37 protein-coding genes and 1 pseudogene (1 of these 38 running past the window's edge) are annotated in these 57,671 nt (G+C 64.8%); 15 read left to right on the top strand and 23 right to left on the bottom strand.

Annotation, left to right across the window (positions count from 1 at the left end; all coding sequences use genetic code 11):
• Together ppnN and ACI2KG_RS03445 are read right to left on the bottom strand one after the other, a co-directional pair.
• Positions 1 to 1,120, bottom strand: partial view of a nucleotide 5'-monophosphate nucleosidase PpnN gene (gene ppnN / locus ACI2KG_RS03450; protein ID WP_404660805.1) — the 5' portion only. The gene continues 254 nt to the left of window position 1, outside the view; only the first 1,120 of its 1,374 coding nucleotides appear in the window; its start codon is at positions 1,118 to 1,120; the stop codon falls past the left edge of the window.
• 140 nt (positions 1,121 to 1,260) lie between these two features.
• The gene (locus tag ACI2KG_RS03445; protein WP_404660804.1) at positions 1,261 to 2,322 is read right to left on the bottom strand and encodes a YeiH family protein; all 1,062 of its coding nucleotides are present in this window, start codon (positions 2,320 to 2,322) and stop codon (positions 1,261 to 1,263) included.
• A gap of 111 nt (positions 2,323 to 2,433) precedes the next feature.
• Between ACI2KG_RS03445 and ACI2KG_RS03440 the strand changes: the two genes are divergently transcribed.
• On the top strand, positions 2,434 to 3,321 hold the full coding sequence (locus ACI2KG_RS03440) for a LysR family transcriptional regulator (protein ID WP_404660803.1): 888 nt from the start codon (positions 2,434 to 2,436) through the stop codon (positions 3,319 to 3,321).
• Positions 3,322 to 3,435: 114 nt separating this feature from the next.
• Here ACI2KG_RS03440 and pncB read toward each other — a convergent pair whose 3' ends face one another.
• Complete coding sequence (gene pncB / locus ACI2KG_RS03435) at positions 3,436 to 4,635, bottom strand: nicotinate phosphoribosyltransferase (protein ID WP_404660802.1); 1,200 nt, start codon at positions 4,633 to 4,635, stop codon at positions 3,436 to 3,438.
• Positions 4,632 to 5,282, bottom strand: a complete 651-nt coding sequence (locus ACI2KG_RS03430; protein ID WP_404660801.1) for an isochorismatase family protein — start codon at positions 5,280 to 5,282, stop codon at positions 4,632 to 4,634. The genes pncB and ACI2KG_RS03430 overlap by 4 nt, the downstream gene beginning before the upstream one ends.
• A gap of 138 nt (positions 5,283 to 5,420) precedes the next feature.
• Here ACI2KG_RS03430 and ACI2KG_RS03425 point away from each other — a divergent pair, with 138 nt between their 5' ends.
• Positions 5,421 to 6,125 (top strand): NrtR DNA-binding winged helix domain-containing protein, encoded by a 705-nt coding sequence (locus tag ACI2KG_RS03425; RefSeq protein WP_404660800.1) that lies wholly within the window; start codon positions 5,421 to 5,423, stop codon positions 6,123 to 6,125.
• Positions 6,126 to 6,976: 851 nt separating this feature from the next.
• Here ACI2KG_RS03425 and ACI2KG_RS03420 read toward each other — a convergent pair.
• The 3 genes from ACI2KG_RS03420 to ACI2KG_RS03410 are packed head-to-tail and all read right to left on the bottom strand — an operon-like array spanning position 6,977 to position 11,390.
• Positions 6,977 to 8,305 carry a TolC family outer membrane protein gene (locus ACI2KG_RS03420; protein WP_404660799.1) on the bottom strand — a complete coding sequence of 443 codons (1,329 nt, stop codon included), beginning with the start codon at positions 8,303 to 8,305 and terminating at the stop codon, positions 6,977 to 6,979.
• 1 nt (position 8,306) lies between these two features.
• Complete coding sequence (locus ACI2KG_RS03415) at positions 8,307 to 9,647, bottom strand: HlyD family type I secretion periplasmic adaptor subunit (protein ID WP_404660798.1); 1,341 nt, start codon at positions 9,645 to 9,647, stop codon at positions 8,307 to 8,309.
• A 6-nt stretch (positions 9,648 to 9,653) separates the two neighbouring features.
• The gene (locus ACI2KG_RS03410) at positions 9,654 to 11,390 is read right to left on the bottom strand and encodes a type I secretion system permease/ATPase (protein WP_404660797.1); all 1,737 of its coding nucleotides are present in this window, start codon (positions 11,388 to 11,390) and stop codon (positions 9,654 to 9,656) included.
• 520 nt (positions 11,391 to 11,910) lie between these two features.
• On the opposite strand from ACI2KG_RS03410, the gene ACI2KG_RS03405 reads away from it, so the two are divergent.
• Positions 11,911 to 22,677, top strand: a complete 10,767-nt coding sequence (locus tag ACI2KG_RS03405) for a peroxidase family protein (protein WP_404660796.1) — start codon at positions 11,911 to 11,913, stop codon at positions 22,675 to 22,677.
• A 222-nt stretch (positions 22,678 to 22,899) separates the two neighbouring features.
• Positions 22,900 to 23,142: pseudogene (locus ACI2KG_RS03400) on the top strand (LysE family translocator); the annotation flags it as partial.
• 179 nt (positions 23,143 to 23,321) lie between these two features.
• Here ACI2KG_RS03400 and ACI2KG_RS03395 read toward each other — a convergent pair.
• The 15 genes from ACI2KG_RS03395 to ACI2KG_RS03325 form a co-directional block, all read right to left on the bottom strand.
• Positions 23,322 to 23,618 carry a chorismate mutase gene (locus ACI2KG_RS03395; RefSeq protein WP_404660795.1) on the bottom strand — a complete coding sequence of 99 codons (297 nt, stop codon included), beginning with the start codon at positions 23,616 to 23,618 and terminating at the stop codon, positions 23,322 to 23,324.
• 53 nt (positions 23,619 to 23,671) lie between these two features.
• Positions 23,672 to 26,089 carry a TonB-dependent siderophore receptor gene (locus ACI2KG_RS03390; RefSeq protein ID WP_404660794.1) on the bottom strand — a complete coding sequence of 806 codons (2,418 nt, stop codon included), beginning with the start codon at positions 26,087 to 26,089 and terminating at the stop codon, positions 23,672 to 23,674.
• Between the two features lie 95 nt (positions 26,090 to 26,184).
• On the bottom strand, positions 26,185 to 26,406 hold the full coding sequence (locus tag ACI2KG_RS03385) for a hypothetical protein (RefSeq protein ID WP_404660793.1): 222 nt from the start codon (positions 26,404 to 26,406) through the stop codon (positions 26,185 to 26,187).
• A complete protein-coding gene (locus ACI2KG_RS03380; RefSeq protein WP_404660792.1) occupies positions 26,396 to 26,902 on the bottom strand; it encodes a sigma-70 family RNA polymerase sigma factor in 507 nt (168 codons plus the stop codon). The genes ACI2KG_RS03385 and ACI2KG_RS03380 overlap by 11 nt, the downstream gene beginning before the upstream one ends.
• 462 nt (positions 26,903 to 27,364) lie before the next feature.
• Positions 27,365 to 28,150 carry an ABC transporter ATP-binding protein gene (locus ACI2KG_RS03375; protein ID WP_404660791.1) on the bottom strand — a complete coding sequence of 262 codons (786 nt, stop codon included), beginning with the start codon at positions 28,148 to 28,150 and terminating at the stop codon, positions 27,365 to 27,367.
• 11 nt (positions 28,151 to 28,161) lie between these two features.
• Positions 28,162 to 28,917: an ABC transporter permease gene (locus ACI2KG_RS03370; RefSeq protein WP_404660790.1), complete on the bottom strand. Its 756-nt coding sequence runs from the start codon at positions 28,915 to 28,917 to the stop codon at positions 28,162 to 28,164.
• An 11-nt stretch (positions 28,918 to 28,928) separates the two neighbouring features.
• Complete coding sequence (locus tag ACI2KG_RS03365) at positions 28,929 to 29,681, bottom strand: ABC transporter permease (protein WP_404660789.1); 753 nt, start codon at positions 29,679 to 29,681, stop codon at positions 28,929 to 28,931.
• 335 nt (positions 29,682 to 30,016) lie between these two features.
• Positions 30,017 to 32,464 carry a TonB-dependent receptor plug domain-containing protein gene (locus ACI2KG_RS03360; RefSeq protein WP_404660788.1) on the bottom strand — a complete coding sequence of 816 codons (2,448 nt, stop codon included), beginning with the start codon at positions 32,462 to 32,464 and terminating at the stop codon, positions 30,017 to 30,019.
• Positions 32,465 to 32,604: 140 nt separating this feature from the next.
• Positions 32,605 to 34,848, bottom strand: a complete 2,244-nt coding sequence (locus ACI2KG_RS03355; RefSeq protein ID WP_404660787.1) for a TonB-dependent receptor — start codon at positions 34,846 to 34,848, stop codon at positions 32,605 to 32,607.
• 300 nt (positions 34,849 to 35,148) lie between these two features.
• Complete coding sequence (locus ACI2KG_RS03350; protein ID WP_167274616.1) at positions 35,149 to 36,207, bottom strand: ABC transporter substrate-binding protein; 1,059 nt, start codon at positions 36,205 to 36,207, stop codon at positions 35,149 to 35,151.
• A complete protein-coding gene (locus ACI2KG_RS03345; RefSeq protein ID WP_404660786.1) occupies positions 36,204 to 37,268 on the bottom strand; it encodes an ABC transporter substrate-binding protein in 1,065 nt (354 codons plus the stop codon). Before ACI2KG_RS03345 ends, ACI2KG_RS03350 begins: the two co-directional genes overlap by 4 nt.
• 19 nt (positions 37,269 to 37,287) lie before the next feature.
• The gene (locus tag ACI2KG_RS03340) at positions 37,288 to 38,436 is read right to left on the bottom strand and encodes an LLM class flavin-dependent oxidoreductase (protein ID WP_404660785.1); all 1,149 of its coding nucleotides are present in this window, start codon (positions 38,434 to 38,436) and stop codon (positions 37,288 to 37,290) included.
• Between the two features lie 273 nt (positions 38,437 to 38,709).
• Complete coding sequence (locus ACI2KG_RS03335) at positions 38,710 to 40,551, bottom strand: ABC transporter ATP-binding protein (RefSeq protein WP_404660784.1); 1,842 nt, start codon at positions 40,549 to 40,551, stop codon at positions 38,710 to 38,712.
• Positions 40,544 to 42,319, bottom strand: a complete 1,776-nt coding sequence (locus tag ACI2KG_RS03330; RefSeq protein ID WP_404660782.1) for an ABC transporter ATP-binding protein — start codon at positions 42,317 to 42,319, stop codon at positions 40,544 to 40,546. The genes ACI2KG_RS03335 and ACI2KG_RS03330 overlap by 8 nt, the downstream gene beginning before the upstream one ends.
• A gap of 91 nt (positions 42,320 to 42,410) precedes the next feature.
• Positions 42,411 to 43,643: an acyl-CoA dehydrogenase family protein gene (locus ACI2KG_RS03325; RefSeq protein ID WP_404660781.1), complete on the bottom strand. Its 1,233-nt coding sequence runs from the start codon at positions 43,641 to 43,643 to the stop codon at positions 42,411 to 42,413.
• Between the two features lie 352 nt (positions 43,644 to 43,995).
• Between ACI2KG_RS03325 and ACI2KG_RS03320 the strand changes: the two genes are divergently transcribed.
• The 8 genes from ACI2KG_RS03320 (at position 43,996) to ACI2KG_RS03285 (ending at position 53,539) form a co-directional block, all read left to right on the top strand.
• The gene (locus ACI2KG_RS03320) at positions 43,996 to 45,057 is read left to right on the top strand and encodes an ABC transporter substrate-binding protein (protein WP_404660780.1); all 1,062 of its coding nucleotides are present in this window, start codon (positions 43,996 to 43,998) and stop codon (positions 45,055 to 45,057) included.
• An 18-nt stretch (positions 45,058 to 45,075) separates the two neighbouring features.
• Positions 45,076 to 45,807 carry a class II aldolase/adducin family protein gene (locus tag ACI2KG_RS03315; RefSeq protein ID WP_404660779.1) on the top strand — a complete coding sequence of 244 codons (732 nt, stop codon included), beginning with the start codon at positions 45,076 to 45,078 and terminating at the stop codon, positions 45,805 to 45,807.
• A gap of 118 nt (positions 45,808 to 45,925) precedes the next feature.
• Positions 45,926 to 47,113 carry an LLM class flavin-dependent oxidoreductase gene (locus tag ACI2KG_RS03310; RefSeq protein WP_404660778.1) on the top strand — a complete coding sequence of 396 codons (1,188 nt, stop codon included), beginning with the start codon at positions 45,926 to 45,928 and terminating at the stop codon, positions 47,111 to 47,113.
• 10 nt (positions 47,114 to 47,123) lie between these two features.
• A complete protein-coding gene (locus tag ACI2KG_RS03305) occupies positions 47,124 to 48,698 on the top strand; it encodes an ABC transporter substrate-binding protein (RefSeq protein ID WP_404660777.1) in 1,575 nt (524 codons plus the stop codon).
• Between the two features lie 46 nt (positions 48,699 to 48,744).
• Entirely contained in the window at positions 48,745 to 49,821 is a 1,077-nt protein-coding gene (locus ACI2KG_RS03300) for an ABC transporter permease (protein ID WP_404660957.1), read from the top strand.
• A complete protein-coding gene (locus ACI2KG_RS03295) occupies positions 49,814 to 50,641 on the top strand; it encodes an ABC transporter permease (protein ID WP_404660776.1) in 828 nt (275 codons plus the stop codon). Before ACI2KG_RS03300 ends, ACI2KG_RS03295 begins: the two co-directional genes overlap by 8 nt.
• A complete protein-coding gene (locus ACI2KG_RS03290) occupies positions 50,638 to 52,419 on the top strand; it encodes a dipeptide ABC transporter ATP-binding protein (RefSeq protein WP_404660775.1) in 1,782 nt (593 codons plus the stop codon). Before ACI2KG_RS03295 ends, ACI2KG_RS03290 begins: the two co-directional genes overlap by 4 nt.
• Positions 52,420 to 52,618: 199 nt before the next feature.
• Positions 52,619 to 53,539 (top strand): LysR family transcriptional regulator, encoded by a 921-nt coding sequence (locus ACI2KG_RS03285; RefSeq protein WP_404660774.1) that lies wholly within the window; start codon positions 52,619 to 52,621, stop codon positions 53,537 to 53,539.
• 65 nt (positions 53,540 to 53,604) lie between these two features.
• On the opposite strand, the gene ACI2KG_RS03280 is transcribed toward ACI2KG_RS03285, so the two are convergent.
• A complete protein-coding gene (locus tag ACI2KG_RS03280) occupies positions 53,605 to 54,909 on the bottom strand; it encodes an MFS transporter (protein ID WP_404660773.1) in 1,305 nt (434 codons plus the stop codon).
• Between the two features lie 265 nt (positions 54,910 to 55,174).
• Between ACI2KG_RS03280 and ACI2KG_RS03275 the strand changes: the two genes are divergently transcribed.
• The 3 genes from ACI2KG_RS03275 to ACI2KG_RS03265 are packed head-to-tail and all read left to right on the top strand — an operon-like array spanning position 55,175 to position 57,484.
• The gene (locus ACI2KG_RS03275; RefSeq protein WP_404660772.1) at positions 55,175 to 56,338 is read left to right on the top strand and encodes an iron-containing alcohol dehydrogenase; all 1,164 of its coding nucleotides are present in this window, start codon (positions 55,175 to 55,177) and stop codon (positions 56,336 to 56,338) included.
• 21 nt (positions 56,339 to 56,359) lie between these two features.
• Entirely contained in the window at positions 56,360 to 56,674 is a 315-nt protein-coding gene (locus tag ACI2KG_RS03270; protein ID WP_400621525.1) for an NIPSNAP family protein, read from the top strand.
• A 33-nt stretch (positions 56,675 to 56,707) separates the two neighbouring features.
• The gene (locus tag ACI2KG_RS03265; protein WP_404660771.1) at positions 56,708 to 57,484 is read left to right on the top strand and encodes an SDR family oxidoreductase; all 777 of its coding nucleotides are present in this window, start codon (positions 56,708 to 56,710) and stop codon (positions 57,482 to 57,484) included.
• Positions 57,485 to 57,671: the final 187 nt, after the last annotated feature.

The following is a 57,671-nucleotide window of genomic DNA, read 5'->3' as shown; positions in this document are numbered from 1 at the left end:
CGGCCATGGCCTGGTGGGTCGGGTCGAACGGGCGCTGGAAGCTTTCTTCGATCTTCAGCAGCCAGTTGAAGTGGAAGGCATCGTTGCGCTCGCGGCGGAACTGCTTCACCTCCTTGAGCCCTTCGACCATGTGCCGGGCAACTTCGGCCGGGTCGTCGATGATGATTTCGTACAGGCGGTGCGCCGCCTCGCCCAAGGTGGCGCCGACGAAGGCGTGCAGCTGTTGCAGGTACGGCTCGGCACTGCGCGGGCCGGTGAGTACCACCGGGAACGGCAGGTCGTGGTTGTCCGGGTGCATGAGGATGCCCAGCAGGTAGAGGAATTCCTCTGCCGTACCGGCCCCGCCGGGGAAGATGATGATGCCGTGGCCGACCCGCACGAAGGCTTCCAGGCGCTTCTCGATGTCCGGCAGGATCACCAGTTCGTTGACGATCGGGTTAGGCGCCTCGGCAGCGATGATGCCCGGCTCGGTCAGGCCCAGGTAGCGGCTGCCATGCATGCGCTGCTTGGCGTGGGCGATGGTGGCGCCTTTCATCGGGCCCTTCATGACGCCCGGGCCGCAGCCGGTACACACGTCCAGCTTGCGCAGGCCCAGCTCGTGGCCGACCTTCTTGGTGTATTGGTATTCCTCGCTGCTGATCGAGTGGCCACCCCAGCACACCACCATCTTCGGCTCCACGCCCGGGCGCAGGGTGCGGGCGTTGCGCAGCAGGTGGAAGACGTAATCGGTGATGCCCTGGGAGCTTTCCAGGTCGATGCGCTGGCTGGCCAGCTCGCTTTCGGTGTAGACGATGTCGCGCAGGGCGCTGAACAGCATTTCACGGGTGCTGGCGATCATTTCGCCATCGACGAAGGCATCGGCCGGGGCATTCAGCAGCTCCAGGCGTACACCGCGGTCCTGTTGGTGGATGCGTACCTCGAAGTCCTGATAGGCCTCGAGGATGGTCTTGGCATTGTCGACATGGGCGCCGGTATTGAGGATGGCCAGGGCGCACTGGCGGAACAGGGTGTAGAGGCTACCGGTACCGACTTCACTCAGTTGCTGCACTTCACGTTGTGACAGCGTCTCCAGGCTGCCTTTGGGGCTGACGGATGCATTGATGACATGGCGTTGAGGCATCTAAGTCTTTCCTGTGCGGGTAAAACATCCTTCTTTGACAACACCATACCTAGAAATGTGGACGGCAACGAGGGGGGCTGTGAAAAAGCTTAAGACCGAGTCGCCTGGTTCACCCGCGAACCAGGCGACTCGGTCCAAGGTCAGCCCAACAGCTTCTGCACCCCCAGGGTAATCGCCAAACCCCCACCAACCAGCCAAAGGTTGAGAATCGCCCCGGTAGCCAGCGCCCGTGGCCCGGCCTGGCGGATCTGGCTGAAGCGGGTTTCCATGCCCAGCGCGGTCATGGCCATGGTCAGGGCAAAGGTGTCCAGGCTGTTGACCGCCTGGGTCACGCTGCCGGGCAGCACCTGCAGCGAGTTCACCAGTACCAATGCGAGGAAGCCGAAGGCGAACCAGGGCATGGCAATGCGCCCGTTGCCCTGCGCCTGGCCAGCCTGGCGCGAGCGGCTGATCCACAGGCCCACCACCAGCAGCACCGGCACCAGCAGCATTACCCGGGTCATCTTGACGATGGTGGCGATATGCGTAGCCTCGGGGCTGACGTTGCTGGCCGCGCCGACCACCTGCGCCACTTCGTGGAGGGTGCCGCCCAGCAACAGCCCGGCGCCCATGGTGTCCAGGTGCAGCCAGCCGGCGTTGATCGCCAGCGGGTAGAGCAACATCGACAAGGTGCCGAACAGCACCACGCTACCTACCGCCATGGCGCTCTTGTGCGGGGCGCTGCGCAGTGCCGACTCGAAAGCCAGCACGGCCGCCGCGCCGCAGATGGCGCTACCGGCGGCAGTCAGCAAGGCAGTATCGCGGTCCAGCTTGAACACTTTCATCCCGCACCACAGGCCGATCAGCAGGGTACTGCTCACCACCAGCAGCGAAACGATGAGGCCCGACCAGCCGACTTCGGCAATTTCCTGCAGGCTAACCCGCAGCCCAAAGAACGCCACGGCAATGCGCAACAGGCCGCGTGCGGAAAAGTTGATGCCTGCCGCCCAGCTTGCCGGTACGCCGTCGCGCAGTGCATTGCCATACAGCGCACCGGCGACGATACCGACAATCAGCGGGCTGATGCCGAGGTTGGCGATGGCGGGCATGGCTGCCAGTTGCGTGACCGCCAGCGCGAACAGCGCGACGAAAAGAATGCCATTGAGCCGCCCTTTGGTAGAAAGGGTAGGGGCAAAAGCAGGGTTGGACGGAACCGTGGCCATGTGAGTCCTCCGGAAAGGTGTTTCGACAAGGCCTACGTTAATCTGGTTATAAGCTTATAAAAAATCGTAATTTAGAATGGCAAATATCCGGATAGCTGATATTTTTTAAATATGACCCCAGAACAGCTGATAACGTTTGCCACGGTTGCCGAGTACGGCAACATCAGCCATGCGGCCCAGGCCCTGCACTTGTCACAGCCGGCGGTATCTGGCCAGCTCAAGCTGTTGCAGGAGGCGTTTGGCGAGCCCCTTTACCAACGTGCCGGGCGCGGTGTGCGGCTGACGGCGGCTGGCGAACAATTGCTGGCGCATGCCGAGCGCCTGCGTGAAACCTTCCGCCAGGCCCAGGCGCTGCGCGAGGCCATGCATGGGCTGGAGCGAGGCACCTTGCGCATCGGCGCCAGCACCACGCCGGCCAGCTACCTGTTGCCCTACCTGATCGCCGATTTTCAGGGGCGTTATCCAGACGTGGTGGTGACTACCTCGCATGGCAACACCACCGAGATCGTCGCCGCCCTGGACAGTGTCGATATCGCCCTCATTGAAGGCCCGCCTGGGCAGGAGCTGCCGTTGGGGACCGAGGTGACGGCGTGGCGCGAGGACGAGATCGTGGCGATTGTGCCGCGTGGGCACCCCTTGGCAGGGAGTGAACAGCAGGCGCTGGCGTCGCTTGGTGCCTACCCGTTGGTGCTGCGTGAGAGCGGCTCGGGCGTGCGGCAGATCGTCGAGCGGGCGTTTGCCCGGGATGGCGTGGCCATGCGTGTGGCACTGGAAATTGCCGGGGTGGAAGGGGTGAAAGAGGCGGTGCGGGCCGGGATGGGGATCGGTTTTGTGTCAGCGATGTCGATCCGCCATGAAGATGGGGCGTTGCACCGGTTGCAGGTGGTGCCGCAGGCGTTGATCAGGCGGTTTTCCATATTGATGCCGCATGCGGCCGCGCCGTCGCGGGCGGCGGCGCGCTTTTTTGAGTTGTGTGTTGGTATGAAAGAGGTGGGTTGATTGTGCTGGCCTCTTCGCGGGTGAACCCGCTCCCACAGTGACAGCACAGGTTTCAAGGGTAGTGATATCCCTGTGGGAGCGGGTTTACCCGCGAAGAGGCCCGCACAGGCACCATCAACTCACCTTGAAGACATGCTTCATATAGGCAACAAAATTCTCATCCCGGCACTGGGTCTTGCCCGGGCTGTCGGAAATCTTCGCCACCGGTGCCCCATTGCAGTCGGTCATCTTGATCACGATGTTCATCGGCTCCACCCCCGGGATATCGCAGGTCAGCCGGGTGCCAATGCCAAAGCTCACGTTGATCCGCTCATGCAGCGCCCGATACAGCTCCAGCGCCTTGGCAAAATCTAGCCCATCAGAAAAAATCAGGGTCTTGCTCCTAGGGTCGATCCCCAGCCGCTCATAGTGGGCAATGGCCTTTTCCGCCCAGGCCAGCGGGTCGCCCGAGTCATGCCGCAAACCGTCGAACAGCTTGGCGAAGTACAGGTCGAAATCGCCGAGGAACGCATCCATGGTGATGCAGTCGGTCAGGGCGATGCCCAGCAGCCCGCGGTACTCCCGCACCCAGCACTCCAACGCGGCGGCCTGGCTATCGACCAGGCGCGGGCCAAGCTGCTGGTGGGCCATGAACCATTCGTGGGCCATGGTGCCGAGCGGTTTGAGCTCGAATTCGCGGGCCAGGTGCACATTGCTGGTGCCGACGAAGCGGCCCGGGAAGTCGTGCTTGAGAATGTGCACCACCTCTTCCTGCACCCGGTAGGAGAAGCGCCGCCGCGTGCCGAAGTCGGCCAGCTGAAAGCCGGCCAGTTCATCGGCACTGGCCTGGGCCTTCAGCCAGTCGAGCTTCTGGTACAGGCGCTCGCCGACCTGCTCGATCACCACTTCACGATAGCGGTAGCGGTTACGCACCTCGCTGATGATCGCCAGCAACGGGATTTCGTAGAGGATCACGTGCAACCACGGCCCGCGTACGCGGATTGCCAGCTGACCGGTGCTGTCCAGGCCCACCTGCACGTAGCGCAGGTTGAAACGGAACAGGCTTAGAAAGCGGATGAAGTCCGGTTTCAGGAACGGGATTTTCTCCAGATAGGCCAACTGGTCATGGGTGACCGTGACCTCGGCCAGTTGCTCTATCTGGTAGCGGATTTCTGCCAGGTACGGGGACAGGTCTTCACCATTGCGGCAACGAAACTCCCACTCCACTTCGGCGTTGGGGTAGTTGTGCAGCACCGCCTGCATCATGGTGATTTTGTAGAAGTCGGTGTCCAGCAGGTTCTGGATGATGCGTGGGCCGAAAACACTTTCGCTCATGGGCGGTCTTCCTTGATCAGGGCAAGCTGGTGGTCGAGCGCGGCTTCGTCGCCGCAGAGGATCACGCCCTCGGCGGCCAGGGCGCCACACGCCTCGATGGCACCGGCCTGGGTCAGCGCGCGGCAGGCCGGCAGATACAGCAGCACCTGAAAGCCGGCCTGGCGCAACTGGCGGGCAGTGGTCTTGACGCAGTAATCCAGGGCCAGGCCACCGACGATCACCGTACTTACCTGCTGCACCTTGAGGTATTCGATTACCCCGGTGGAGCGCCGTTCAGCCAGATCGTGGTAACAGGCGCCGTAGGGGTGCAGATCGGGCTCGACGCCTTTCCACACGAAATAGTCGTAGTCGATGGGGGCGGGCAGCCCGGGCAGCAGCTCGAAGCCCGGGGTGCCGGGCACGCAGTGGCTGACCCAGGTCAGGTCGGCGTTGGCCAATTGCAAGGGCTGCAGCATGTGCGCGGGGTCGGCGACCACCCAGGCGGCGTTGGCCGGGTGGGCGTCCTTGCTGCCCAGGCGCAGGTCGGCACGCAGGGCCATGGCATTCAGATCAAGCGCGATTTCGTCGCCTTCGGGCACGGGCAGCTCTTGCGGCGCGTTGCGGGTGAAGCCGTTCTGGGCGTCGACATCGAAACTGGCGATCTTCATGGCGGTTCTCCTTGCTGGAATGCCTATATAATTCACCTGGTGCATTATGTGTGTCAAGCGACTTTGTTACCGCGTTTTCTGGTTGCCTTATTTAGATGCTCTGGTGGAATATTGCGGCACTGAACAAGGAGTTGCCCGGTGAGTACAGTCGAAGTTCTGGCCAGTGTCGATATCGTTGCCCTGCGCCTGGCGCCTGGTGCGCAGCATCTGCAAGTGTTGTTGCACCGCCGAGAGCGCGAGCCGCATGCCAGCCAGTGGGCGCTGCCCGGCGTAATCGTCAATGGCCGCACCGCTGATACCAGCCTGGAAGCTGCCGCCGAACGTGCGCTACGTGAGAAAACCCAAGTTGTGCCTCGCTACATGGAGCAGGTGGGCACCGAGGGCAATGCTTTCCGTGATCCACGGGGCTGGTCGCTCAGCACCTATTACCTGGCTTTGCTCGACCCGGGGCAGGTGGCCGAAGGTGAGCAATTGGCGTTTTTCGACGTGGAAAGCGTGCTGGCGCGCAAGGTGCTGTTGCCGTTCGATCACAACCTGCTGGTAGAGCGCGCCCGCGAGCGGCTGGCCGCGAAGACCGTTTACAGCAGCCTGCCGCTGTACCTGCTGGCGGAGAAATTCACCGTGCTCGATGCATTGGGGGCAGTGCAGGCGTGCCTGGGGCAGGCAGTGAACGGCACCTCGCTGCGCAAACGCCTGGAGCGCTTGCGCGAGCTGGGCTGGGTGAGGGACACCGGGAAAAAGAACCAGCCGAAGCTGGGCCGGCCGCAGCAGTTGTACCAGTACACGCCGCAGGGCGATCGGGCATTCATGTTTGACCGCAGCCTGCTGCCTGAAGGCGCTTAGCTCACATTTCTTGCGCTTGCGCTTGCCCTTGCTCTTGCTCTTGCTCTTGCTCTTGCTCTTGCTCTTGCTCTTGCTTCGGCTTTTGCTTCTAAGCGCGCGATAGTTCAGGCGACACAAATTGCGACTTCAGGAGGCCGAGCGGAGGGCTTGCGGAGGGAGGTGACGGGCATGGATGCCCGTCAAGCGCTGAGGCCCCAGGGACGGGGCCTGCAGCGCGTACTCCCGGGAGCAAGCCCGTAGCGAGGGGACCCCGGAGCGGAGCGTAGGGGCCGGATGATGGGAGCCGACGGTTTTTGGTTCCTTTATGCCACGACAAAAAGGGACCCGCCGGAAGGGCGGAAAGGTGACTTAGCGCCACCTGCGCATTACGAATGTCTGCGCGATGCGAATGCCCACATCCCATAAAGTTAAAAGCTTAAGCGTTGGTTTCGATACAGTGAAAAAGCTTTCTGCGATGGCGACGCTCACTCACCTTTTCGCCCTTACGGCGAGTTCCTTTTTGTCGTGGCAAAAAGGAACCAAAAACCGTGCGCTCCCATCATCCGGCCCCTACGCTGCGCTCCGGGGTTCCCTCGCTACGGGCTTGCTCCCGGGAGTACGCGCTGCAGGCCCCATCCATGGGGCCTCAGCGCTTGACGGGCATCCATGCCCGTCACCTCCCTCCGCAAGCCCTCCGCTCGGCCTCCTGAAGTCGCAATTTGTGTCGCCTGAACTATCGCGCGCTTAGAAGCAAGATCAAAAGCAAGATCAAAAGCACGGCCGTTCCGAGTTGGGGTGGATATCTCGGCACAGCCGATCATTCACCCGTTATTGGTGGGCATTCGATTGGCCGGCCTCCATCTTCCCAGCCATCAATTGCTCACCATCAACTCCGGCCCCAGGTAACCGTTGATCTGCTCGATATCATCATCCCCCAGGCTGCCGACCGACGAGGCCAGGCGTAGCCTGGCCATCAGGTAGTTCAGCTTGGCCTCGAACAGGTCATGGCGGGCGTCATACAGCAGTTCTTCGGCATTGAGCACGTCCGAGTTGGTGCTGGTGCCGCCTTCCTTGAAGCCCTTGCGGGTCGAGGTCAGCGAGCGTTCGTTGGAGGCCACGGCCTTTTCCAGCGCATGCACGCGCAGGGCGCCGCTCTGCACGCCGCGGTACTCGCGGGTGGTGTCGGAAATGACCTCCTGGCGCGTGGCATCCAGTTCGTCCAGGGCCTTGGAGCTGTTGGCGCTGGCCTGGCGGGTGAGGGCGCTGGTGCTGCCGCCGCTGTACAGCGGAATGTTCAGCTCCAGGCCGATCGAACTGTAGTGGTTGCGCTGGTTCAGTTCCGAGATCGACTGGCTACTGCCGGCGGTATAGCCCGCCACAAAGTCCAGGGTCGGATAGTGCCCGGCACGGGCGCGGTTGACCTCTTCCTCGGCCAGCTCGTAGTTGTGCCGGCGCGCATGAATCAGCGGGCTGTCGGCCTGGGCCTTGACCAGCCAGTCCTGCAGGTTGCCCGGCATCAGCGGTGGCGTGGCGAAGCCCGGCTGCAAGGTGGTCAGCGCCTGCGGGGTTTCGCCAATGTATTCCTCCAGTTTGCGTCGGGCGTTGACCAGGTTGTCCTGCGCGTCGATCAGGTCGGCTTCGGCCAAGTCGCGGCGGGCAACCGATTCGTCGACGTCGGTGATGGTGCCGGCGCCCAGTTCCTTGCGCCGCTTCGCCGAAGCCAGCTGTTCTTCGAACGCCGTCAGCTTGGCCTTGGCCAGGGTGATGGTTTCGCTGGCCAGCAGCACGTCGAAATAGGCGTCGGCCAGGCGCACTGCCGCATCCTGGCTCTTGGCGTCGAACACCGCCACGCTGTAGTCGGCGCGTTGCTGGCCCTGGCGGTACTCGGCCATTTTCTGCTTGTTGAACAACGGTTGGCGCAGGCGCACGTTGGCACCCTTGGCGTCATAATCCAGGTCGTTGTCCTGGCCATTCTGGCGCTGGCTGCCATTGACCCGGTTGAAGTAGGCCGCCGCGTTGATCTGCGGCAGCAGGCCGGCTTCGCCGATGGCGCGGTTTTCGCCGCCGGCCTGTTTTTCATGGACCGCGGCGCGGTAGATCGGGCCTTGGTACTGCAACAGGTCCCAGGCTTCTTTAAGGTCCATGGCACTGGCCGGCACGGCCACGCCCATCAGGCACAACAGCAGGCACGGGCATTTCATGTCATTGCTCCTTGAACGCAGCGTCGACGCGTTCGAGCATCGGTTTGAGCAGGTAGCTGAGCAGGTTGCGCTCGCCGGTCTTGATGGTGACGGTGGCGGGCATGCCGGGGCGAATGTGGTTGCTGCCCAGCAGGCCCATGCCGGCTGCAGTCACTTCCACCTGGGCCAGGTAGAACGGCTGCTTGCTTTCTTCGTCGAGCAGGCGGTCGGCGGATATGGTTTTTACCCGCCCAGGAATATTCGGCGTCTGGGCGTGGTTGAAGGCCGGAAAGGCGATGTCCACGGCCAGGCCCGGGACCATCTTGTCGATGGCTTGCACCGGGATCATCGCATCGACCTGCAGCGGCTGGTCTAGCGGCACCACTTCCATGATCTTCGCGCCCGGCTGGATGATGCCGCCGACCGTGGCAATGCTCAGGGCCTGGACCATGCCGTCGATCGGCGAGCGGATCACCGTATGCGTCACTTCGTAATCCAGGGCGCGCAGGCGGTCGGCCAGGGTGGTGTTTTCCTTGGCGGTGTCGGTCAGCTGCGACTCCACTTCTTTCAGGTAATCGTGCTGGCGCTGCAGGATGCGCAGCTTGATCTCGGTGGCCTGGCTGCGGGCGCGGGCGATGTTGTTGAGGTTCTCGGCCTGGCCGGCCGACAGGTCGGCATTGCTGCGCTCCAGCTCCAGCAGGCGGTTGCGTGGTACGTAGCCTTCGGCGGCCAGCACCCGGGTGCCTTGCAGTTCCTGGTTGAGAAAGCCGATCTGCGAGGCGCGGGCACCGTACACCTGCTGCAGGCCCTTGAGCTGCACGGCCGAGGCGGTGAGGTTTTCTTCAAGAATGCTCACCTCGCCGGCCAGGCCCGCGCGGCGGGTGTCGAGCAGGCGCTGTTGCAGGTCCATGGCCGCTAGCAGGCGCGGGTCGCTGCCATAGTGCTTGAGCAGGGCCGGGTCGAAGGTGACCGTGTCGCGGCCGTCGCGCTCGGCTTCCAGGCGGTTTTCCACGGTCTTGCTGACGATGTACTGGGCGCTTAGCGCGCCTTGTTCGGCCACGGCGCGCAGCGAGTCGAGGCGTACCAGTTCCTGGCCTTTGTTCACCACATCGCCTTCGCGCACCAGGATCGCCTCAACCGTGCCACCGGTCAGGTGCTGCACCGCCTTGCGGTTGCTGGTGATTTTCACCGTGCCGGTGGCGACCACGCCAGCGTCCAGTGGCGCCAGGCACGACCACAGCAGGAAACCGCCAAAGCCGGCGATGACCAGCCACACGCCCCAGCGTGCCGGGCGGCCTGCATCCAGGTCGATCAGCTCCCTGGCTTCGGCGGGGATCAATTCGGAATGTTGAGCCATGTGCATGATCGATCACTCCCGGGCTTTTACCGAAGCCAGCGGCGCCGCAGCGGCCGCCGGAATCACTGCGGCCTTGCGCAGTGCGTTGAACACTTCGTCGCGGCTGCCAAGCATGTGTACGCCACCGTCGCGTAGCATCAGGATCTGGTCGACCGCGCACAGCACATTGGGCCGGTGCGAAATCAGGATCACCGTGGCCCCGCGTGCCTTCAGCTCGGCCAGGGCATCGACCAGGGCTTTTTCGCCAACGTCATCGAGGTTGGCGTTGGGTTCGTCCAGCACCACCAGGTTGGGCTCGCCATACAGTGCGCGCGCCAGGGCGATGCGTTGCTTCTGGCCGCCGGACAGTGGGCTGCCATCGGCCGCCAGGCGGGTGTCGTAGCCCTGCGGGAAGCGCAGGATCATCTCGTGCACGCCGCTGCTGCGGGCCGCGCGAATCACCGCGTCACTGTCCACCTCGGCAAAGCGCGCGATGTTTTCGGCGATGCTTCCTTCGAACAGTTCCACGTCCTGCGGCAGGTAGCCGAGCCATGGGCCCAGCTCGGCCTTGTTCCAGGTGAAGATGTCGGCGCCATCCAGGCGCACCTTGCCGGCCTGGGCCGGCCACACACCCACCAGCAGGCGGGCGAGGGTCGACTTGCCCGAGGCAGACGGGCCGATGATGCCCAGGCTGTCGCCGGCAGCCAGGCTGAAGCTCACCCCGCGTACGATGCTGGTGTTGCTGCCGGGGGCGCCGGCGATCACGTTTTCCACCGCCAGCATGCCCATCGGCCGCTGCAGTGACATGCTCGGTGGCCGCTGTGGGTAGTCTTGCAGCAGGTCGTTGAGCCGGCCCCAGGCCAGGCGGCAGCCCAGCAGCTGCTTCCACGACGCAATCACCTGTTCCACCGGGCCCAGTGCGCGGCCAGTGAGGATCGAACAGGCGATCATCATGCCGGGGGTGATCTTGCCCTCGATCGCCAGCAATGCACCGGTGCCGAGGATCAGCGACTGCAAGGTGATGCGCACAAAGCGCCCGGTGCTGCTGATCAGCGCCGCGCGGTCGGAGGCCAGGGTCTGCATCTGCAAGATGCGCAGGTGGCCCTGGTACCAGCGCTTGCCAACAGCCGGCAGCATGCCCATGGCTTCGATCACTTCGGCATTGCGCAGGTTGTTGTTGGCGTAGCTGGCTGACGACAGGGCTGCCTGGTTGGCTTCGGCCAGTGGCGTTTGCGTGGCCTTTTCGGTGAGGTAGGCGAGGAACACCAGTATCAGCGAACCGATCATCGTCACCAGCCCCAGCCAAGGGTGGATCAGGTAGCAGACCAGCAGGTAGATCGGCGTCCAGGGCGCATCGAAGAAGGCGAACAAGCCGTTGCCGGTCAGAAACTGCCGCACTTGCGCCAGGTCCTGCAGGGCCTGTGCCGGGTTGCCGCCAGCGCGGCTCAGGTTGCGTTCGAACGCGGCGCTGAAGATGCGCCGGTTAAGGTCCATGTCCAGGCAGTTGCCAACCCGGACCAACACGCGGGTGCGGATCATCTCCAAGGCCGACATCAGCAGGAACAACCCCACCACCAGCACGGTGAGCATGGCCAGGGTGGTGACATTGCGGCTGACCAAGGCGCGGTCGTACACCTGCAGCATGTACACCGCTGGCGTCAACATCATGACGTTTATTACGCCGCTGAACGCGGCCAGGGCATAGAAACTGCGGCGCAGGCGAAAGAGTGTGTCAGCGAGTTCGGAGCGGGATCGCGGCGGCTTTTGCATCGAAGGCCTCCCTTTTCACAAAACGGGAAGCCCTTGCGGCGCCCCGTACAGCGGTAGTCGTGGCTTCTGAGCGGCTCGCAGGCGGGTAGGCCACCGCGGCCTTGTTATAAACAGCAGCGTAGGTTGCAGCGAAACATCCTGTAATATCTTTTTGCTCTATAAAATCTTTGAACTTTTTATAAGTCCCCTGAAAACAGCGAGTTGCAACGCATTATCATTGCAGGACGATATTTTTGACGGGATATTGACAAGCTTTTCGCCTGCGACTTTAGTCTGATGTATTCGGCCCCTGCGTGAGCTGGGAGCGATGCACGTGCGTTACACCGCTGTATCGCACTGTTTACACGGTTCCCTCTGCTTCAAGGGGAACCGGCTTGCCGGCGATGAGGCCAGCGGCGTCAGCACGACACCGCCCAGCAGCCCCAGAACCCATGACCAGAAGCTGCGCACGTCAAACCTGACTGGGCGCGGGAAGGACCCTGTTGCCCTGTGATTTCTCCCGACATCGAGGGCAATTGAAATGGCCAATTTCAGCAAGTCGGACCTGGAATTCATCCTCAAGCAAATCTTCATCGCCGAAGCCCATGCCGCGGGCACCAGCCTGATCGACCTGCTGCCCAACAGCCAGGTACCGTTCGGCCTGCGCACCGTGGATGGCAGCTACAACAACCTGGTGGCAGGGCAGAGCGAGTTCGGCGCCGCTGATAATTCGTTCCTGCGCCTGCTCGATGCCTCGTACCGCGCCAACTATGTCGGCACCGGCACGGTCACCGATTCGCAACCGCGTACCATCAGCAACCTGATCGTCGACCAGACGGCGAACAACCCGGCCGCCGTCGAGGCCAATGGTGGCGCGGCCCCGGTGATGAGCCCAGGCATCGACGGGGTTTTTGGTACCGCCGACGACAAGCCGGTGTTCTTCATCCCTAACGTCTCGCCGGACGTCGGCCTGACCGCCGGCTTCAACGCCTGGATGACCTTCTTCGGCCAGTTCTTCGACCACGGCCTGGACTTGGTCACCAAAAGCAACAGCGACATCGTGTTCATCCCGCTGCTGCCGGACGACCCCCTGTACAAAGCCAATAGCCCGACCAACTTCATGGTGCTACCGCGCGCCGTGCGTACGGCCGGTGCCGATGGCGTGCTAGGCACCGCCGACGATGGCCAGCCCAACACCACTTCGCCGTTTGTCGACCAGAGCCAGACCTACAGCTCGCACCCGTCGCACCAGGTGTTCCTGCGCGAGTACACGCTCAACGCCGCTGGCGACCCGGTGGCTACCGGGCGGCTCATCACCAACCGCGACCTGGGTGCCGATGGCAAGTTCGGCACTGGCGACGATGGCAACAGCGAAAACGGCGGCATGGCCACCTGGGCGGTAGTCAAGGCCCAGGCCCGTGACCTGCTGGGGATCAACCTGACCGACGCCGACGTGCACAGCGTGCCGCTGCTGGCCACCGACCCCTATGGCAACTTCCTGCGTGGGCCCAACGGCATGCCGCAGGTGGTGATGCGCGTGAACAATGGCGCCGATGGTATCGCGGGCACCGCCGACGACGTCACCACGCTGGTCGAAGGCAACCGCGCCGCGCCCATCAGCCTGGCCAATGCCGTGAGCACCGGTCATGGTTTTCTCGATGACATTGCCCACAATGCCGCGCCCGTGGTGGTCGGTGAGGTGCTGCAGGCCGACGCCGACGCTGCCATCGGCAACGCACAGCCTGTGGGGCAGGGCGGCAACAACCTGACCTACGACAACGAACTGCTCGACGCCCACTACATCGCTGGCGATGGCCGGGTGAACGAGAACATCGGCCTGACTGCCGTGCACCATGTGTTCCATTCCGAGCACAACCGCCTGGTGCAGCAAACCAAGGACACCCTGCTGGCTGCCGGTGACTTGGCGTTTCTCAACGAATGGCTGATCGATGACGTCAGCGCCATCCCCACCACGCCCGCCGGCATCGCCGCGCTGGTGTGGGACGGCGAGCGGCTGTTCCAGGCTGCCAAGTTCGGCACTGAAATGCAGTACCAGCACCTGGTGTTCGAAGAGTTCGCCCGCACCATCCAGCCGCAGATCGACGAGTTCCTCGCGCCCAACGGCTACGACACCTCGATCAACCCGGCGATACTCGCCGAGTTCGCCCATGTGGTGTACCGCTTCGGCCACTCGATGCTGACCGAAACCGTCGACCGTTTCGATGCTGACTTCGACACGGTAAACGGCGACCCGCAACTGGGCCTGATCGCTGCCTTCCTCAACCCGCTGGCGTTTGCCGAAAGTGGCGCCACTGCCGACGAAGCGGCCGGCGCGATCATCCGCGGTGTCACCCGCCAACTGGGCAACGAAATCGACGAATTCGTCACCGAAGCCCTGCGCAACAACCTGCTCGGCCTGCCGCTGGACCTGCCGGCGTTGAACATCGCCCGTGGCCGTGACACCGGTATCCCCAGCCTCAATGAGGCGCGTCGCGAGTTCTACGCCGCCACCGGTGACAGCCAGCTCAAGCCCTACATCAGCTGGGTCGACTTTGCCGACCACCTCAAGCACCCGGCATCGCTGATCAACTTCATCGCCGCCTACGGCAGCCACAGCAGCATCACCGGGGCCACCACCGAAGCGGCCAAGCGCGCGGCCGCGGTGGCGCTGGTGCTGGGCGGCAACGGCGCACCGGCTGACCGCCTGGACTTCCTCAACGGCACTGGCGCCTGGGCCAATAACGCGGGGGTGACCATTACCGGTGTCGATGCCATCGACTTCTGGGTCGGCGGCCTGGCCGAAAAGAAAATGCCCTTTGGCGGCATGCTCGGTTCCAGCTTCAACTTCGTCTTCGAAACCCAGCTGGAAGCCCTGCAGAACGGTGACCGGTTCTACTACCTGTCGCGCACGGCGGGCATGCACTTCGGCACGGAGCTTGAGAACAATTCGTTCGCCAAGCTGATCATGCTCAACTCCGACGTCACCCACCTGTCCAACACCGTGTTCCTCACGCCCACCTTCACCCTCGAAGTGAACCAGGCCAACCAGTTCACCGGCCTGGGCGCCGACGGCCGCGCCGACCCGACTGGCGGCATCATGATCAATGGCGTCGAACTGGTGCCGCTGGTGATCCGCGACAACCCCGACACGGTCGGCCCAGACAGCAACTACCTGCATTACACCGGCGAAGACCACGTGGTACTGGGCGGCACCTCCGGCAACGACATCATCATCTCCGGTGACGGCGACGACACCCTCTACGGCGATGCCGGCGACGATGTGCTGGAAGGCGGCGCGGGCAATGACGCGGTGCTCGGCGGCGCAGGCGACGACATCATCACCGATTCGTTCGGTGACAACCGCCTGGAAGGCAACGCCGGCAACGACGTGATCGTCGCCGGCAGCATGCTGGCGGCCGGCAACCTGATCCTCGGTGGCGATGGCCAGGACTTCATCATCACCACCGAAGACATCAGCACCACCTTCGGCGGCCAGGGCGATGACTTCATCCTCGGTGCCAAGACCAACCTGCCACCCACCGGCAACGAGGGCGACGACTGGATCGAGAAGGGCACCCAGGACGGTGCGCCCGGCGACAACTTTGCGCCGCTGCTGGGTGACGAAGTGGTCGGCAATGACATTTTCGTCGGGGGCGGCGGCTTTGACGAAATGATCGGCGAGGGCGGCGACGACATCTTCGTCGGCAGTGATGCCCAGGACAAGATGGACGGCATGTCCGGCTTCGACTGGGTGACCTACAAGAATGACCAGGTGGGCGTCACCGTCGACCTGAGCCTTGCCGCCCTGGCCCAGCCCCATGGCAATGCGCCGAACCAGAACGCCGGGGTATTCAACCCGGTCGGTGCATCGTCGGCCTCCATCCTCGACCGCTTTGCCGAGGTGGAAGGGGTGTCCGGTTCGAAGTTCGCCGACGTGCTCAAAGGCGATGACGTCGATGCCGTGACCATCCTCAACCATGGTGGCGCCACGGGCAGCGCCCTGACCAACGTCGACCTGATCCACGGCTTGCGGCAGTTCCTGACCGATGCCGGCCTGCCAACCAGCGGCTTTGCCACCGGCAACATCATGCTGGGCGGCAACGGCAGTGACCTGATCGAAGGCCGTGGCGGCGATGACCTGATTGACGGCGACAAGTGGCTGAACGTGCGCATCGCGGTGTACGCCCCAGGCGACGTCAACCACACCGGCCCGGAAATCGCCAGCTTCGACAGCATGGTCGACATGATCCCGTTCATGCTCGACCGCACCTACAACCCCGGCCAGCTCAAGGCTGTGCGGGAAATCCTGCCCGGCACCTCGACGGGCGGCGCGGCCTTCGACACCGCGGTGTTCACGGGGGTGCAGAGCGAGTACGTAGTCACCCAGAACGACAAGGGTACGGCCGATACCGCCGACGATGTGTGGACCGTGACCGACACCGTGGCCGGCCGTGACGGCGTCGATACCCTGCTGCACATCGAGCGCCTGCAGTTCGCCGACAGCCAGCGCGTGCTGGTGCAAGGGGTGAACGCACAGCCCACCGGCAGCCCCACCGTAACCGGTGGCAACGCGGGTACCATCACGGTGGGCGACATGCTCACCGTCAGCGTGGCCGGCGTGCGCGATGCCGACAACATTGGCACCGGCAACCCGCTGGGTACGCTGGCCAACAGCTCTGTGTCCTATTACTGGCAGTTCGAGGCCGACCCGGGCAGCGGTGTGTTCCAGGACATCATATTGCTGCCCGCCGGCGACCTGGCGTTCCAGAGTGCCGACGGCACCTCGTTCAAGGTCTCGCCAGACCTGGCCGGCCTGAACTTGCGGGTCAAGGCCATTTACCAGGATGCCCACGGCACCACCGAAGTGCTGTTCTCCCAGCCCACCGGTGCCGTGCTGCCGGGCGCGCCGGTGGTACCGACACCGGCCGTGCCGGTGGTGGATGCCAGTGACGGTGGCGCAGGCCTGCACATGGTCCGTTCCGATCTCAACTTCATCCTCGCGCAAATCAAGATCGCCGAGGCCGATGCCCACGGCCAGGACATCCTCTCGCTGATCCCCAACATCCGCGCGCCGCTGGGCCTGCGCGCGGTGGATGGTTCGAACAACAACCTGATGAACCTCAACGGCAACAACCACACCCAGTACGGTGCTGCCGACAACGTGTTCCCGCGCCTCGCCGACCCGGTATTCAACCCGGCAGAAGGCGCGCCGGCCGGCTTCTTCGGCCCTGGCTCGCCAGCCATTCCGGGCTCTTCGTACCAGCAAACCAACGGCCCGGTGTTCGATTCGCAGCCGCGTACCATCAGCAACCTGATCGTCGACCAGACCTCGAACAACCCGGCGGCCTATGCCACCGCCTATGACCCGGGCCTGAACGGCAAGCTGGACTTCGGCGCGCAAGGCAATGACGACGTGCTCAAGGACGGCGTACGCGTTGTCGCCAGCCCGGGCATGGATGGCCAGTTCGGTACCGCTGACGACCATGACGTGTACCTGTTCGAGAACACCGCCGCCGATGCTGGGCTGTCGGCGCCGTTCAACGCCTGGATGACCTTCTTCGGGCAGTTCTTCGACCATGGCCTGGACCTGGTCACCAAGGGCGGTTCGGGCACCATCTACATTCCGCTCAAGCCTGACGACCCGCTGTATGTGCAGAACGGTTTCACCAACTTCATGGTAGTGACCCGTGCCACCAACCTGCCGGGCGCCGATGGTGTACTCGGCACGGCCGATGACATCCACGAGCACACCAACACCACCACGCCGTTCGTGGACCAGAACCAGACCTACAGCTCGCACCCCTCGCACCAGGTGTTCCTGCGCGCGTACATGATGACGGCCAATGGCCCGGTCGCTACCGGCCAGCTGATCACCAACCGCGACCTGGGCGCCGATGGCAAGTTCGGTACTGCCGATGACCACGAAATCGGCGGCATGGCCACCTGGAAGGTGGTCAAGGCACAAGCCCGTGACCTGCTTGGTATCAACCTGACCGACGCCGATGTCGACAACGTGCCGCTGCTGGCCACCGACGCCTACGGCAACTTCATCAAAGGGCCGCACGGCTACCCGATGGTAGTGATGAAGGGGGCCGACGGCATCGCCGGTACTGCCGATGACCAACAAATAGAAGGCAACCCGCTGGCGCCGATCAGCCTGGTCAACGCCGTGCGCACCGGCCACCAGTTCCTGGCCGACATTGCCCACAATGCCGTGCCGGTGTTCAGTGCCGGGGCATTGGCGCCGGATGCCGACAACGTTGCCGGTAACGCGGTACCGGTCAACCCGAATACCGGGGCCAACCTGGCCTACGACAACGAACTGCTGGACGCGCACTACATCGCCGGTGATGGCCGGGTCAACGAGAACATCGGCCTGACCGCCGTGCACGCGATCTTCCACGCCGAGCACAACCGGCTGGTGGCGCAGACCAAGGACACCGTGCTTGATTCGAAGGACCTGGCCTTCCTCAACGAATGGCTGCTCAACCCGGTCACCGCGCTGCCCACCACCCAGGCCCAGGTCGACGCCCTGGTGTGGAACGGCGAGCGGCTGTTCCAGGCGGCCAAGTTCGGCACCGAAATGCAGTACCAGCACCTGGTGTTCGAAGAGTTCGCCCGTACCGTGCAACCACGGGTCGACCTGTTCTTCGCCCCGACCCAGGTGTACGACGTCGACCTCGACGCCTCGATCGTCGCCGAGTTCGCCCACACCGTGTACCGCTTTGGCCACTCGATGCTGACCGAGACCGTCGACCGTTTCGACATCGACTTCAACGTCATCAAGGACCCGTCCAGTGCCAACCCCGACCAGCAACTGGGGCTGATCGCGGCGTTCCTCAACCCGCTGGCCTATGCCGCCAGTGGCGTTACCCCCGAGGACGCCACCAGCGCCATCGTGCGGGGGGTCACCCGCCAGGCCGGCAACGAAATCGACGAGTTCGTCACCGAGGCGCTGCGCAACAACCTGCTGGGCCTGCCGCTGGACCTGCCGGCCATCAACATCGCCCGTGGCCGCGACGTCGGCATCCCCTCGCTGAACGCCTTGCGCCGTGATATCTACGGGCAAACCGGCGATACCCAGCTCAAGCCGTACACCAGCTGGGTTGACCTGGTGCAGCACCTGAAGCATCCGGAGTCACTGATCAACTTCATCGCCGCCTATGGCACCCACAGCAGCATCACCGGGGCTACTACGCTGCTGGAAAAACGTGCTGCGGCCATGGCCCTGGTGTTCGGCGGAAATGGCGCGCCGGCCGACCGCCTGGACTTCCTCAACAGCAGCGGCGCCTGGGCCAACAAGACCTTGGCCGGCAAGGATGGCGTACTGGGCACCGTCGATGATTTGAAAGGGGTGACCATCACCGGGGTCGATGCCATCGACCTGTGGATCGGTGGCCTGGCCGAAGAGAAAACCCCGTTCGGCGGCATGCTCGGCACCACCTTCAACTTCGTGTTCGAGAACCAGATGGAGAAACTGCAGGACGGCGACCGCTTCTATTACCTGGAACGCACCGCCGGCCTGTCGATGAACGCCGAGCTGGAAAGCAATTCGTTCGCCAAGCTGATCATGGCCAACACCTCGGCCACGCACCTGCCAGGCCTGGTGTTCTCCGACCCTGGCTTCTACCTGGAGCTGGACCAGAGCAAGCAGTACAACGACGGCCTGGGCAATGCCGACCCGCTGGGCGAAAACGGCCAGCAGGTGGTGTTCCGTGACAGCCCGCTGACGGTTGGCCCGGACAGCAACTACATCCGCTATGCCGGTACCGAGCACATTGTGCTGGGCGGTACCAATGGTGACGATATCCTGGTCTCCAGCGAGGGTGACGACACGGTGTGGGGCGATGCCGGCAACGACCGCATCGAAGGTGGCGACGGCAACGACCAGCTGCGCGGCGGTGCCGGTGACGACATCATCAGCGACATGGGCGGTGACGACAACATCCAGGGCGGCGACGGCAACGACGTGCTGCACGGCGGTAACGGCATCAACCTGATCATCGGCGGTTTCGGCAACGACTTCATCGTTACGGGTGAGGATGCCTCCGAAGCCATTGGCGGCCAGGGCAATGACTTTATCCTCGGCAGCAAGGCCAACGAGCAGGACATGGGCAACGAAGGCGACGACTGGATCGAGAAGGGCACCTCGGACGGCGCGCCCGGCGACAACTTCGACCCGCTCGGCAACGACCCGATCATCGGCAATGACGTGTTCATCGGCGGCAACGAGAACGACAAGTTCAACGGTGAAGGCGGCGACGACATCATGGTCGGCAGCCTGGGCTTCGGCGACCGCTACATCGGCGGCTCGGGTTATGACTGGGCAACCTTCAAGGACCTCGCCCAGGGCGTGACCATCGACTACAGCGATCGCTTCTTCGATGTACCGCCGGTACCGGGCTCTGGCGCTTCGGCGCTGGTGCGCTTCGACATCATGGAAGGCTTGTCGGGTTCGGCGCATGGCGACTTCCTGCGCGGTGACAACGAAGACGCCACCTCGCTGCCTACCGCTGGCGCGACGGGCAGTGTGCTGACCAACATCAGCCTGATCGACGGCCTGGCCGGCTTGCTGGCTGCTGGCGCGACGTTCTACGACGGCGGCAACATCATCCTCGGCGGCAGCGGCAGCGACCTGCTCGAAGGCCGTGGCGGGGACGACATCCTCGACGGTGACAAGTGGCTGAACGTACGCATCAGCATACGCGCCAACCACGACGGCAGCGGCCCGGAAATCGCCAGCTTCAACAGCATGGAGCCGATGGTGCCGTTCATGCTCAATGGCACCTACAACCCGGGCCAGCTGGTGATCGTGCGGGAAATTCTCAGCGGTACCGACAACTACGACACCGCGCTGTTCTCGGGGGTGTCCACCGACTACAACGTGGTGGTCGATGGCAACTCGGTGACCGTCACCGACCTGGTGGCCGGGCGTGATGGTGTCGATCACCTGACTGGCATCGAGCGGCTGCAGTTCTCGGACACCGCGCGGGCCTCTGGCGTGGGCACTGCGGTGAACGCAGGCCCTTCGGGGCACCTGGTGATTCTCGATGCAGCCAGCGGCGTACGGGACGACACACCGGTCAGCGGCCAGTTGCTGAAAGTCACCAACCTGGCGGTGCACGATGCCGACAACGCCAGCGCGGCCAATGCCAGCGGTGCCGTCAACGGCCCGATCGCCTACTACTGGCAGGTCGAGCGCCTGCCAGGTTCGGGGGTGTACGAAGACATCACCTTCGTCGCGGCCGGCGAGGTTTCGCGGGCCATCGGCAGCACCTACCGGGTGACCGACGATGTGGCCGGCCTGAGCATCCGCGTACGTGGGGTGTACCAGGACGCCAAAGGCACGCTGGAAATCGTCGACTCATCGCCAAACAGCGCGCCCAGTGCCGGGCCGACCGTGACCGGGCTGTTGCGCCAGAACCAGACGCTCACCGCCAACCCGGCAACCATCGTCGATGCCGATGGCCTGAGCAACCCGCAGTTCAGCTTCCAGTGGCAGTCCAACCGCGGTGTCGGCTGGGTCAACATTGCTGGTGCCATCGGCAGTACCTTTGTCCTGACCCAGGCGCAAGTGGGGCAGAACATGCGGGTGGTGGTCAGCTACGTGGATGACTTTGGCGTACAGGAAAGTGTCGCCTCCGATATCCTCGACCCGGTGGCCAACGTCAACGACGCCCCGACCGGTGCGGTGCTGATCAGCGACACCACCCCTGACCAGGGGCAGACGCTGACCGCGCTCACGGGGGCCATTGCCGACCTGGACGGCCTGGGTGCCTTCACCTTCCAGTGGCAACAGGGCACTGGCGGCACCTTCGCCAACATCGCCGGTGCTACCGCTGCCACCTTCACCCCGGGCTTTGCCCAAGGCAACCAGCAGCTGCGGGTGATCGTGCGCTACACCGATGGCTTCGGCACCCTGGAGTCGTTGACCTCGGCAGCCACCGCAGCGGTGACAGTGCCACCTGGCGTGGTGCTGGTCGGTACCAACGGTGCCAACACGCTGACCGGTGGCGCGGGCAACGACATCATCTCGGGCCTGGGTGGCAATGACATCCTCAATGGCCTGGGTGGCGCCGACCAACTGTTTGGTGGTGTCGGCAACGACACCCTCAACGGCGGTGACGACCCCGACCTGCTCAACGGCGAGGACGGCAACGACATCCTCAATGGCGGGCTGGGTGCGGACGTAATGATCGGCGGGGCCGGCGACGATACTTTCGTGGTCGACAACACCGGCGACACGGTCACCGAGGCGCTGAACGGCGGTACCGACCTGGTGCAGACCAGCTTGGCAAGCTACACCCTGGGTGCCAACGTCGAGAACCTGACCTACACCGGCAGCAGCGCCTTTACGGGTACCGGTAATGCTTTGGCCAACACCATCACCGGTGGCGCTGCCAACGACCTGCTCAACGGCGGTGCAGGGGCTGACCGCCTGGTGGGTGGGGTCGGTAACGATACCTACGTGGTGGATAACGTCGGTGATGTGGTGGTCGAGGCCACGGGGGCAGGTACGGACCTGGTACGTACCACGCTGGCCAGCTATACCCTGGCCAACAACGTCGAAAACCTGACCTATACCGGGGCGGGCAACTTCACCGGTGTCGGTAATGGCCTGGCCAACATCATCAATGGCGCGGCAGGTAATGACACGCTCAGTGGTGACGGTGGCAACGATGTGCTCAACGGCAATGCCGGCAACGACACGCTCAACGGCGATGCGGGCAACGACCAGCTGTTCGGCGGCCTGGGCGCCGACCGCCTGAACGGTGGCGGCGGGGATGACCGCCTGGATGGTGGTGACGGCAACGACACGCTGCTGGGCGATGCCGGTAACGACACGCTGAACGGTGGTGCTGGCGATGACAGCCTTGACGGTGGCAACGGCAACGACACCCTGCAGGGCGGCGATGGCAACGACACGCTGTTTGGTGATGTTGGCAATGACACCTTGCTCGGCGGCGCCGGCAACGACTTCCTCAACGGTGCAGCAGGCAACGACACGGTCACGGGTGGTGCCGGCAACGACACCATGATGGCCACTGACGGCAACGATGTGTTCCAGTTTGCGGCTGGTTTCGGCAACGACCTGATCATCAACTTCGATGCCATCGCGGCGGGTGGCCAGGACCGGCTGGATATCACCGCCCTCAACATCACCGCGGCCACCTTTGCTGCCAGCGTGATCATCGCCGATGTTGGCGCGGATACACTGGTTAGCATCGGCGCGGCCGACTCCATCCGCCTGGTGGGGGTGGCGGATGCGACCACGGTGACCGCAGCGGACTTCATCCTGGCGGGTTGAGGGCCTGAGGGATAAGCTGTTGCTTCAAATGCAGGGGCTGCTGCGCAGCCCATCGCGACACAAGGCCGCTCCTACAGGGAATCGCGTAATTCCTGTAGGAGCGGCCTTGTGTCGCGATGGGCCGCAAAGCGGCCCCATTCACTCGCGAAAGGCGTCGCCGCATGTTTCCCCTCGATACCTGGCTGATGTACACCCTGGCCTGCGTCCTGCTGGTCCTGGCTCGTGCTGGCCTTCATCCCGCAGTTCGTCGACCCGCAGCGCGGCTCGGTGACCGTGCAGATGCTGGTGTATGGGGTGTGGTTTGCCTTGCTCACGGCCGTCGGCTTTGCCCTGATGGGCGTGTTTGCCACGGTGCTGACCGGCTTCCTGCGCGCGCGGCCCAGGCTGGTGAATGGCCTGAACCTTGGGGCAGGGGCCACGTTTGTGGCTTCGGGTGTGTCGGTTGCGGCGCTTGGGCAAAAGTAACACTGGGGCTGCTTTGCAGCCCATCGCCGGCAAGCCAGCCCCCACAGGGACTGCATATGGCTTGAACTCGATGCGCCGGTGTGGGAGTTGGCTCTCACAGGGACTGCACATGACTTGAACTTGATGCACTCGATGTGGGAGCTGGCTTGCCGGCGATGGGCCGCAAAGCGGCCCCCGGCTTACTTGCCAGTCAACCCTGCATGCACCTGCAGCTCTTCATCGATAAACGCCGCGATCATCACCCGGTACACCCGCTCCACCACCTCCGGCGAAGCCCCGGTTTCCTCGGCAATCCCGCGCACCTTGGCAATTACCTGCTCGACCCGCGCCGGTGCGCGCACGTCATCGGTGGTTTTCTTGAAGGCCGCTGCCTGGGCCACCCACTGACAGCGCCGGGCGAGCAGGGTGACCAGGTCGCGGTCGATGTGATCGATGCGCGTGCGAACTTCTTCAATCGATGTGCAACGTACGTCCATGTGTGCAACTCCTTGAGGGTGGTGCAGGACAGTAGCACAGCACATCAGTTGGCTCAGAAGTCATAACGCAGGTTCAACGTGGCGTTCCTCGGCGCCCCGTAGTGGCCATAGTTGCCCGCCAGGCCGGCGTAGTATTTCTTGTCGAAGAGGTTTTCGACATTGACAGTAGCGGCCAGGTTTTCGCTGAGCTTGTAACGCGCCATCAAGCTTGCCACGGCATAGTCTTCCTGGGTGATACGGGTGCTGCGTGTGGTGACCAGTGACTGTTTGGAGTTCCAGTTCATACCACCGCCAACGGTCAGGCGCTGCCATTCACCCGGCAAGCGATAGGTTGACCACAGCCGGAATGTATCCAGCGGCAGTTGCGGTGTCAGGCGGTCGCCTTGGGCGTTCTCCGTGCGTGAATGGCTGTACCCGGTATGCACGTTCCAGCCGTTGGCCACCTCTCCGGAAAGCTCCAGATCAATACCCTTGGTCTGGGCGCCGCTTACCGCGCGTGATGCCGTTGAGTTCGGTTCACCAGGAATGGCAAAGCCAGTGTCGTCTTCGGCAAAGTTGTCCCGTTTGATCAGGTAGATCGCCGCGCTGGCGTTGAGCCGGCCTTCGTAAAATTCACTTTTCCAACCCATTTCGTAGTTGTTGCCAGTGACGGGGTCCAGCACCTTGCCGGTCCGGTCCCGGGCGGTCTGCGGCTTGAAGATGTCGGTGTAACTGGCGTACAGCGATTGATCGGCAGTCAGGTCATAGATCAGCCCCATGTAGGGTACGACTTCACCCGTCTCCTGCAGGTTGGACGGCCTGTCGAAACCGCTGGGCAGCGAAACCTGGTGGGCGTCGTAGCGGTAGTCGGTGGTCCGCGCGCCCAGAATCAGGTGCAGGTCATCGGTAAAGTTGAGCCGGGTGGCAGCAAAGTAGCCGGTTTGACGGATATTGACGTCGTAATCCAGCACAGGGGTGTAGCTGCCTGGCTGCGGTATGCGGTTGCCCCAGGTGAAGAAGTTGAACGTTGGCGAACCCGCCGACCCGGTCAGGTGGTTGTTGCGGTAATCCAGGTAATCGAAGCCTACGATCAGGTCATGGGATTGCCCAAGCAGCTCGAACGGGCCCTGCAAGGTAACGTTCATGCCGCGCTGCACCTGATGCGCCTCGACTTCCAGCAGGTCGAGGGTGGCTTGGCCCGTAGCCTGGTCGAGGGTAGCCACGCCGGCACCGGTGCGATAGAACGCAGAAAGCGAGTCGCGATCAACGTCCATGTAGTTGGCCGCGAGTTTCAGTTGCCAGCCGTTGGCAAGCTCTTGGTCCAGGCCAAAGGCGTAGTTCTTGGTCGTGTAGTCTTCATACATCCAGCGCGGGCCACTGCTGGTCGAGCGGGAGAAGTCAGTCGGCTGGCCGTTGCTGTAGAACAACGGTACACCGGGGGCACCGTTGGCGTTGTAGGTCTGGTAGTCCACCCCCAGGCGCGCGGTGGTGGTGTCGGTAAGGTCCGCTTCAAGTACGCCGTACAACAGGTCACGGTCCTGGCTGTACCAGTCCATGAAGCTGTGATTGTTCTGCTTGGCGGCCACCAGCCGACCGCGCAGTTTGCCACCTTCGACCAGCGGGCCGGAAACGTCAGCCTCGGTGCGGTAGTAGTCCCAGGAACCGACGCCAGCCTGTATGTAGGACTGGAACTCGTGTGTGGGGCGCTTGCGTACCATGTTCACCACGCCATTCGGTTCTCCCGCACCGGTCATCAGGCCCGTAGCCCCGCGCACGATCTCCACACGGTCGAAGATGGCCATGTCCATCAGCGTGCTGGGCATGTTGCGGGTCAGGTATTCCTGGACGGTATTGACCCCGTCGAGCTGGTAGGTGCTGATTTCGGAACCACGCGAATAGATGTGAAAGCGCTCGCCGCCGTCCTGGGACATGGTGATGCCCGGGTTCTGTTTGAGCACATCGGTAATACTGGCCAGATGCTGGTCGTCCATCTGCTGGCGGGTGACCACACTGATGCTCTGCGGCGTCTCCCGGATCGACAGGTTCATCTTGGTCGCCGTACTGGTCACTCCGGTGGTGTACGACCCGGTGCCTTCGGTGGTAGCGCCCAGCCCGACACTGTTCACATGCGTCGCCGACAGCTCCATGGCGCCGCTTTCTTCACTTGGCGGAAGGATGAACCAGCGCTCGTCGCTTTCGCGCATCACCCGCAGGCCACTGCCCGACAACAGCGCCCGCAGACCTTCGTCCACCCCGTACACGCCCTCCAGGCCCGGCGACTTGCGGCCTTGGGTGGCGGCCGGGTCGAACGACAGCACAATGCCGGCCTGGGTGGCGAAGCGGGTCAGCGCCTGGCCCAGGTCGCCCTGGCCGATGTGGTACTCACGGGGTGTGGTTTCAGCCAGGGCAGGGGTTGCAGCGAGCAGCGCCGACACCAGCAGGGCATTGCGGATACCGGCCGCCAGCGGGCGGAGCGGATGATGCGTTTTCATGGAGGGCTTCTCTTATGTTGGCAAGCGGGTCATGCACCCGTTACCCCTGAGTCGGATGAGAAAGAGAAGAAATCTCATCGCTGCGCAAAAAAATTTCACGCGCCGGGCAACGCGCTGACCGTCACCCAGTAGCGGGTGCGCCGTACGATGCTTACCGGCAAAACGCTGGTGATCGCGCGCAGGGCCTTGTCGCTGTCGTCTACCGGGAAGGTGCCGCTTACCCGCAACCCGGCTACTGCTGGGTCGCAGCGTAACCAGCCGCTGCGGTAACGGCCCAGTTCGGCGAGCAGCGTGTCCAGCCGTTGCTCATTGGCCACCAGCAGGCCCTGGGTCCAGGCATCCTGTGGCCATGTGCCGGTTGACCGTGGACAGCGAGATGCCCAGTTGCTCGGCGATGGCCTTGTACGGCATGCCCTCCAGTTGCGACAGCAAGAACGCCCGGCGCACTTCCAGCCCCAGCCCGGCCAGCATGGTGTCCAGTTCGCACAGGGTTTCCAGCAGTACGGCGCGGTCTTCTTCAGAGATACCCAGCGCCTCGGGCTGTTCAGCCAGGGTCTGCAGCCAGGCCCGCTCCAGGCGCGCGCGGCGGAAGTGGTCGATCATCAGCCGACGAGCGATGGTGGCGAGGTAGCCCTTGGGTTCACGAACGGCTTGCAAGCGTTCGGCAGCATTGTCTGCCGTGAGGATACGCACGAATACATCCTGAACCATGTCGGTGGCCAGGTGCTGGCAGCTGAGCCGCGGTTGCAGCCAGTTGCGCAGCCAGCGGTGGTGGTCACGGTAAAGGCCATCGACCTGGGCGTGTGCATCCATGCAGGGCTTTTTCATTCGGTCCGCAGCGGTACTTAAATAGGAATATTTATCATTATGGTGTTGGTCGCGGGAGTGAGACAAGGGGCATGCAAGGGTTTTTAGCGGTGTTCGTCTTGAGAGGTTTGGCGCCTGTGAGATCGAGCGCCGCCCGCGCGGCGCTTCGCGGCGCAAGGCCGCTCCCACATCTGTTTCGGGCCAGTCTCTTCTGTGGATTTACCTTTGTCCGCCTTGTTTGTTCCCTTCAATATCGAAGGTTGCACAACTGCTCTTCTTCAATTTCCAGCCATGCTCCAAGGGTGCGCGCGCCTCCGCCACAGGAATAATTGGCCCGAAACAAATGTGGGAGCGGCCTTGTGCCGCGAAGCGCCGCGCGGGCGGCGCTCGATTTGCGCACCACCTCAAAACCCAAGACAGACACCCGCTGCCCCAAGTACCCCTGGCATTCGCTCAGGGCAGCGCCGCTCAGTGCCCCACCAGTTCCCCCAGCAATCGCTGCTTGTACCCCTGCAACACCTGGCTATCGCGCTGACGCGGATGCGGCAGCTCGATCCGCAGGTCTTCGCGAATCCGCCCTGGGTGCGCATCCATCACGATCACCCGGTCACCCAGGTACAGCGCTTCTTCAATGTCATGGGTCACCATGATCACCGTGCAGCGCTCCTGCACCCAGATACGCTGCAACTCCTGCTGCAGGCGCACCCGGGTCAGGGCATCCAGCGCGCCCAGCGGTTCGTCCAGCAACAGTACCTTGGGCTTGTTCACCAACGCCCGGGCAATTGCCGCGCGCTGGGCCATGCCGCCGGAAAGCTGGTGCGGGTAGGCCTGCTCGTAGCCGCTCAGGCCCACCAGCGCGATGTGTTCGGCCACCAGCCGGTTTTTTTCGGCGGCCGGCAGCGCATGGTTCTTCAAGGCCAGGGCAATGTTCTGCTGCAAGGTCATCCACGGGAACAGGCGGTGGTCCTGGAACACGATACCGCGCTCCAGGCCCGGCCCTCGCACGGCGTGCTGGTCCAGCAGGATCTGCCCCTGGTAGTCCTGGTCGAGGCCGACAATCAGCCGCAGCAAGGTCGACTTGCCGCAGCCGCTGGCGCCGAGAATGCTGATGAACTCGCCGGGGCGGATGTCCAGGTCGATGCTTTCGAGCACCGGCACCGGCTTGCCTTTGAGCGGGTAGGCCTTGCTCAGGCCGCGAATGGTCAGGGCGCCGGTGCTGGCGCTGGTGAGTAGAGCATGGGCGATGGCGTTCATGGTCGGGCCTTTCAACGGGTAGGGCGCCAGCGCAGCAGGCGGCGGGTAAGCAGGGAGCACAGCCAGGACATCAGGTAGCCACACAGGCCGATGCACAGCACGCAGACCACGATGATTTCCATGCGGGCGGCGGCTTCGGCGTTCATCATCAGGCTGCCAAGGCCGGCCCCGGCGGACAGGAACAGCTCACTGCCCACTGACGTCACCCAGGCGAAGGCCAGGGCTTGCAGCACCCCGGCGGCAATACCTGGCAGGGCGGCAGGCAGCAGGATCAACCACAGTTGTTGCCAGCGGCTGAGCATCAGCACCTGTGCGGCTTCACGGTGCTGGCCAGCAACCTGGCGCAGGCTTTCGAAGGTATTCAGCACCATCGGGTACAACGCCGCCAGGCTGACGATTAGCAATTTGGCGCCTTCGCCGTTACCCAGCCACAAGGCAATCAGCGGGATCCAGCCCAGCATCGGTACCTGGCGCAGGGCGTGGAACAGCGGCGCAATCAAGCGGTTGGCCGGTGCGCACAGGGCCATCAGCGCCCCCAGGCCAATGCCGCCGGCTATGCCGATGGCCAGGCCGCTGCAGGTGCGCAACAGGCTCGCCCACAGGTTGACCAGCAGTTCACCGCTGGCCAGCAGTTCGGCCAGTGCCGTGCCCACCTGCGCCAGCGGCACGAAGGCATAGGCGCCGGCCGTGCTCTGGCGCGAGGCATATTCCCAGGCGCCGAGCAGCAACAGCGGCAACACCAGGCCACGCAAATCGTGCAGTTTCATCACAGCCTCCTTTAACGGCTTTGCCAGGCCGACAGGCGCCGCTCCACGCGGCGCAGGGTGAAGTCCAGGGTGAAGCCGATCAGCCCGGTCAGCACCACGCCGACCATCACCACATCGATACGCAGCATCTGCCGGCCCATCTCGATCATCTGCCCCAGGCCACTGTCGGCCGCCAGTAGCTCGCAGGCCACCAGCACTACCCAGGCACGGGTTAGCGCCACGCGTATGCCGGTGACAATCGCCGGCACTGCAGCGGGCAGGGCGATGCGGCCCACCAGTGTCGGCCAGCGCAGGCGGTACACCGCCGCCACTTCGAAATGGCTGCGCGGGATGGCGCGGATGCCTTCACAGGTGGCCAGCGCCACCGGAAAGAACGCGGTCTTGGCAACGATCACCACTTTGAAGGTTTCGTCAACGCCAAACAGCAGCACGAACATCGGGATCAGGGCGATGCTCGGCACCTGGCGCAGGGTGTGGAACAGCGGGGCGCAGTAGGCCTCCACGCTGTTCGACAAGGCCAGCGCCGCGCCAAAGCCAAGGCCGGCCAGCGCGCCGCCGGTAAAGCCCAAGGCCAATCGCGACAAGCTGCCGGCCAGGTGCTTCTGCAATTCGCCGCTGGCCAGCAGCTCAGTGAGGCTGAGCCACACCTCCTGCGGCGGGACCAGCAGGTTGGCCGGGAACAGCCCGGCGTTGGCGATCACGGCCCAGAGGGTGAGCAGGGCCAGCGGGGAGATGAACCAGGAAAGAGGGAAGAGCACGCGCATGGCTGGCCTTGGGGGAGCAGAGGGTAGAGGGGGTATCGCAAGAGCTGTGCCAGCCTGAGCATGGCCTGATTTACAGGGTTGCAGGGAAAGGGTGGTGCTGCAGCAGCAGCGGGGTGCTGCCATGGCAACAGTCAGTCAGCAGTGTCGCTCAAAGGCTGTCGCGGTCTTTGTAGGAGCGGCCTTGCCGGGGCGCCGGACCGGTCGGATGGGCCGCAGAGCGGCCCCTGCAATTTATGCGGAAAAGCTGAAATTTTGGGGCCGCTCTGCGGCCCATCCGACCGGTCCGGCGCCCCGGCAAGGCCGCTCCTACATGAGCCGTGCAAGCCGGCCCTGGATCAGAAATCGTAACTCACGCTGGTGTAGTAAAACGCCCCCTGCGCCCCCTCCGGGCTGGTGATGGAATACTTAGGCACGCCATACAACTGCGCGCCCTCCAGCTTGTCCGGGTGGCTGTCGAACAGGTTGATCGCGCCCGCCGACAAGGTCAGGCCCAGGTCGAAGCGGTACGACACGTCCAGGTCGGTCACCCACTGCGGGCTGAAGGTCTGGTCCAGTGCCGGGTTGGCAGCATTGCGGCTCTGCCACTCGCCATAGCGGCGCTGGGCCACGGTGACGCTCCAGCCGTCATACAACCAGTTGGCGCTGAGGGTTAGCTTGTCCTTGGGCGTGCCGTCCTCGATCAGGCCCTGGGTGTTGCGGCCGATGATCTGGTTGCCGGGGATGCTGCCCACGTCGTCCAGCCCGGTGATGCGGGTGTTGTTGCGCGCGTAACCGCCGTTGAAGTCCAGCCGCCCCCAGCCGGCAAGGTCCAACTGGTAGTGGCCGGCCAGTTCGACGCCGTCGGTGCGGGTGTCGGCGATGTTGGTGTAGAACGCCGCGCTCTGGATGTTGGCGTAGGGCGTGCCGGCGAAGATCGGGCCCACCACCGCAGCCGGCAGCTGGTCGGACAGGGTGATGCGGTTGTCGATGTCGATGCGGTAGGCGTCGAGGGTGACCGAGGCATTGGGCAGTGGCCGCCACACCAGGCCCACGGAGAAGTTGGTCGACTCTTCAGGCTTCAGCGCCTTGCCACCCAGCAACGCAGCTTCCGGGCTATCGGCGCGCAGCGTACGTTGCTGCACCTCGACCCAGTTGCCGCTGCCCGGTGGCTGCTCCACCACCTGCACGCTGAACGATGACAGCCCGCTCTGTACCAGCGACGGTGCGCGGTAGCCGGTGCTGGCGCTGGCCCGGGCGGCAATCTCGGGGGTGAAGTCGTAGCGCAGCGACAGCTTGCCGTTGGTGGTGTCGCCAAAGTCCGAGTAATGCTCGCTGCGGACCGCCACGCCCGCCTGGAATTGCTCGGTAAGCTGGGCTTCGACGTCGAAGTACGCGCCGATCACCCGGCGGTCCAGCGACACGGCATCGACTTGGGTGATGCCCGAGTAGTAACCCGGAATGCGCCGGCCAGTGACCGGGTCGAGGGTGTTGAACAACGGCCCGTTGGACCAGCCGGCAGCGTCGCCCTCGCTGAGGTCGTAGTTCTCCTGGCGCCAGGCCAGCCCGGCAGACACGGTCAACGGCTTGAACAGCCAGTCGTTGGCGAAATCGCGGGTCCAGTCCAGGGTCAGGTTGGTCTGGTCGGCTTCGCGGCGGCCGGTGTAGATGGTCGACGGGCTGGCCGTGCCCCAGCTGGGGTTGATGGCGTCGCGGTCGGTGGAGTCGACGCGGTTGTTGCCGTAGTTCAGCGCCAGGTCGAACTTGCCCAGCGTCTGGTCCTCGAAGCGCAGGCCACCGGTGACGGCAAAGTCTTCCAGGCCGTAGCGGGTGACCGGCAGGCGGCCATCCGGGTAGCGCGCCAGGGCCACGCTGCCGTAGTTGCTGCGCAGGGTGGTGGGCGGGTCGAAGAAGTTCTCGGCGTTGGTGTTCTTGTGCGCGTAGGTGGCAAAGCCGTAGGCGCTCAGGCCTTCACCCAGGCCCATTTCGGCGTTGGCGGTGAAGTTGTACTGGTCCGAGACATTGCCTGAGCCCCAGCGCCAATTGCGGTAGCGGTTGTTCTGCTCGCGCGGGGTGTCGATGCTGGTGGAGCCTCGGTAGAACAGGCGGTTGTCGTCGCGGGTATCGCTGGCCGGGTCCTGGCTGCCGGCGTCGAAGGCCAGGGTCAGGAAGCCGTCGTTGGGCAGGGCGAAGCCCTTCCAGCCGCTGAGCTTGCGTTGCAGGCCGTCGCCTTTCTTGTAGCCGCCGAAGCGGTAGCCGGCATTGCCGCCTTCGTCGCGCTCCTTGAGCACAATGTTGATCACCCCGGCGATGGCGTCCGAGCCGTACTGGGCGGCAGCGCCGTCACGCAGAATTTCCACCCGTTCGATGGCCGATAACGGGATCAGGCTGAGGTCTACCGCTGCCGCGCCACGGGCGTTGACCAGGCCCTGGCGGGTGACGTTGGCGCTGGTGTGGCGGCGCTTGCCGTTGACCAGCACCAGTACCTGGTCTGAGGCCAGGCCGCGCAGTGAGGCGCCCTGGGCGATGGAGCCGGCAAAGGCGCCTTGTGGCGATTGCGGGAAGCTGAACGAAGGTGACAGCGCAGTGAGCGCGGCGGACAGGTCGCTGGCGCCGGTTTCCTGCAGTTTTTCGCCGCTCAGCACATCAACCGGGGCGGCACTTTGCAGGGCGGTGACGTCGCTGCGGTGGGTGCCGACCACGACCACGGTGTCGAGGCGGTCGTTGCTTTCGGCGGCGAAGGTGGGCACGGCGAAGCCGGCGATGGCCAGGGTTATGGCGCTGGCCAAGGGGGTGCGGTGGGGCATGGGGTAATCCTGCTGAAAAATGCGTTGGCTGTGCTGGCCCTATCGCCGGCAAGCCAGCTCCCACAGTTACAGTGCAGGGCCTGAGGTTTGTGGGTTCCTGTGGGAGCTGGCTTGCCGGCGATAGGGCCCAAGAGGGCGACTCAGAACCGGCTGGTAACGCTAAGCCCGACGGTACGTGGGTCGCCGTAGGTGATCACGTACTGCCCGGCGGTGCCGTTGGGCCGGCCATGTACCTGGTAGCGGCGGTCGGTGAGGTTGTTGACGAAGCCGGTCACGCTCAGTTTGTCGTCGTGGCTGAACCAGCTCAGGCGTGCGTTGGCCAGGGTGTAGTGGGGCTGGCTGAGGGTAGCGTCGGCGCTGCTCTGGCGGTCGGCGAGGAAGTACTCCTTGTCGCGGAAACTCACGTCGCCACCGGCCACCAGCTTGCCGCCCACCTCCAGCGCAAGGGTGTAGTCAGCACCCAGTGACACCACGTTGCGCGGCGAGCGCACGAAGCTGTTGCCGCTGTAGTCGCCCGTCACCGCGCCGGTGGTGGGGTTGGTGTTCTTGAAGTCGGTGTACTCGGTGTCGAGGAACGACACCGCCGCGCGCAAGTGCAGGCGCTCGGTCGGCTGGCCTTCGATCTCCAGCTCGGCGCCCTTGACCTTGCCCTTGGCGCCGTTGGTCAGCGCGGTGGTGAGCACGCCGTTGTTCACCGTCAGCAGGTTCACCTGGATGTCGGAGTAGTCGTAATAGAACACGTTGGCGTTGACGATCAGGCGGCGGTCGAACCACTCTGACTTCAGCCCGATTTCGTAGGCATCGAGTTTTTCCGGGTCGACCGTGGTCAGCTGCGCCAGGCTGGTCGACAGCCCGGTGTTGAAGCCCCCCGAGCGGAAGCCATGGGCGTAGCGGAAGAACACCCGCAGGTTGTCATTGATGCGGTACTCGGGGGTCAGGTCGTAGGTCCAGGCTTCCCAGGTCTTGTCTTCCTGGCGGTTGCCGTTGCTGCCCACGCCGCCCAGCGGGATCAGCGGGCCGTCGGCGCTGGCGCGAGTCAGTTGCACCAGGTCGAGGTCGATGTCCTTTTTCTCCTGGGTCCAGCGCAGGCCGCCGGTGACGCTGAAGTCATCGGTAAAGTCGTAAGTCAGGTTGCCGAACAGCGCATAGCTGTCGGTGCGGTGGTCGTAGCCCAAGTCGCGAAAGGCCGTGGTGCCCACCTGGTTGGAGCCGGTACCGTTGGGGGTTGGCCCGGGGTTGACGATGCGCTGCGCCGAGCTGTCGAGGTCTTCGTGGAAGTAGTGCGCGCCCAGCAGCCAGTGCAGCGGGCGGTCTTCCGGCGAGGCCAGGCGCAGTTCCTGCGACCACTGGCGGTAGCTGTTGTCGGTGATGGCTGCGCCATTGACCTCGTAGGGGGTGTAATCGGCGTCGCTGGTGGAGCGGTTGCGAATGTAGTCGTAGGCGCTGATCGAGGTCAGCGTGTAGTCGCCCAGGTACCCGTTCAGGGTCAGCGACGCGCCGTCATGGTCCAGGCGGTAGTCTTCGTTGACGTTCAGTGAAATATCGCGGCCATGCGGCCGCTCGTAGCCCACGTTGTAGTAGCGGCCCACCGGCAGCGAACCGTTGCTGCCGTCACCCTTGAACTGGCGGCTGTGCAGCTTGAGCAGGGCATCCAGGTTGGGGTTGAGCTGGGCCAGGAACTGCAGGCGGATGGCCTTCTTGTTCACGTCGCCGTAGGTGTTGCCGTCGAAGTCATTGTTCTGGAAACCGTCGCGCTCCTCGGAGTACAACGCCACCCGCCCGGCCAGTTTTTCGTCGACCAGGGCGCCACCGATGGCTCCGGTGACGATGCGCTCGTTCTTGCTGCCGAAGCCTACGGTGCCGTAGCCGTCGGTGTCAAAGGTCGGCTTTTTCGAAATCACGTTGACCGCACCTGCCGTGGTGTTCTTGCCATACAGGGTGCCTTGTGGCCCACGCAGGATTTCGATGCGTTCCAGGTCGAACAGCGGCCCGCCGCCGGCGACGGGAGCGTTCAGGTAGACGTCGTCGGCGTAAATGCCCACCGGGTACACCGTGGCCGCGCCGGTGTCGCCGGTGCCCAGGCCGCGGATGTACCAGCGCGGGCGGCCATCGCCGTCGGGGTTCTTGGCCGAAGCATTGGGCACGAAAGTGGTGATGTCGCCCATGGCACGCACGCCGTCGGCGGTAATGCTGGTGCCCTTGATCGCCGACACGGCGACCGGCACTTCCTGCAGGGTTTGCTCGCGGTGCTGGGCAGTCACGGTGACGGTTTCCAGGGCCGCTTCTTTGTTGTTTTCTTCGTTGGCGGCGATGGCCTGGCTGCCGCTGCCGGCCAGCAGCAGCGCGAGGCTGACCTGGCGGGCGAGTGGATTGAGCTGGTGCATGGTGGATCTCCCCGTATGTAAAGCGTTGTTGGGGAGGGTTAGAGCAGGGACTGTGCCATGTTTGTAACCTATTGATATGTATAGGTTTTATCTGGATTTTTGGAGTGTGTTGCAGATTGGGCAGCAGTGGGGTGCTGGGCGGGTGCTGCTGGGGCAGCAGTGGGGCTGAACGTAATGGGTCGGGATTGAGGGCCCTATCGCCGGCAAGCCAGCTCCCACAGGTACCCCACAATGCTCAGCTTCAGCGGGGACCTGTGGGAGCTGGCTTGCCGGCGATAGGGCCGGTTCAGGCAATAGAGATCAAACCGCCAGCCGCGAAGTCGAGCCGATCACACTCTCCAGCACACGAAAATCAATCCACTCACGCACATCGAAACGCCGCGGTATGAACCCCCACCTGAACAGGAACTCGGTAAAGTCCTGCAGTGCTTCGATCGAGCGGCTGTCCAGGGTGGTGCGCAAGCGCCGGTGCGCATCGTCGCCATAGGCCGCCGCCACCCAGTACTCGCTGGTGTTCAGCTCGCGGGCCAGAAAGCGCCGGGTTTCTTCAGGGTTGGCCCAGGCCCATTGCTCGGTGCGCAGCACCGTGTCGACCAGCGTGCGGCTGGCCTCGAAATGCTGCTCCAGCAGGTGGCGGTCCACGGTTAACGTGCGCGGCGTACCGTTGTTGCTACGGATCAGCGGGTCCGGGTGGCTGCCGGTGTCGACCACCACGCGCAGGCCAAACTCATGGGCCAGGTGCACCGCGTGGGCGCCCTTGAGGAAGATGGCGTCGATGTCGCCGCGCAACAGGCCGATCAGCTCGTTGTTGCGGCGGCTGAAGCGGCTGGTGTCCAGGCTCACTTCGGCACCGTACAGGTGCTGCTTGGCGTCGTCGCTATAGGTGCCGCCGTAGGGGTAGTCGACCAGTTCCACGTCGGCCACCGCCAGGCCCTCCAGCTTCAGGGCATTTTCCAGCCCTCGCAGGGCCTGGGCGCGGGTGAAGTCGATCTGCACGTTGGCCCACTTGGGCAGGCCGAAGCGGCGGTTCTTCAGGTCGCGAATACTGCGCACGCCGCTTTCTTCGGTGGTGAGGATCAACTGCACCTCGTCGCTCCACGACAGGCCCAGCACGCGGGTCTCAACGCCGCTGGCGTAAGCCCAGATCGCCGGGATGTTGCCGCCGTGGCGTACGGAATTTTGCAGGTGGTGGTCGTAGTGGGCCTCGCGCACTTCGCGTTCGCTGGACTCACGCAGCGACTGGATATTGGTGCCGTACGGCGCAAAGGCCTCGGCCAGGCGCCCCGACTGCACGGCAATGCCGAGGCCGGTGGGTACCGGGCTGTGGGTGTACCAGAGGGTTTCGAGGGGCTTGGTCATGGGCTAACGGTTTTCCTGTCCATGGGGGTGGGGGCCAACAATTGCTCCAGCGGTTGCCGGGCGATCCAGTCGCGTACCTCGAAGCGGGCCGGGATGAAGCGCCAGCGCTTGAGGAACTCGACAAAGTCCTGCAAGGCGTCGATGGCCTGTTCGTCCAGGCGGGTGCCCAGGCGCAGGTGAGCGTCGTTTCCGTAGGCCACCTGCACCCAGTACTCGCTGCTGTTGGTTTCCCGCGCCAGGTAGCGGCGGGTTTCGTCGGGGTGCTGGTGGGCCCAGCGTTCGGCGCGCAGTACCGAGCCGAGCAGGGTGCGCACCACGTGCGGGTGCTGCGCCAACAGGTGGCTGTCTACGGCCAGGGTGCGTGGCGTGCCGTTGTTGCTGCGGATCAGCGGGTCGGGGTGGCTGCCGGTGTCGATGACCGTATGCAGGGCAAAGGCGTGGGCCAGCTGCACGGCGCTGGCGCCTTTAAGGAAGATTGCGTCCACTTCGCCGCGCAGCAGGCCGGCCAGTTCCAGGTTGCGGCCTTCACTTTGCGTGCTGGACACCGGCGTGCCGGCCACGTTGCGCACTGGGCGGTCGCTGAAGGTGCCATCGTAGCGGTAGTTGACCAGCTCAACATCACCCACCTGCAGCCCTTCGAGCTTGAGGGCGTTTTCCAACCCGCGCAGGGCCTGGGCACGGGTGAAGTCGATCTGCGCCGCCGCCCAATCGGGCAAGCCGAAGCGGCGGCCCTTGAGGTCTTTGACGGTATGGATGCCGCTGTCTGGCCGGGCCAGGATCACCTGCGCTTCATCGGCCCACGACAAGCCGATCACACGGGTTTCACGGCCCTGGGCGCGGGCCCAGATGGCCGGGATGCTGCCACCGTGGCGCACCGAGTTGCGCAGGCTGTGGTCGAAGTGCGATTCGCGCACGGACTGCTGCTCGGCTTCGCGCAGCGACTGCACCTGGGTGCCCAGGCTGGCCAGGTCTTCCTGCAGCCAGCCTTGCTGCACGGCAATGCCCAGGCCGGTGGGGACCGGACAGCGGGTGTACCACAAGGTATCGAGGGGTTGGCTCATGGTCGGGCTCCGGTCGGGGTCAGGCGCTGGCCTGCAAAGGGGGGGTGGCGGCCTGCTGAACCAGCGGCAGCACTTCCTGGCCGATGCGCAGGGCTTCTTCCAGGTGCGGGTTGGCGGCAAGGATGAACGTGCTGAAACCGGCGTCGCGGTACTCGGCCAGGCGTTCGGCGATGTGCTGGTGGCTGCCCACCAGGCCCACCGTCGGGCCGGGCTTGGCCTTGGCGAAACCGGCCCACAGGTTGCGCGCCAGCACCAGCTCGTCGAAGCCTTGCAGGTACTGGTGGTAGGCCGCCTGACGCGCGCCGCCGACCGAGTCGGAGCCGGTCACGAAATGCTTCGCGGTGCTGCTGGCCTTGCCTTCCAGGCGTTCGAACTGCTGGCGCAGCTCACGCCAGGCCTGCTCTTCGGTTTCGCGGGCGAACAGGTCGACGCGCAAACCGAAGCGCACCGTGCGCCCTTGCTTGTCAGCAAGCTCGCGCACCTGCTCGATATGCGGCTTGAGCTTGTCGATCGGTTCGGCCCAGTTCAGGTACACGTCAGCATGGCGCGCGGCGACCTGCAATGCCGCATCGGAAAAGCCGGAAAAGTACACCCCTGGCTTGCGTTCATGCTGCAGGCCCGGTGGCAGGCTGCCGTTTTCCAGGCGGTAGATATCGCCATCGTAGGAGAATTTGTCCTGTGTCCACAGGCCCTGGATGACGTCGAGGAACTCGCCGGTGCGCTTGTAGCGCAGGTCATGTTCGAGGAAGTCGCCATTGGCGCGCTGGCTGGCCGGGTTGCCGCCGGTGATGATGTTCCAGTCCAGCCGACCGCCGCTGAGGTTCTGCAGGATGGCCGCCTGCTGGGCGGCATAGGCGGGCAGGGTCCAGGTGGCCTGGAAGGCGATCAGGAAACGGATGCGCCGGGTTTCCCGGGCCAGCGCGGCAGCGGCAATCCATGGCTCCGGGCCGGTGGGCAGCAGCGCGCCCTCGAAACCGGCCAGTTCGGCGGCCTTGGCCACCTGGGCGATGTAGTCGATGTAGGTGAAGCCATCGGCTTGGCCGTCTGGCAGGCGGCCGGGGGCGATGTTGCCGGCGCGGTGCACGGGGTTGCCGCGATTATGGCGGTCGGTGGACAGCTGCGGGCCGTCGGTGCCCAAGGGCAGGCGCCAGAAGAATTCGGTGGTCATGGGGGCTCCTGAAGGGGGAGGTGTGCGAGTGGGGAGGGTGGTGCAACGGCTGTGCCATGGGGGCGCAGGGCCTGTGGGGCGGGGGCTTGCGGGCTGGGCAGGAGCAGGGGTGCTGCTGTGGCAGCAGTGGGGCAGCAGTGGGTGTTGGGGCAGCAGCAGGGCCGGCCTGCACTGGCCCTATCGCCGGCAAGCCAGCTCCCACAGGTAGCCCGCACGCCTTTGGCGCAGTGGAAATCCTGTGGAAGCTGGCTTGCCGGCGATAGGGCCCTCAGGTCATGCCTCGGCGGCAACCTCCCCGGCACTGCGCAGGTACGCTTCATATAGCGCTGAATACGCCCCACCCTGGCCCATCAACTCGGCATGCGCCCCTTGCTCCACTACACGCCCATGCTTTACCACGGCAATCCGGTCAGCATCCCGAATGGTCGCCAGGCGATGGGCGATGATAATCGCCGTCCGCCCTTGGCACAGCCGGCGCAGGGCGCGCTGGATGCGTCGCTCGGTGTGCACGTCCACCGCCGAGGTGGCCTCGTCCAGCACCAGCACTGCCGGGTCGGCCAGGTAGGCGCGCACCAGGCACACCAGCTGGCGCTGGCCATGGCTCAGGTGCGCGCCCAGCGGGCCGACTTCGCTGTGGTAGCGCTGTGGCAGGCGTTCCAGCACTTCGTCGGCGCCCAGCTCGCGGGCGGCGGCGATCAGCTGGGCATCGCTGGCAGCAGGTGCGGCCAGGCGCAGGTTGTCAAGAATGCTGCCGCTGAACAGCACGTTGTCCTGCAGCACCACGCCCACGTTACGCCGCAGGTCATGCTGGGCCAGTGCGCGCAGGTCGATACCGTCCAGTTTCACGGCGCCCTGCTGCACCTCGTAGAAGCGCGTCAGCAACTGCACCAGGGTGCTCTTGCCATGCCCCGAGGGGCCGACAATGGCCAGTACCTCGCCGGCGCGGATGTGCAGGTCGAGCCCGTCGATCACCGGCCGTGGGCTGTTCGGCGCATAGGCAAAACCGACGCGGTCGAAGTCGACCTGGCCACGTGCCCTGGCCAGTGCCTGTGGCGCTGGCGGGTCCAGCACCTGTGGGCGGGTGTCGAGTAGCAGGAAAATACGCTGCGCCGAAGCACTGCCGGTGGCGTAGCGTTCGAACAGGTCCGACAACTCCTGCAGCGGGCCAAGGAACAGGAACACGTAGAACAGGCTTTCGGCCACCTGGCCCACGCTGACCTTGCCTTCGGCCAGGCCATGGGCACCCACCAGCAGCAATACCGCCATGCCAGCAGTACTCAACAGTGCGGTGAAAGGGGCGAACCAGCCGGCGCGCAGGCTGCCGCGGATCAGCGCCTGGTTGAAGTCTTCCAGCAGGCGCCGGTAGCGTGCCTGGTTGCGTTGCTGCTGCCCGCATTGCTGGATCAGCCGCACGCCGCTGACACTTTCCACCAGGTGCGCGGTGAAGCGGCTGCGTTGCTCGGCCACGTTGGCCCAGTTGCGCTGCGAGACCCGCTTGAAACGCCAGGTGGCCACGGCCAGCAACGGCACGGTGGCGGCCAGGCTGTAGAAAAAGCCGGGTTCGATACGCCACAGCATCACTGCCGCCAGGCCGCAGCGCAGCAAGGCCCCGAGCAGCTCCGGCGGGCCTTGTACCAGCAGTGGCTCCAGCGCGTCGACGTCGCGGTCAGCGCGGGAGATGATGCGCCCGGCACGGGTCTGGTCGAAGTAGCTCACCGACAGCGCCTGCACATGGGCGAATACCTTCACCCGCAAATCATTCAGCACACGGATCGCGGCGCGCCCGGCAATGAACTGCGATACCCCGGCCAGCAGGAAGCGCCCCAGCCAGCTCGCCGCCAGCCCCAGGCCCAGCCACAGCACCAGGCGCTCGTCGAGCAGCCAGTGCCCGGCATTGGGCACCAGGCCTTTGTCCAGCAGCTCGCGGACGAACCATGGCCGCAGGAACACGGTAAACACCAGCAGCAATTCGATGCCGATCACCGCCAGGATCTGCCGGCGAATCGGCCGCAACAGCGGCAGCAGGCGCTGGAACATGCCGCGGTCCAGCGCCTGGCGGGCCAGGCGTTGTTCGATGTCGATATCGCTGGCGGGGGTGTGCGGCACATCAGTCATGGTCGATCCCCAGCAGGTCTCGGTAATGGGCGTTGGTGGCACTCAGTTCGGCATGGCTGCCGCTGGCGCTGATGCGGCCGTTTTCCAGCATCAGCACGCGGTCGGCCAGCAGCAGGGTGGACAGCCGGCTGGTAATCAGCAGCAAGGTCGGGCCTTGGCCGCCTGCGCTGTGCAGGCGACGGATGTTGTGCAGCACCTGGCGTTCTCCCAAGGCGTCCAGGGCGCTGGTGGCGTCGTCCAGGCAGAGGATGTCGGGCGCCGCCAGTAGCGCCCGGGCCAGGCACAGGCGCTGGCGCTGGCCGCCAGACAACGTCACGCCGCGGTCGCCCAACGGGGTATCGAGGCCGTGGGCCAGGCGTTCCAGCACATCCTCGGCGGCGGCCAGGCGCAGCGCTTCACGCAACTGGGCATCACTGGCCTGTGGCGCGGCCAGGCGCAGGTTGGCGGCCAGGCTGTCGGAGAACAGAAAGCTTTCTTGCGGCAGCACCTGCACGCGGCGGCGCAGGTCGGCGAGGTCCAGGTTGCGTACATCGTGCCAGCCGCTGGCATCGCTACCAACCTGCACGCTGCCGAGCTGCACATCGGCCAGGCGCGGCAACAGGCTGGCCAGCAGGCTCTTGCCGGTACCGGTGGCGCCGACCAGCGCCACCACCTCGCCGGGTTGCAGGGTCAGCGAACAGTCGCGCAGGATATGCCGGTCAGCCTCGGCAGCACTGACCTGTACCTGGTTCATCTTGAGCCCCAGTGGCCCGGCGGGCAGGGTGGCCTTGCCACCGACGATGGCCGGGCGTTCGTCCAGCAGTTGCCAGATGCGTTCGGCGCTGGCGCGGGCGTCGGCAAAGGTCTGCATCACCCGGCCAATGCCTTCGATACGGAACACCAGCGTGGTGGCTACCAGCAGCGAAGTGACCAGCTCGCCGATGCCCAGCGCCCCTGCGGCCACCCGGTGGGCGCCATAGACCAGGATCCACACATGCCCCAGCGCCACCACGGCCTGCGGCAGCGGGATGCGCGAACTGGCGTAGGCGAGGGCGGCGCGGGCATGGCCGGTGAACATCTCGACCTGGCTGGCGAAGCGGGTGATGCGCTGGTTTTCCAGGCCGAAGGCCTTGATCACCCGCACACCACCGATGCCTTCGGCCAGGTCCTGGCTGACCTGGTCATAGGCCGTGCCTACTGCGCGGTCCAGGCTGACCAGGCGGTCGGTCTGTATGACGAACAGCCACAACCCGGCACCGGTCAGCAGCAACGGCACCAGGCCCAGCAACGGGTCGTACCAGCTCAGCAGGCCGACGGCGGCGATCACCACAAGTGGGGTTTCGATGATCTGCCGCCAGAAGGTGATCAGTGCGTCGCGTACCTTGTCGGCATCGCGGGTGGTACGGGTGACCAGTTCGCCCATGCCATGGCCCCAGTGGTAGCCCAGGTGCAGGCGCTGTACTTGGTCGAGAATGCGCTCACGCAGGCGCGTGAGCAGGGCCTGGCTGAGTACCAGTGACAGCACGGCGGCGGCATATTGCAGCAGGCCACGACCAAAGGCAATGGCCAGCAGCAGCCATAGCCAGTGCCAGGCCACGCGGGCGTCCAGGCTGCCGTCGGCCAGGCGCTGCACGGCGCGGCCGGTGCTGACATCGTCGACAGCATGGCCGATCAGCCACTGTTGCCAGGCCAGGCCGAGGTTGCCGGCAATGTACAAGGCCGTGACCAGCGCGAAGCGCCAGGGCATTTCACGATAAATGGCTAAAGCCCGAAGAAGCGGGTGGTTCATGTAAATGCTCGATCAGAATGCTGCACCGCCCCTTGTAGGAGCGGCCTTGTGTCGCGATAGGGGCGCAAAGCGCCCCCGTCCAACCCCCGTATCAACGACGTGTAGCGCCCTGGTTTTCCTTGGCATTGAGCACCGCCGTGTACTCCCCTGGGTCGGCCCCGTTCAGGTAGTAGTTGCCGACGTTGTGCAGCCGCCAGCGGATCGGGTCGTGGGTGGTGTGCACCCGGGCATTGCGCCAGAAGCGGTCAAGGTTCCACTTGCTCAGCGAAGCGCTGGCCCCCAGCAACGAGAACAGATCGCTGGAGATCTTCAGCGACGCCGCATCGGAATGGGCACGGGCGGTGGCCACCGACAGGATCAGCTCATCCTGCAAAACTTTGTTGTCCGGGTCGCGCTCGTGTTCGTCGAATACCCGCGCCGCTTCGCGCAGCACCGACTCGGCACCACGCAGCGCCACGGCGTATTCGCCCACCTGGCGAATCACATGCGGCTCGTCACTGGCGCGCTCGACGCCGCTCTCCACCCAGGCGCGGGCGTGCTCGCGCAGGTATTCGACCGCAGCGTGCAAGGCACCCGCGGCGATGCCGGTGTCGATGGCGGCGTGGAGGATCTGCGGAAAGGTCAGGCCGGTGCGTTTCATCGGCCCGCTGCGGCGGGTCAGGTAGCGTTCGTCGAGCACGATGTTGTCGAAGTTGACGGTGCCACTCACTGAGTGCTGCTGGCCGAAAGCCTGCCAGTCATCGACCAGGGTCAGCCCTGGGGTGTCACGATGCAGCAGCACGCCGACACCACCGTCCTCGCTGGCAGCGGTCAGCGAAATCCACTCGGCCAGGTAGGAGCCGGTGGAGTAGAACTTGCTGCCGTTAAGTATCCACTGGCCATCTGCGTTGTGCTCGACACGGGTCTTGAGGGCGAACTTGTTCTTACCGCCGACTTCGGCCAAGGCATTGCCGAAGCGCTTGCCCGCGAGCACGTCGGCGATCAGCCGGTCACGGACCTCGTCGGGGTAGCCGGTAAAGATGCCGCGCAGCATCACATTGTGAATCTGCAGCAACTGGCCGACACCACCATCGGCGGTGGAGATCAGGCGCACGGTTTCCACCACGGTCTGTACCGAAGCGCCGAGGCCGCCGAACTGGGTGGGTACAGCGATGGCGGTGAGGCCGCTGCTGGACAGCAGCTCGGCCTGACGGCGCGGCAGTTGGCCGTTGTTGCGCGGGTCGGCGGCCAGCTCGGCGATTTGCACGGCGACCTGGCGGGCGGTTTCGATGGCCTCGGCTTCGCTGGTCAGGCGGCGGGCGGGGGAGGGTTCTATGGCGCTCATGGAGGGATCTCGGTTTGTCTGTAAGGGCCAGTGCGCCTGATTCGCGGGTGAACCCGCTCCTACAACGGTCCCTGTAGGAGCGGGTTTACCCGCGAATGGCCACACCGCGGTCCCAAGCCCTTGAGCAATATCTCTGCCACCCCGCGCCAGGGCCCATCCTGCGCGGCTTGCACAACCTTGTGCTGCCCCAGCAGCAGCCTCCTTGCTGATCTGGCAGCACCCCACCCGCAATCCTGTTCCCAGCCCAGCACCCAGCCCCCCGTCGCAACAGCCAACTCCACGTAACTCAAGGCCTCCAGCGGTTGGCACGCACACTGCAATGCTGCTTGCACGACGCCCAAGGAGCCACCCCATGACCCTCGCAACCGCTTCCGCACAACGCCCTGCAGACGACCTGTCCGGCCTGGAGCGCATCTGGTTTACCCGCTGCCCGGTGCCTACCGCCTCGGGCATCGCCTACAAACTCGGCTGGCTGGAGCAGGAATTCGCCGCCGACGGCCTGCCGGTCTCGACCTTGCAGGAGGCCCGCCACCTGGGCCACCACCATTACGATCACCAACTGCCCGGGCTGTTCCGCGAAGGCGGCAACGTGCCGGCACTGGCCGCTCGGGCTGCAGGCTCGCCCAGCCGGCTGATCGGCCTGACCTGGATAGAGGAATGGCAAACCATCCTGGTTCGCCCGGACTCGGGCATTCGCAGCGCCGCCGACCTGCGTGGCAAGCGACTGGCCCTGCCGGCCTGGGGTGACAGCCGCCCCGGCAGCATTGCCCGCGCCATGAGCCTGCACGGCTACAAGGGCGCCTTGGCCTCGGCCGGGCTGCACCTGGATGACGTGCAACTGGTGGAAGTGGCCCTGCTCGACCAGGGCGGCGCTGCCACCCCGCAGCTGGGCCTGCAACGGCTGTGGTCGGGGCTGGATTACCTGGCCCGTGGCGAAGTCGATGCGGTGTACGTGAAGGGCGCGGCAGCCGCCGATGCGGCCCGCCGCCTGGGCCTGGTGGTCGGCGTTGACCTTGACCTGCTGGCCGACCCGCGCTACCGCATCAACAACGGCACGCCGCGGCCAATCACCGTGCACCAGCACTTGCTCGACACCCACTTCGACCTGGTGGTGCGCTTCCTTGCCCAGACCTTGCGCGCCGCCGAGTGGGCCGCCAGCAACCGCGATGCGCTCAACCGCATTCTCGAAGAAGAAACCCGCGCCGGCAGCCAGGGCGTCGCCGAAGCCTACCGTGGCGACTTCCATACCACCTTGGCGCCAGACCTGTCCGAACAGCGCCTGGCGTTCCTTGGCACGCAAAAAGACTTCCTCTACCTGCATGGCTTCCTCGAAGCCGATTTCGCCATTGCCGACTGGGTCGACCCGCGGCCTCTGCACGCTGCCCACCAACTGCTGGCCCAGCGCCGCGCCTGACCTTTCTGGAGACTGACCATGACCGTACTCATCCACGAACGCCCCGTTACTGCCGAACTGCAAACCTTCGTCGACCAGGTAGTGGCCGAAGCCGAAGCAGCGTTCAGCGTGTTCCGCGAAACCCACACCATCACTGCCAATGGCACGGTGGGTTTCATCGAGCGTGTGCCCGGTGAAGAGCTGCTGGTGTCGGTGAATTACGGCGGGCCGTGGAACCACCGCAAACCGTTGCAGGCCACGGTTACCGACTTTTCCGGCAACGTGATCGTCGGCAAGGGCAAAGGTGGCCTGGGCCGTTACACCAAGCTGTTCCAGACCCACGCCGACATCACCACCGTGTCGCATGTGCACAGCCCCTACCTCGGCGCCTGGGCCCAGACCCACCGCACCTTGCCTTTCCACTACGTGCCGGTGCAGCGCTACCAGCTGGCGCGCGAGCTGCCGGTGTACATCGACCGGCGCCAGGCCGAGGTCGATTTCATCCTCGACAAGATCGCCGAGAACCCGTTCAACCTGGCGATTCTCGAAGCCAACGGCGGCTCGACGGTGTGGGGCAAGCAAGGGCTGCGGGCCACGGCGGAGTTCATCCTGTTGCTGGAGGAGGGCGCGCAGATCCAGTTGCTGGCCGATGCCCTCGGTGGGTCGCGGCCTTATGGGCCTGGGGTGCTGACCCAGCAGTGGAAGATGAGCGGGCTGTATGAGCGGGCGAGCGAGCTGGGCCTTGTGCCAGGTATTGATCGGCGTAGTTGAGCGGATTGCCGGGGGCGCTGTGCGCCCATTCGCGGCACAAGGCCGCTCCCACATGGGCTGCAAAGCAGCCCCGATACCCACAACCCCTGCACCTCTCTCATAAAATGGACATCTCCCCATGGCAGTAAAAATCCTCTGGTACCTCACCACCCCCGACGGCCCCCACCCCTGGGAACCCGAAGGCCGCTGGCACACCGATTTCGAACACCTCAAGCAGCTGGCCATCGCCGCCGACCGCCTGGGTTTCTACGGCTCGCTGCTCGGCTCCAGCCCCAATGAAAGCCTGGCCGTATCGGCCGCGCTGATCGACGCCACCTCACGCCTGCGCTTCCTGGTTGCCCAGCACCCGGGCGAGCTGTCGCCGGCCGTGCTGGCCAAGTGGGCGCTTACCTTCGACCAGTTCTCCAACGGCCGCCTGCTGTTCAACGTGGTCAACGGCAACGACGCCGGCCTGGCCACCCTGGGCGTGCATTACCCGCACGATGAACGCTACGATTTCAGCCTGGAATACTGGCGCGCCTTCCAGCGCATCTACGCCGGTGAAACCGCCGGCTATGACGGCCGCTACGTCAAGCTCGCACCACGCTCGCCAGCGGCAGCCAGCCACCCGCTGGGCGGTTGGCACCCGCCGAAGCAAAAGCCCGGTATCCCGCTGTGGGGCGCCGGCACTTCGGCACCTGGCGTGGCCCACTCGGTGCAACTGCTGGACGTTTACCTGAGCTTCGCCGACACCCCGCAAAAACTGGGCGACAAGTTCCGCCGGGTGGCGGCCGAGGCGGCGAAGATTGGCCGCGAACTGACCTATGGCACGCGCCTGCAGGTGATCGTGCGCGAGACCGAAGAAGAAGCCTGGGCCCACGCCGAGCGCCTGTTGCAGCGTACCTCGCTGGCCACCGCCCGCGCTGCCATCGAGCGCCAGTTGCCACCTGGGCAAACGCTGGAAAGCTACGTCAGCGATGACCCGCGCATCCAGCGCAACCTCGACAGCATTCGCGCCGGGCGCCTGCCCACGGCGCGCGAGCTGGAGATCTATCCCAATGTCTGGCTGGGCCCCAGCCTGTTCGGCTTCAACATCCTCGGCCCGGCTGCCGGTACCTACCTGGTCGGCAGCGCCGAACAGGTTGCCGAGCGCATCCGCGAGTACGAAGCCCACGGCACCTCGGCGTTCATTCTCTCGGGTTTCCCGCTGATCGACGAGGCGCACCGGGTGGCCGACCTGCTGTTCCCGCTGCTGGACCTGGACCATGGTTTCGAAGTGCCGCAGCTGGGTGCGGCGAGCACGCCGCGCGTGGCGCAACCGGCGTAAGGAGAGGGCAATGAGCGAGCTGTTTTCGCGCCGGGTGTTTCTCGGCAACAGCCTGGCCGTGGGTGGCAGCCTGCTGCTCGGCGGCGGGCTGCTCAGTGGCTGCGACAGCGGTGCGCCGGCCGCTACAAGTGCGGTGCTGCCGGGCACGCCGGTGCGCGGCGGGCGCCTGCGGGTAGGCATTATCGATGGCGACCAGGCCGGCAACCTCGATGCACACAAACCGGTTGGCGGCGGGATTATCCGCGGCTGGGCGCTGTACGCCAAGTTCTGGGAATGGAACGCCGATGTCAGCACGCGCCTGGCTCTGGCCGAATTCGCCGAGCCGAACGCCGATGCCAGTGCCTGGACCATCCGCCTGAAGCCTGGCCTGGAGTTCCACCACGGCAAAACCATCGGCGCCGATGACATGCTGTTCTCGATCCTGCGCCTGACCGACCCGCAACTGGCCTCGCCATTTGCCGGGCTGGTCGGTGCCATCGATCGGCAGGCGTTGCGCAAGCTGGATGAGCGCACCCTCGAGATCCGTTTCAAGCAGGGGCAGAGCTTCTACCCGTTGGATGAAACACTGATCAGCTTCGGCGGCATCGTACCGACCGATTACCACCCGGTGACCAACCCGGTCGGCGCCGGGCCGTACCGGCTGAAAAGCTTCATCCCCGGCCAGCGCTCGTTCTACACCCGCTTCGAAAACTACTACAAGCCCAACCAGCCCTATGCCGATGAGCTGGAAATCATCGAATTCAAGGACCAGGTGTCGCGGGCCGCAGCCTTGCGCGCCGGGCAGATCGACGTGGCCAGTGGCGTGCAGGCCGAACACAGCGCACTGCTCAAGGCCGACCCACGGCTGCGCCTGTACGCCTCGCCCACCACGTCGTTCACCGGCTTCAACCTGAACCTGGCCAAGGCACCGTTCCAGGATGTGCGCGTGCGCCAGGCGTTTCGCCTGCTGGCCGACCGCCAGGAACTGGTGGCGCGTGGGCTGAACGGCTTTGGCCGGGTCGCCAACGACCTGTATTCGCCGCACGACCCTACCTACAACCACGTCATTGCCCAGCGCCCGTACGACCTCGACCAGGCCCGTGCGCTGCTGCGCCAGGCCGGGCACAGCGACCTGCGCGTCGAGCTCACCACCACGCCCGGGCCGGGTGTCAACGCAGCGCTGGTGTTTGCCCAGCAGGCCTTGAAAGCCGGGGTGCAGGTGAAGGTCAGCCAGGTCGACGGCTCGGTGTTCAATGGCCCGCACCGCGAGCAGTGGCAGCTGTCGCCGGGCTCGACCCCAGCGCGCGGCTTTTTGGCTTCGGCGCTGCACAACGATGCGCCGCAAGCCATCTACAACCGCAGCAATTTCCATGACCCGCGCTTTACCGAACTGTTCCGGCAGGCCCTGGCCCAGCCCGACCTTGCGCAGCGCAAGGCCCTGGTACACGAAGCCCAGGCCATCCAGCACGAACGGGGCGGGTTACTGATCTGGGGCTTCTCCGACGTGCTCGATGCCGCGTCGGCCAAGGTCGGCGGGCTGGCCCCGGAACAGACCACCTTCGCCTCCTGGCGCTTCGACGAACTCTGGTTGAACCCCAATGCCTGACACCCCGCACACCCCGCACACCCCGCACACCCCGCACACCCCGCACATCCCGCACACCCCTCACACCCCGCGCACACCGGCCTGGCTGGCCTGGTTCATCGGTCGCCTCGGCTATGGGCTGCTCACCGCCTGGGTGATCAGCCTGGTGGTGTTCATCGCCACCCAGGCGCTGCCCTCGGACCCGGCACGGGTGATTCTCGGCCCGGATGCGCCGCTGGAAAGCATCCTCACCCTGCAACGGCAACTGGGCCTCGACCAGCCGATCCTGCTGCAGTACCTGCGCTGGCTGGGCGCGGCGTTGCGCGGCGACCTGGGTGTTTCGCTGGACTCCCAGGTGCCGGTGGCGCAGCTGCTGTTCGGCCGCCTGGGCCATACCCTGGCCTTGCTGACCGGGGTGCTGGCGTTGGTGGTGCCAGTGGCGCTGCTGCTGGGGGTGAGCCTGGCCCTGCGCCGTGACAGCCGGCTGGACCGCTGGGGGCTGTCAGCGTTGATCCTGCTCAAGGCCACACCGGGTTTTCTGCTGGCCATCGGCCTGGTGCTGCTGTTCTCCATGCCGGGCATGGGCTGGCTGCCGGCGGTGTCGATCCTCGACCCGCAGCTGGCGTTGTGGCGCCAGTGGCCGTCGCTGGTATTGCCGGTGGTGGCGCTGAGCCTGTCGGCACTGCCGTACCTTACGCGCATGGTGCGGGCATCGATGATCGAGGCGCTGGAGTCCGAGTATGTGATTGCGGCGCGCCTGCGTGGCATCCCCGAGCGGCGCATCGTCTGGCGGCACACCTTGCCCAACGCCCTGACCCCGGCAATCCAGGGTGTGGCGCTGACTTTGCGCACGCTGGTCGGCGGTGCGCTGTTGGCCGAGGTGATCTTCAGCTACCCGGGCATCGGCACGGCGCTGAATGCGGCGATCCAGATGCGTGACCTGCCGATGATCCAGGGCGTGGTGCTGGTCATCACCTTGGCGGTGGTGTTGATCAACCTGCTGGCCGACCTGCTGACCGTATTGCTTACCCCCAAACTGCGCACCGCCCGCCGCGTGCGGATGATCCGCCGTATCCGCCGTGGCATCCGGCCATGGTGGCGGCGGGCGCGCAGCACCCCTGCCCAGGAGGCGACCCATGACTGATTCCCGTTGGCTGGCCGACCCGCAGATCCGTCGGGGTGCGGTGATTACCTTGCTGGTGACATTGTTGGCCGTGCTCGGTCCCTGGCTGGCACCGCATGCGCCCACGGCGATGGTCGGGCCGGTGTATGGGCCACCGGCTGCCGGGGCACCGCTGGGGCATGACTTTCTCGGCCACGACCTCTTGTCGCGGCTGCTCAGTGGCGGCCTGTCGGTACTGTGGATGTCACTTGCAGCGGCCACCCTGGCCTTGCTGGTTGGCGGCAGCCTGGGCCTGCTGGCCGGGTTCTCGCGGCGGCGCCTGGACCAGGCGATCAGTTGGGCGGCCGATGTGTCGCTGGCGTTTCCCGACCTGATCCTGGTGTTGCTGATCGTGTCCATGCTGGGTCGGGCGCCTTGGTTGATCGTGCTGACTGTGGCCATTGCCTTCACCCCCGGGGTGATTCGCCTGGCCCGTGGCAGTGCGGTGGCGGTGGCCGGGCAGGAGTTTGTCGAGGCGGCGCAGATGATGGGTTACCCGCGTTGGCGCATTCTCTTTCAAGAGATTTTGCCGAACATCCTCACGCCGTTGCTGGTGCACTTCGGCAACATGCTGACCTGGGCGGTGGGCATGTTGTCGGGTTTGAGTTTCCTCGGTTACGGGGTAGCGCCACCGGCTGCCGACTGGGGCTTGATGATCAATGAAAACCAGGCCGGGCTGCTGGTGCAGCCATGGGCGGTGCTGGCACCGGCACTGCTGATCGGGGTGTTTGCCTATGGCACCAACATCCTGGCCGAAGGCATTGGCCGGGCCAGTGCCCGGATCGGGGAGAAGCAGCCATGAATGCGCCATTGAAGGTTGCCAGTGAAGTGTTGCGGGTCAGTGACCTGCGGGTGGAGCTGGCGGGGCAGGTCGATGTGCTGGCCGACGTGTCCTTCAGCCTGGCGGAAGGCGAAATCGTGGGCCTGGTCGGTGAGTCCGGTTCGGGCAAGACCACCTTGGCCACGGCGTTGTTGCGCCATGCCCGACAGGGCGCGCGCATTGTCGGCGGCCAAGTGGCCGTGGCGGGGCAGCCGCTGCTCGAACTGGCAGGCGAGGCCCTGCGCCTGGCCCGTGGCGGGCTGGTCGGCTATGTCGCCCAGGACCCGGCAACGGCGCTGAACCCGGCGTTGCGCATCGGTGCCTTGCTGCGCGAAACCCTGCTGGCGCACCTGCCGGGCTTGTCGCCGGAGGCATCGCGCCAGCGTATTGCGCAAACCCTGGTAGCGGTCGGCTTGCCTGATGATGAAGCGTTGTTGCGGCGCTTCCCGCACCAGTTGTCTGGTGGGCAGCAACAGCGGGTGATGCTGGCGCTGGCGTTTGTCTTGCGGCCAACGCTGATCGTGCTCGACGAACCCACCACCGCACTGGACGTCACCACCCAGGCGCATGTGCTGCAGACGCTCAAGCAGTTGTGCCGTGACCAGGGGGTGGCGGCGCTGTACGTGACCCATGACCTGGCAGTGGTGCGCGACCTGGTCGACCGGGTGATGGTGATGTACGCCGGGCGCCTGGTGGAAGTGGCCGGCCGTGACGCGCTGTTCCGCGCCCCAACGCATCCCTACACCCGCGCCCTGCTCGCGGCCATTCCCGACATTGCCCGGCGCAAGCCATTGCAAGCGCTGCCCGGGCATGCGCCAGCACCGGGGCAACGCCCGCATGGCTGCGCCTTTGCCCCGCGGTGCGGCCAGCGCCGGGCGCAGTGCTCGGTGCTGGAACCGGCGTTGCGGGAGCACCGGGGCGGCCATCAGGTAGCGTGCCTGCTGCCACAGCTGGAGCCTGCTGCCCTGGAGTCGACGGCGATCGAAACACCCCCCGCAGTGGTGGGTGCCGTGCTGCTGGAAGTGCAGGGCCTGGATGTCGCCTATGACCGCCAGGTGTTATTCGACGTTTCGCTGCAGGTGCGGGAGGGTGAGTGCCTGGCCTTGGTCGGTGAGTCCGGTTCGGGCAAGACCAGCCTGGCCCGGGCGATTGCCGGGCTGGGCGAGAATGTGCAGGGACAGTTGCGCTATGCCGGGCAACCACTGGCCTTTGCTGCCCGCCAGCGTGCTGCACGGTTGCGGCACCAGGTCCAGTATGTGTTCCAGAACCCGTACCGGGCTCTGAACCCGCGGCAGACGGTCGGGCAAACCTTGAGCACGCCATTGGCGCATTTTTTTGGCCTGCGCGGTGCCCTGGCCCGGCAACGGGTCGAGGCGGTGCTGGAGCGGGTATCGTTGCCGGCGCGGGTCGCGGACCTATACCCACAGGGGCTCTCCGGGGGTGAGCGGCAGCGCGTGGCGATTGCCCGCGCGTTGATCTGCGAGCCGAAGTTGCTGGTGTGCGACGAGATCACCTCGGCGCTGGATGTGTCGGTGCAGGCGTCGATCCTGGCCTTGCTGCGGCGTTTGCAGGGCGAGGGTTTGACCCTGTTGTTTGTCACCCATGACCTGGGTGTGGTGCGGGCAATTGCCGACCGCGTGCTGGTGTTGCGCCAGGGGCAGGTGGTGGAGCAGGGCAGTGCCGGGCAGGTGCTGGAGCGGCCGACGGATGCCTATACCCGCAACCTGGTGGCGCATTCGCCTAGCCTTGACGGGGTTTGATGTTTGTTTGTCTGAAGAGGTTTGGCGCCTGTGAGATCGAGCGCCGCCCGCGCGGCGCTCGATTTACGCGCCAGCGTTTAGCCCGAGCCATGCACCATGCATGCCCTCAGTTCAAAGGTCATTTGCCGCAAACTCAACAATCGCCGGTTGACGACCCTCTATAGTGCTCGGCATTACAAAACCAATGCCGAGCTGCCTGATGATTCCTTCCCTGGACTCCATTTTCTCCCGCCTGCGCCTGCGCCAGTTGCGTTTGTTGATCGAACTTGACCGCTGCGGCTCACTGCACAAGGCGGCCGAAGCCATGGCCATTTCCCAGCCTGGGGCAACCAAGGCTTTGCGCGAAGTAGAGGAGGTGCTGGGGGTTGCCTTGTTCCAGCGCCAGCCCAGTGGCCTGGTGGCCAATGACGTAGGCCGCTGCGTAGTGCGTTATGCGCGGCTGATCCACAGTGACCTGGGGCATTTGCGCGAAGAGGTGCTTGGCATCGTCCAGGGCCAGGGTGGGCGGCTGGCGGTTGGCAGCATCATGGGCGCCATGCCGACGCTGGTCAGTGCCTTGGGGCGCTTGCGCCGCAAGCAGCCGCAGCTGGCGGTGGAAATCGCCGAGAATACCAGCGCCAACCTGTTGGCCAAACTGGATGAGGGGCGCCTCGATCTGGCTATCTGCCGGCCAAACCTGGGCCGCAACGCTGCGGACTATGCCTTTGTCGAGCTGGCCCAGGAGCCGCTGGCGGTCGTCGCCCACCCGCAGCATCCGCTGGCCGGGGCCAAGGCATTGGAGGTCGGCGACCTGAGCCAGTACCGCTGGGTGGTCTACCCGGCCAACACGCCCATGCGCCAGGCGCTGGAGCGCGAGTTGAGCGAAGCAGGGGTCGAAGTGCCGCGCTATCCCCTGGAGACGTTTTCCACCTTTGCCACCTTCATGCTGCTGCAAGACGACCCGACATTGGTGGCGGTCATCCCCAGCGCGGTAGCTGCCTTCGCCCAGCAGCGCGGCTTGCTGGTGTCGTTGGCGGTAAAGCTGCGAGCATTGAGCGAGCCTTTTGGCATCGTGCATCGGGTGGCCGCGCCGCTGTCGCCGGCAGCGCGGTTGCTGGTGGAAGAATTGACGGCCGATTGAGGCCTGGCTTGTCGTGCCGACGAATCGCGGCGATGGGCTGCAAGGCAGCCCCGACCGACTCAAGTTCAGAACTGCCGCTCACGGTAATCGATCAAGCTCGAAAACAGCGCAATCAACGCCGCTGCGATAACAAAGAAGATCAGTGCATAGAAGTAGTCCCCGGTGTACTGAACGATCAGCCCGATCACGATGGGCACCAGCACCCCGGCCATGTTGCCGCAGAAGTTCATCGTACCGCCCAGCACCCCGGTGCGCGACGGCCCGCCAATAATCGCCGGCAGGCACCAGTACATGCCGCACCAGCGAATGAAAAACATCGCCACGCACAGCAGGCTGATCACCGCAACGGTTTCGCCCACATAGGCCGCCGCCAGGATGCACACCGCCGCCACCAGCGCCGAGCCGCTGAACATGCTGCGCATTACCAGGTTGGGCGAGGCACCGCTGGCGCGCCAGCGGTCACCGATCCAGCCACCGATCAGCTCGCCGACAAACCCGCACATGAAGATCAGGAAAGTTGCGCCACCCATGGCCGATATGTTCAGGCCATGAGCTTTGTGCAGGTAGCTGGGCATCCAGGTCAGCAAACCGTAGAAAACGGCCAAGATGCAGCTGTAGCCGGCGAACATGGCAAAGATCGAACGGTCTTTGAGCAGCTCGCGCAGTGGCAGGCTGGCCTTGGCCGCGGCGGCATGGGCACTGGCGTTGCCTTCGGTGATATGGCGCAGTTCGGCTTGGTTCACCCCGGGGTGCTCGCTGGGGTGGTTGCGGATATACCGGTACGCGAGGATGCCGGCCAGCACCGTGCCAACGCCGGCCACCACGAACGCCAGGCGCCACGACCCTAGCCAGGCGATCAGGCCGGATATCAGGATCGCCCCCAGGGCACTGCCCAGTGGTGCGCCACCATCCACCAGCACTGCGCCGCGGCCGCGCTCGTTGGGTGTCAGCCAGGCACCATTGAGCTTGGCCCCAGCCGGCATGATTGGCGACTCAGCCACGCCTAGCCCGATGCGCGTCAGCAGCAGTACCAGCCAGTTGTGCGAGGCCGCGCCCAGCGCCTGGAACAAGCCCCAGGCCACGGTGGCTGCACCGATGATGCCGCGGGTGTGAAAGCGGTCCAGCAGCATGCCGCCGGGGATCTGCATCAGCGCATAGGACCAGAAGAAGGCACTGAGCATCAGCCCCTCCATGGCCGGCGTCAGGTCGAACTCGGGGGCAATCAGCGGCAGTGCCACCGACAGCGAGGCGCGGTCGATGTAGTTGATTGCGGTCAGCAGCAACAGGATCAGGAAGATGCGCCAGCGCACCGTGGTCATCGGTGCTGCAGCAGGCAGCGCCAGGGCAGACGGGGAGGGTGAGGTCTTCATCGCAGGAGCTCGTTGTTGTGATTATCGGGAGGCGTAGTGGCTACGCAGGCCGATTGTTGGAGCACTGCCGGCAGGGCGGGTAATGAAAAGAGCTGATCCGCCAATAACGCCTGCTTATTGCCTTGCGGGGGATAAGCAGGGGTTATTGGCGGATCAGCTCTTTTCATTATCGGTGGCCCCGGCCTGCGCTCTAGATTGCCCCGGCACGGCCCGCCAGCGTCACGGTGGGCACAACAAGAACAACGCAGTTGCCTGAGGACCCCTCATGAGCCAATTCCAGTTCCATTTCCCGACCATTGCCAAATGCGGCGCGGGCCTTGCCGACCAGGCCGGTGCGCTGCTCAAGCGCTACCTTGACGGCCCGCTGCTGGTGGTGACCGACCAGGGCCTGATCGATGCCGGCATCCTTGCGGGCTTCTTCGCTTCGCTGGAGCAAGCGGGTATCGACTATCAACTGTTCTCGGCGGTTGAAGCCAACCCCAGCACCGATGTGCTGGATGCTGCGGTGGCGCTGCTCAAACAGCGCGGCTGCACGGCGGTGATCGGCGTAGGCGGCGGCAGCAGCATCGACACCGCCAAGGGTGTGGCGGCGATGGCCACCAACCCCGGCAACATCCTCGATTACGAGGGCTACGACAAATTGGCGCAGCCGCCACTGCCGATCTTCGCCATTCCGACCACGTCGGGCACCGGCAGTGAATGCACGGCGTCGACCGTGTTCACCAACAAGCGCACGTTGTTCAAGACCGTCATCGTCAGCCCGCGGTTGTTCCCGCGCCTGGCCATCCTCGACCCGGCGCTGACCCTGAAGCTGCCCGCAGCCATCACTGCTGCCACCGGCATGGATGCGCTGACCCATGCCATTGAGTCATACGTGTCGCGCCAGGCCAATCCGATCAGCCAGGCCATGGCCCTGCAGGCGATTCGCATGATCGCCGCCAGCCTGGAGAAGACCTACTTCGTGGGTACAGACAGGGTTGCCCGCGAGCAGATGCTGCTGGGCTCGTTCCTGGCCGGGGTGGCGTTCTCGCAATCCAAACTGGGCAACGTACACGCCATTTCCCACACCTTCGGCGGGGTGTTCAACATCCCCCATGGCATCGCCAACGCCGCGCTGCTGCCCTACGTGATCAAGTTCAACCTGCCAGCCTGCCCGGAGCGTTTTCGCGACATCGCCATCGCCCTGGGCGCCGATGTTGCCGGGCTCAGCCTGGAGCAGGCCGCAGCGCGCACCGTGGACGCAGTGGTGGCGTTGAACCATGCCATTGGCATCCCCGCGACCATCCGAGAGCTGGGCGTGGACCTGGAGTTTTTGCCGCAGATGGTCAGCGACTCGATGCGCAGCGGCAATGTGCTGGTCAACCCACGGCTGACCACGGCGCACGATGTCGAGCGCCTGATCACCGATGCCTATCACGGCAACCTCTGAACCTGAAGCGGAACCACGACCATGTTTTATGAAATGCGTACCTACACCCTGCACATCGGCAAGATGAAGCAGTACCTGGAACACTTTGAAAAGGAAGGCTTGCCGGTGATCTCGCGCTACGCCAAGCTGGTGGGCTGGTGGTACACCGAGATTGGCGAGCTGAACCAGGTCGTGCATATCTGGGCCTATGAGAGCCTTGACGCGCGCATCGAACGCCGCGCCGCCCTTTACCGCGATGCGGACTGGCTGGAGCGCTTCATTCCCGTGGCGTTCCCGATGCTGGTGCGGATGGAGTCGAAACTGTTGATGCCTGCCGCGTTCTCACCCATCCAGTGACCCTGTAACCGTATTGCATCAAGGAGCAACCCTATGGATCTAGGCATTAGCGGCCGCTGGGCCATTGTCTGCGCGGCCAGCCAGGGCCTGGGCAAAGGCTGCGCTGAGGCGCTGGGCAAAGAAGGTGTCAACCTGGTCATCAATGCCCGCACCCAGGCCACCCTGGAGCAGACCGCTGCCGAATTGCGCGCCGCCTGCCCGGGCATCGAAGTACGCACCGTGGCCGGTGATGTTGCCGACGCCGAGGTGCGCCAGGCGCTGCTGGCTGCCTGCCCGCAGGTCGACATTCTGGTCAATAACGCCGGCGGCCCGCCACCGGGGGACTTTCGTGACTGGGGGCGTGAAGACTGGCTGAAGGCGCTGGACGCCAACATGCTCACGCCTATCGAGTTGATCAAGACAGTGGTCGATGGCATGGCCGCGCGGGGTTTCGGGCGGGTGGTGAATATCACTTCCGGTGCAGTCAAGGCACCGATCGACATCCTTGGGTTGTCCAACGGTGCCCGCAGCGGCCTGACCGGTTTCATAGCCGGCCTGGCCCGGCAACAGCGCTTGGCGGGCAGCAATGTCACGCTGAACAACCTGTTGCCAGGGGCGTTTGATACCGCGCGGTTGCAAAAGACGCTGAAGGCAGCAGGTGGTGATGTGCAGGTCACTGCCCAAGCCCGGCGCAAGGCCATTCCAGCGGCGCGCTTTGGCGATGCCAGCGAGTTCGGTGCGTATTGCGCGTTCCTGTGCAGTGCACATGCCGGCTACATCACCGGGCAGAACCTGCTGATCGATGGCGGGGCGTATCCCGGCACCTTCTGAATCCGCCCAGGTTGAATACCCTGTGGGAGCGGCTTTAGCCGCGAAGAATCCAGCGCGGTGCATGGCACCGGCTGCGCCGGTGTTCACGGGCATGCCCTAATGCCGGTCAGTTAAGCAATTTGGGGCCGCGTTGCGGCCCATCGCCGGCAAGCCAGGCTCCCACAATATGGCGCATGGCTTGAATCCG

The organism is Pseudomonas sp. NPDC089407 (assembly GCF_044900445.1).
Classification (GTDB): domain Bacteria; phylum Pseudomonadota; class Gammaproteobacteria; order Pseudomonadales; family Pseudomonadaceae; genus Aquipseudomonas.
This window is presented reverse-complemented; position numbering and strand designations above follow the sequence as displayed.

Bases quoted from the DNA above. Each gene is read 5' to 3' on its own strand.
- ACI2KG_RS03445 (WP_404660804.1), bottom strand. From the start codon at position 2,322: ATGGCCACGGTTCCGTCCAACCCTGCTTTTGCCCCTACCCTTTCTACC.
- ACI2KG_RS03440 (WP_404660803.1), top strand. From the start codon at position 2,434: ATGACCCCAGAACAGCTGATAACGTTTGCCACGGTTGCCGAGTACGGC.
- pncB (WP_404660802.1), bottom strand. From the start codon at position 4,635: ATGAGCGAAAGTGTTTTCGGCCCACGCATCATCCAGAACCTGCTGGAC.
- ACI2KG_RS03430 (WP_404660801.1), bottom strand. From the start codon at position 5,282: ATGAAGATCGCCAGTTTCGATGTCGACGCCCAGAACGGCTTCACCCGC.
- ACI2KG_RS03420 (WP_404660799.1), bottom strand. From the start codon at position 8,305: ATGAAATGCCCGTGCCTGCTGTTGTGCCTGATGGGCGTGGCCGTGCCG.
- ACI2KG_RS03415 (WP_404660798.1), bottom strand. From the start codon at position 9,647: ATGCACATGGCTCAACATTCCGAATTGATCCCCGCCGAAGCCAGGGAG.
- ACI2KG_RS03410 (WP_404660797.1), bottom strand. From the start codon at position 11,390: ATGCAAAAGCCGCCGCGATCCCGCTCCGAACTCGCTGACACACTCTTT.
- ACI2KG_RS03405 (WP_404660796.1), top strand. From the start codon at position 11,911: ATGGCCAATTTCAGCAAGTCGGACCTGGAATTCATCCTCAAGCAAATC.
- ACI2KG_RS03395 (WP_404660795.1), bottom strand. From the start codon at position 23,618: ATGGACGTACGTTGCACATCGATTGAAGAAGTTCGCACGCGCATCGAT.
- ACI2KG_RS03390 (WP_404660794.1), bottom strand. From the start codon at position 26,089: ATGAAAACGCATCATCCGCTCCGCCCGCTGGCGGCCGGTATCCGCAAT.
- ACI2KG_RS03380 (WP_404660792.1), bottom strand. From the start codon at position 26,902: ATGGATGCACACGCCCAGGTCGATGGCCTTTACCGTGACCACCACCGC.
- ACI2KG_RS03375 (WP_404660791.1), bottom strand. From the start codon at position 28,150: ATGAACGCCATCGCCCATGCTCTACTCACCAGCGCCAGCACCGGCGCC.
- ACI2KG_RS03370 (WP_404660790.1), bottom strand. From the start codon at position 28,917: ATGAAACTGCACGATTTGCGTGGCCTGGTGTTGCCGCTGTTGCTGCTC.
- ACI2KG_RS03365 (WP_404660789.1), bottom strand. From the start codon at position 29,681: ATGCGCGTGCTCTTCCCTCTTTCCTGGTTCATCTCCCCGCTGGCCCTG.
- ACI2KG_RS03360 (WP_404660788.1), bottom strand. From the start codon at position 32,464: ATGCCCCACCGCACCCCCTTGGCCAGCGCCATAACCCTGGCCATCGCC.
- ACI2KG_RS03355 (WP_404660787.1), bottom strand. From the start codon at position 34,848: ATGCACCAGCTCAATCCACTCGCCCGCCAGGTCAGCCTCGCGCTGCTG.
- ACI2KG_RS03350 (WP_167274616.1), bottom strand. From the start codon at position 36,207: ATGACCAAGCCCCTCGAAACCCTCTGGTACACCCACAGCCCGGTACCC.
- ACI2KG_RS03345 (WP_404660786.1), bottom strand. From the start codon at position 37,268: ATGAGCCAACCCCTCGATACCTTGTGGTACACCCGCTGTCCGGTCCCC.
- ACI2KG_RS03340 (WP_404660785.1), bottom strand. From the start codon at position 38,436: ATGACCACCGAATTCTTCTGGCGCCTGCCCTTGGGCACCGACGGCCCG.
- ACI2KG_RS03335 (WP_404660784.1), bottom strand. From the start codon at position 40,551: ATGACTGATGTGCCGCACACCCCCGCCAGCGATATCGACATCGAACAA.
- ACI2KG_RS03330 (WP_404660782.1), bottom strand. From the start codon at position 42,319: ATGAACCACCCGCTTCTTCGGGCTTTAGCCATTTATCGTGAAATGCCC.
- ACI2KG_RS03325 (WP_404660781.1), bottom strand. From the start codon at position 43,643: ATGAGCGCCATAGAACCCTCCCCCGCCCGCCGCCTGACCAGCGAAGCC.
- ACI2KG_RS03320 (WP_404660780.1), top strand. From the start codon at position 43,996: ATGACCCTCGCAACCGCTTCCGCACAACGCCCTGCAGACGACCTGTCC.
- ACI2KG_RS03315 (WP_404660779.1), top strand. From the start codon at position 45,076: ATGACCGTACTCATCCACGAACGCCCCGTTACTGCCGAACTGCAAACC.
- ACI2KG_RS03310 (WP_404660778.1), top strand. From the start codon at position 45,926: ATGGCAGTAAAAATCCTCTGGTACCTCACCACCCCCGACGGCCCCCAC.
- ACI2KG_RS03305 (WP_404660777.1), top strand. From the start codon at position 47,124: ATGAGCGAGCTGTTTTCGCGCCGGGTGTTTCTCGGCAACAGCCTGGCC.
- ACI2KG_RS03295 (WP_404660776.1), top strand. From the start codon at position 49,814: ATGACTGATTCCCGTTGGCTGGCCGACCCGCAGATCCGTCGGGGTGCG.
- ACI2KG_RS03290 (WP_404660775.1), top strand. From the start codon at position 50,638: ATGAATGCGCCATTGAAGGTTGCCAGTGAAGTGTTGCGGGTCAGTGAC.
- ACI2KG_RS03285 (WP_404660774.1), top strand. From the start codon at position 52,619: ATGATTCCTTCCCTGGACTCCATTTTCTCCCGCCTGCGCCTGCGCCAG.
- ACI2KG_RS03280 (WP_404660773.1), bottom strand. From the start codon at position 54,909: ATGAAGACCTCACCCTCCCCGTCTGCCCTGGCGCTGCCTGCTGCAGCA.
- ACI2KG_RS03275 (WP_404660772.1), top strand. From the start codon at position 55,175: ATGAGCCAATTCCAGTTCCATTTCCCGACCATTGCCAAATGCGGCGCG.
- ACI2KG_RS03270 (WP_400621525.1), top strand. From the start codon at position 56,360: ATGTTTTATGAAATGCGTACCTACACCCTGCACATCGGCAAGATGAAG.
- ACI2KG_RS03265 (WP_404660771.1), top strand. From the start codon at position 56,708: ATGGATCTAGGCATTAGCGGCCGCTGGGCCATTGTCTGCGCGGCCAGC.